The sequence below is a fragment of the Rhodococcus sp. MALMAid1271 genome, from assembly GCF_049195265.1.
GTDB lineage: Bacteria > Actinomycetota > Actinomycetes > Mycobacteriales > Mycobacteriaceae > Rhodococcoides.
Genome location: NZ_JBMIRQ010000097.1, coordinates 230,687 through 288,357 on the forward strand (window position 1 = coordinate 230,687; position 57,671 = coordinate 288,357).

Annotated in this window: 50 protein-coding genes and 2 tRNA genes (2 of these 52 running past the window's edge); 14 read left to right on the plus strand and 38 right to left on the minus strand. The window is 65.5% G+C overall.

Annotated features, from left to right (window positions below):
• Together ACOQFP_RS15690 and ACOQFP_RS15695 are read right to left on the minus strand one after the other, a co-directional pair.
• A tRNA-Glu gene (locus ACOQFP_RS15690) sits at positions 1-28 on the minus strand; it reaches 45 nt to the left of the window's first position.
• A gap of 106 nt (positions 29-134) precedes the next feature.
• Positions 135-206: transfer RNA gene (locus ACOQFP_RS15695), tRNA-Gln, on the minus strand.
• A gap of 245 nt (positions 207-451) precedes the next feature.
• On the opposite strand from ACOQFP_RS15695, the gene ACOQFP_RS15700 reads away from it, so the two are divergent.
• Positions 452-2,014: a bifunctional 3'-5' exonuclease/DNA polymerase gene (locus ACOQFP_RS15700; protein WP_341245002.1), complete on the plus strand. Its 1,563-nt coding sequence runs from the start codon at positions 452-454 to the stop codon at positions 2,012-2,014.
• Here the strand turns inward: ACOQFP_RS15700 and ACOQFP_RS15705 are convergent.
• The 3 genes from ACOQFP_RS15705 to ACOQFP_RS15715 are packed head-to-tail and all read right to left on the minus strand — an operon-like array spanning position 1,972 to position 5,279.
• Complete coding sequence (locus tag ACOQFP_RS15705; RefSeq protein WP_206490329.1) at positions 1,972-2,976, minus strand: YihY/virulence factor BrkB family protein; 1,005 nt, start codon at positions 2,974-2,976, stop codon at positions 1,972-1,974. The genes ACOQFP_RS15700 and ACOQFP_RS15705 overlap by 43 nt on opposite strands.
• A 46-nt stretch (positions 2,977-3,022) precedes the next feature.
• Positions 3,023-4,498 carry a glutamate--tRNA ligase gene (gene gltX / locus ACOQFP_RS15710; protein ID WP_421584830.1) on the minus strand — a complete coding sequence of 492 codons (1,476 nt, stop codon included), beginning with the start codon at positions 4,496-4,498 and terminating at the stop codon, positions 3,023-3,025.
• A gap of 7 nt (positions 4,499-4,505) precedes the next feature.
• Positions 4,506-5,279 (minus strand): fumarylacetoacetate hydrolase family protein, encoded by a 774-nt coding sequence (locus ACOQFP_RS15715; RefSeq protein ID WP_206490325.1) that lies wholly within the window; start codon positions 5,277-5,279, stop codon positions 4,506-4,508.
• 134 nt (positions 5,280-5,413) lie between these two features.
• On the opposite strand from ACOQFP_RS15715, the gene ACOQFP_RS15720 reads away from it, so the two are divergent.
• Positions 5,414-6,637: an MFS transporter gene (locus tag ACOQFP_RS15720; RefSeq protein WP_421584831.1), complete on the plus strand. Its 1,224-nt coding sequence runs from the start codon at positions 5,414-5,416 to the stop codon at positions 6,635-6,637.
• 81 nt (positions 6,638-6,718) lie between these two features.
• On the opposite strand, the gene ACOQFP_RS15725 is transcribed toward ACOQFP_RS15720, so the two are convergent.
• The 5 genes from ACOQFP_RS15725 to ACOQFP_RS15745 form a co-directional block, all read right to left on the minus strand.
• Entirely contained in the window at positions 6,719-7,729 is a 1,011-nt protein-coding gene (locus ACOQFP_RS15725; RefSeq protein WP_421584832.1) for a 3-isopropylmalate dehydrogenase, read from the minus strand.
• A gap of 49 nt (positions 7,730-7,778) precedes the next feature.
• Positions 7,779-9,374 (minus strand): phosphoglycerate dehydrogenase, encoded by a 1,596-nt coding sequence (serA, locus tag ACOQFP_RS15730; protein WP_206490318.1) that lies wholly within the window; start codon positions 9,372-9,374, stop codon positions 7,779-7,781.
• A 187-nt stretch (positions 9,375-9,561) separates the two neighbouring features.
• On the minus strand, positions 9,562-10,563 hold the full coding sequence (gene ilvC / locus ACOQFP_RS15735) for a ketol-acid reductoisomerase (RefSeq protein ID WP_421584869.1): 1,002 nt from the start codon (positions 10,561-10,563) through the stop codon (positions 9,562-9,564).
• A 62-nt stretch (positions 10,564-10,625) separates the two neighbouring features.
• Positions 10,626-11,129 (minus strand): acetolactate synthase small subunit, encoded by a 504-nt coding sequence (ilvN, locus tag ACOQFP_RS15740; RefSeq protein WP_206490316.1) that lies wholly within the window; start codon positions 11,127-11,129, stop codon positions 10,626-10,628.
• Complete coding sequence (locus ACOQFP_RS15745) at positions 11,126-13,084, minus strand: acetolactate synthase large subunit (RefSeq protein WP_421584833.1); 1,959 nt, start codon at positions 13,082-13,084, stop codon at positions 11,126-11,128. The genes ilvN and ACOQFP_RS15745 overlap by 4 nt, the downstream gene beginning before the upstream one ends.
• Before the next feature lie 257 nt (positions 13,085-13,341).
• Between ACOQFP_RS15745 and ACOQFP_RS15750 the strand changes: the two genes are divergently transcribed.
• Both ACOQFP_RS15750 and ilvD read left to right on the plus strand, forming a co-directional pair.
• Entirely contained in the window at positions 13,342-13,893 is a 552-nt protein-coding gene (locus ACOQFP_RS15750; protein WP_307830822.1) for a PH domain-containing protein, read from the plus strand.
• 61 nt (positions 13,894-13,954) lie between these two features.
• The gene (gene ilvD, locus ACOQFP_RS15755; protein ID WP_421584834.1) at positions 13,955-15,796 is read left to right on the plus strand and encodes a dihydroxy-acid dehydratase; all 1,842 of its coding nucleotides are present in this window, start codon (positions 13,955-13,957) and stop codon (positions 15,794-15,796) included.
• A gap of 138 nt (positions 15,797-15,934) precedes the next feature.
• Here ilvD and ACOQFP_RS15760 read toward each other — a convergent pair whose 3' ends face one another.
• On the minus strand, positions 15,935-16,918 hold the full coding sequence (locus tag ACOQFP_RS15760; protein WP_206490307.1) for a DoxX family protein: 984 nt from the start codon (positions 16,916-16,918) through the stop codon (positions 15,935-15,937).
• A 94-nt stretch (positions 16,919-17,012) separates the two neighbouring features.
• On the opposite strand from ACOQFP_RS15760, the gene ACOQFP_RS15765 reads away from it, so the two are divergent.
• A complete protein-coding gene (locus ACOQFP_RS15765) occupies positions 17,013-18,161 on the plus strand; it encodes a PQQ-dependent sugar dehydrogenase (protein WP_341244348.1) in 1,149 nt (382 codons plus the stop codon).
• Positions 18,162-18,267: 106 nt separating this feature from the next.
• Here the strand turns inward: ACOQFP_RS15765 and gatB are convergent, their stop codons facing one another.
• Positions 18,268-19,779 carry an Asp-tRNA(Asn)/Glu-tRNA(Gln) amidotransferase subunit GatB gene (gene gatB / locus ACOQFP_RS15770; protein WP_206490016.1) on the minus strand — a complete coding sequence of 504 codons (1,512 nt, stop codon included), beginning with the start codon at positions 19,777-19,779 and terminating at the stop codon, positions 18,268-18,270.
• 127 nt (positions 19,780-19,906) lie between these two features.
• Between gatB and ACOQFP_RS15775 the strand changes: the two genes are divergently transcribed.
• On the plus strand, positions 19,907-20,371 hold the full coding sequence (locus ACOQFP_RS15775; RefSeq protein ID WP_206490027.1) for an acyl-CoA thioesterase: 465 nt from the start codon (positions 19,907-19,909) through the stop codon (positions 20,369-20,371).
• Between the two features lie 20 nt (positions 20,372-20,391).
• On the opposite strand, the gene ACOQFP_RS15780 is transcribed toward ACOQFP_RS15775, so the two are convergent.
• From ACOQFP_RS15780 to ACOQFP_RS15795, 4 genes are all read right to left on the minus strand, one after another.
• Positions 20,392-21,423, minus strand: coding sequence for an ATP-dependent 6-phosphofructokinase (locus ACOQFP_RS15780; protein ID WP_206490015.1), 1,032 nt, complete (start codon positions 21,421-21,423; stop codon positions 20,392-20,394).
• 255 nt (positions 21,424-21,678) lie between these two features.
• Positions 21,679-22,020, minus strand: coding sequence for an HPF/RaiA family ribosome-associated protein (locus ACOQFP_RS15785; protein WP_206490014.1), 342 nt, complete (start codon positions 22,018-22,020; stop codon positions 21,679-21,681).
• Between the two features lie 164 nt (positions 22,021-22,184).
• The gene (locus ACOQFP_RS15790) at positions 22,185-22,847 is read right to left on the minus strand and encodes a response regulator (RefSeq protein ID WP_206490013.1); all 663 of its coding nucleotides are present in this window, start codon (positions 22,845-22,847) and stop codon (positions 22,185-22,187) included.
• 10 nt (positions 22,848-22,857) lie between these two features.
• On the minus strand, positions 22,858-24,036 hold the full coding sequence (locus ACOQFP_RS15795) for a sensor histidine kinase (RefSeq protein WP_421584835.1): 1,179 nt from the start codon (positions 24,034-24,036) through the stop codon (positions 22,858-22,860).
• A 216-nt stretch (positions 24,037-24,252) separates the two neighbouring features.
• On the opposite strand from ACOQFP_RS15795, the gene ACOQFP_RS15800 reads away from it, so the two are divergent.
• Together ACOQFP_RS15800 and ACOQFP_RS15805 are read left to right on the plus strand one after the other, a co-directional pair.
• Complete coding sequence (locus ACOQFP_RS15800; protein WP_421584836.1) at positions 24,253-24,897, plus strand: hypothetical protein; 645 nt, start codon at positions 24,253-24,255, stop codon at positions 24,895-24,897.
• Positions 24,894-26,339: an alpha/beta-hydrolase family protein gene (locus ACOQFP_RS15805; protein WP_421584837.1), complete on the plus strand. Its 1,446-nt coding sequence runs from the start codon at positions 24,894-24,896 to the stop codon at positions 26,337-26,339. Before ACOQFP_RS15800 ends, ACOQFP_RS15805 begins: the two co-directional genes overlap by 4 nt.
• 25 nt (positions 26,340-26,364) lie before the next feature.
• On the opposite strand, the gene ACOQFP_RS15810 is transcribed toward ACOQFP_RS15805, so the two are convergent.
• From ACOQFP_RS15810 to gatC, 3 genes are read right to left on the minus strand one after another with little or no spacing between them, the layout of a single operon-like run.
• Positions 26,365-27,447, minus strand: coding sequence for an alpha/beta hydrolase (locus ACOQFP_RS15810; protein WP_421584838.1), 1,083 nt, complete (start codon positions 27,445-27,447; stop codon positions 26,365-26,367).
• Positions 27,448-27,453: 6 nt separating this feature from the next.
• Positions 27,454-28,926, minus strand: a complete 1,473-nt coding sequence (gene gatA / locus ACOQFP_RS15815; protein ID WP_421584839.1) for an Asp-tRNA(Asn)/Glu-tRNA(Gln) amidotransferase subunit GatA — start codon at positions 28,924-28,926, stop codon at positions 27,454-27,456.
• Positions 28,923-29,222, minus strand: a complete 300-nt coding sequence (gene gatC / locus ACOQFP_RS15820; protein ID WP_206490008.1) for an Asp-tRNA(Asn)/Glu-tRNA(Gln) amidotransferase subunit GatC — start codon at positions 29,220-29,222, stop codon at positions 28,923-28,925. Before gatC ends, gatA begins: the two co-directional genes overlap by 4 nt.
• Before the next feature lie 300 nt (positions 29,223-29,522).
• Between gatC and ACOQFP_RS15825 the strand changes: the two genes are divergently transcribed.
• Positions 29,523-30,173 (plus strand): amino acid-binding protein, encoded by a 651-nt coding sequence (locus ACOQFP_RS15825; RefSeq protein WP_421584840.1) that lies wholly within the window; start codon positions 29,523-29,525, stop codon positions 30,171-30,173.
• 40 nt (positions 30,174-30,213) lie between these two features.
• Here the strand turns inward: ACOQFP_RS15825 and ligA are convergent, their stop codons facing one another.
• From ligA to ACOQFP_RS15875, 10 genes are all read right to left on the minus strand, one after another.
• Entirely contained in the window at positions 30,214-32,319 is a 2,106-nt protein-coding gene (gene ligA / locus ACOQFP_RS15830; RefSeq protein WP_206490025.1) for an NAD-dependent DNA ligase LigA, read from the minus strand.
• 104 nt (positions 32,320-32,423) lie between these two features.
• On the minus strand, positions 32,424-32,606 hold the full coding sequence (locus ACOQFP_RS15835) for a hypothetical protein (RefSeq protein ID WP_206490006.1): 183 nt from the start codon (positions 32,604-32,606) through the stop codon (positions 32,424-32,426).
• A 66-nt stretch (positions 32,607-32,672) separates the two neighbouring features.
• Positions 32,673-33,788: a GGDEF domain-containing protein gene (locus ACOQFP_RS15840; protein ID WP_206490005.1), complete on the minus strand. Its 1,116-nt coding sequence runs from the start codon at positions 33,786-33,788 to the stop codon at positions 32,673-32,675.
• A 204-nt stretch (positions 33,789-33,992) separates the two neighbouring features.
• A complete protein-coding gene (locus tag ACOQFP_RS15845) occupies positions 33,993-35,012 on the minus strand; it encodes a methionine synthase (protein WP_421584841.1) in 1,020 nt (339 codons plus the stop codon).
• Positions 35,009-36,097: a tRNA 2-thiouridine(34) synthase MnmA gene (mnmA, locus tag ACOQFP_RS15850; protein ID WP_421584842.1), complete on the minus strand. Its 1,089-nt coding sequence runs from the start codon at positions 36,095-36,097 to the stop codon at positions 35,009-35,011. Before mnmA ends, ACOQFP_RS15845 begins: the two co-directional genes overlap by 4 nt.
• The gene (locus ACOQFP_RS15855) at positions 36,097-37,326 is read right to left on the minus strand and encodes a cysteine desulfurase family protein (protein ID WP_421584843.1); all 1,230 of its coding nucleotides are present in this window, start codon (positions 37,324-37,326) and stop codon (positions 36,097-36,099) included. Before ACOQFP_RS15855 ends, mnmA begins: the two co-directional genes overlap by 1 nt.
• 83 nt (positions 37,327-37,409) lie before the next feature.
• Complete coding sequence (locus ACOQFP_RS15860) at positions 37,410-38,204, minus strand: lysophospholipid acyltransferase family protein (RefSeq protein ID WP_421584844.1); 795 nt, start codon at positions 38,202-38,204, stop codon at positions 37,410-37,412.
• Positions 38,205-38,302: 98 nt separating this feature from the next.
• Positions 38,303-39,121, minus strand: coding sequence for a GNAT family N-acetyltransferase (locus ACOQFP_RS15865; protein ID WP_206490001.1), 819 nt, complete (start codon positions 39,119-39,121; stop codon positions 38,303-38,305).
• 168 nt (positions 39,122-39,289) lie between these two features.
• The gene (locus ACOQFP_RS15870; RefSeq protein ID WP_206490000.1) at positions 39,290-40,246 is read right to left on the minus strand and encodes an electron transfer flavoprotein subunit alpha/FixB family protein; all 957 of its coding nucleotides are present in this window, start codon (positions 40,244-40,246) and stop codon (positions 39,290-39,292) included.
• A gap of 42 nt (positions 40,247-40,288) precedes the next feature.
• A complete protein-coding gene (locus ACOQFP_RS15875; protein WP_206489999.1) occupies positions 40,289-41,089 on the minus strand; it encodes an electron transfer flavoprotein subunit beta/FixA family protein in 801 nt (266 codons plus the stop codon).
• A gap of 155 nt (positions 41,090-41,244) precedes the next feature.
• Here ACOQFP_RS15875 and ACOQFP_RS15880 point away from each other — a divergent pair, with 155 nt between their 5' ends.
• Genes ACOQFP_RS15880 through ACOQFP_RS15890 form a run of 3 tightly spaced genes read left to right on the plus strand, consistent with a single transcriptional unit; the run spans position 41,245 to position 44,881 of the window.
• On the plus strand, positions 41,245-42,084 hold the full coding sequence (locus ACOQFP_RS15880; RefSeq protein ID WP_341244863.1) for a class I SAM-dependent methyltransferase: 840 nt from the start codon (positions 41,245-41,247) through the stop codon (positions 42,082-42,084).
• Positions 42,085-42,107: 23 nt separating this feature from the next.
• Positions 42,108-43,637 (plus strand): 1,4-alpha-glucan branching protein domain-containing protein, encoded by a 1,530-nt coding sequence (locus ACOQFP_RS15885; protein WP_421584870.1) that lies wholly within the window; start codon positions 42,108-42,110, stop codon positions 43,635-43,637.
• Entirely contained in the window at positions 43,634-44,881 is a 1,248-nt protein-coding gene (locus tag ACOQFP_RS15890; protein ID WP_421584845.1) for a glycosyltransferase family 4 protein, read from the plus strand. Before ACOQFP_RS15885 ends, ACOQFP_RS15890 begins: the two co-directional genes overlap by 4 nt.
• 24 nt (positions 44,882-44,905) lie before the next feature.
• On the opposite strand, the gene ACOQFP_RS15895 is transcribed toward ACOQFP_RS15890, so the two are convergent.
• Positions 44,906-45,667: an acyltransferase gene (locus ACOQFP_RS15895; protein ID WP_421584846.1), complete on the minus strand. Its 762-nt coding sequence runs from the start codon at positions 45,665-45,667 to the stop codon at positions 44,906-44,908.
• A gap of 144 nt (positions 45,668-45,811) precedes the next feature.
• On the opposite strand from ACOQFP_RS15895, the gene ACOQFP_RS15900 reads away from it, so the two are divergent.
• Positions 45,812-47,134, plus strand: coding sequence for a PQQ-binding-like beta-propeller repeat protein (locus ACOQFP_RS15900; protein ID WP_421584847.1), 1,323 nt, complete (start codon positions 45,812-45,814; stop codon positions 47,132-47,134).
• Here ACOQFP_RS15900 and ACOQFP_RS15905 read toward each other — a convergent pair.
• The 5 genes from ACOQFP_RS15905 to ACOQFP_RS15925 are packed head-to-tail and all read right to left on the minus strand — an operon-like array spanning position 47,122 to position 51,949.
• Positions 47,122-48,294: a THUMP-like domain-containing protein gene (locus ACOQFP_RS15905; protein WP_421584848.1), complete on the minus strand. Its 1,173-nt coding sequence runs from the start codon at positions 48,292-48,294 to the stop codon at positions 47,122-47,124. The genes ACOQFP_RS15900 and ACOQFP_RS15905 overlap by 13 nt on opposite strands.
• A 40-nt stretch (positions 48,295-48,334) precedes the next feature.
• Entirely contained in the window at positions 48,335-49,381 is a 1,047-nt protein-coding gene (locus ACOQFP_RS15910; RefSeq protein WP_421584849.1) for a class I SAM-dependent methyltransferase, read from the minus strand.
• Between the two features lie 57 nt (positions 49,382-49,438).
• Positions 49,439-50,218, minus strand: coding sequence for an enoyl-CoA hydratase/isomerase family protein (locus ACOQFP_RS15915; protein ID WP_206489993.1), 780 nt, complete (start codon positions 50,216-50,218; stop codon positions 49,439-49,441).
• A 10-nt stretch (positions 50,219-50,228) separates the two neighbouring features.
• Positions 50,229-51,059 (minus strand): NUDIX hydrolase, encoded by an 831-nt coding sequence (locus ACOQFP_RS15920; protein WP_206489992.1) that lies wholly within the window; start codon positions 51,057-51,059, stop codon positions 50,229-50,231.
• A 47-nt stretch (positions 51,060-51,106) separates the two neighbouring features.
• Complete coding sequence (locus tag ACOQFP_RS15925) at positions 51,107-51,949, minus strand: ABC transporter ATP-binding protein (protein ID WP_421584850.1); 843 nt, start codon at positions 51,947-51,949, stop codon at positions 51,107-51,109.
• A gap of 31 nt (positions 51,950-51,980) precedes the next feature.
• On the opposite strand from ACOQFP_RS15925, the gene glgX reads away from it, so the two are divergent.
• Complete coding sequence (gene glgX, locus ACOQFP_RS15930; protein WP_421584851.1) at positions 51,981-54,146, plus strand: glycogen debranching protein GlgX; 2,166 nt, start codon at positions 51,981-51,983, stop codon at positions 54,144-54,146.
• A gap of 671 nt (positions 54,147-54,817) precedes the next feature.
• Here glgX and ACOQFP_RS15935 read toward each other — a convergent pair.
• The 3 genes from ACOQFP_RS15935 to ctaD form a co-directional block, all read right to left on the minus strand.
• Positions 54,818-55,627: an aminoacyl-tRNA hydrolase gene (locus tag ACOQFP_RS15935; protein WP_421584852.1), complete on the minus strand. Its 810-nt coding sequence runs from the start codon at positions 55,625-55,627 to the stop codon at positions 54,818-54,820.
• On the minus strand, positions 55,624-56,850 hold the full coding sequence (serB, locus tag ACOQFP_RS15940) for a phosphoserine phosphatase SerB (RefSeq protein ID WP_206489988.1): 1,227 nt from the start codon (positions 56,848-56,850) through the stop codon (positions 55,624-55,626). The genes ACOQFP_RS15935 and serB overlap by 4 nt, the downstream gene beginning before the upstream one ends.
• Before the next feature lie 133 nt (positions 56,851-56,983).
• On the minus strand, positions 56,984-57,671 hold the 3' end of the coding sequence (gene ctaD / locus ACOQFP_RS15945; protein ID WP_421584853.1) for a cytochrome c oxidase subunit I. 1,103 nt of this gene lie beyond the right edge of the window; 688 of the gene's 1,791 nt are visible here — the last part of the coding sequence; its start codon lies off the right edge, out of view; its stop codon occupies positions 56,984-56,986.

Genomic DNA, 57,671 nt, shown 5'->3' on the forward strand with positions numbered 1-57,671 from the left:
GCGTCCTAGGCCGCTAGACGACGGGGCCAGGAACTTCACCTGCATACTTCGAGCAAGACTCGTGTCGTATCGAACGAGTCGCTGAGTCAGCATAACTGCCTCAGCACCGGCGGCAAAATCACCGCTGATGGCTGCTGGGGTACCAGGACTCGAACCTAGAATGGCGGTACCAGAAACCGCTGTGTTGCCAATTACACCATACCCCAAAGGACTTGAATCGAATTGCTCACCGCGTTCGGTGTGCACTGCGTTTCGAGCCGGGATAGAGACTATCAAAGGTGCCTACCCATTCTCCAAATCGGCTGCTCAGAGCACCCGAAACCTCCCGGTGTCGCACTCGTCCGGGCCCCGGACTGCGATCCTCGCACCTGCCGCGAACCTGCTCTGCACGCCCGAACGCGCGTCGAGCAGACTTGTTCGTCATGACCGCGCGCACGTTCCGCCGAATCCGATGAAGGTCCTCGTCGTCCCTCGCGGCCACCAGGCAGTGCTGACGCGTCTCGACGACGACGGCTCGGTATGCGGCGATCCCACCGTCGTCGACGATACTGCCGCGGCCGTCGCCGAGCTCGAACGTGCCGAGCAACCCAGGTGGGTGTGGCAGGACACCGGGCGGATCTACCCTCGCCTGCTCGCGAACGACGTACGCGTGCGCCGCTGTCACGATCTTGCGTTGGTGGGTGCGATTCTGGCGATGCGGACCGGCATTGCGACTGCCCCGTCACTGCCCGCGGACCTGCGGCCGGGATTGTTCGACGCCGATCCTCACTCCGACCCCGCAGCGGTGCTCGAGGAGTACCGACGCCAGCTACTCGAGATCGGCGACGATCGCGCACTGCAACTGCTGGCGGCGGCCGAGTCGGCCGGGGCTCTGGCCGCGGCGGAGATGACCTACGACGGATTGCCGTTCTCGGCTGCGGCGCATCGCCGTCACCTCGAGTCGATGCTCGGGGCCCGTCCCGTCGACGGCTCGACTCCCCCGGCTCTGGTGAAACTGGAGAGCGAGATCTCCTCGGCGTTCGGCAGACGCGTCAACCCGTCCTCTCCGGTGGAGGTGGTGGCCGCATTCGCACGTTCCGGAATCGAACTGACATCGACTCGCGCACACGTCATCCGCGAGGTGAACCACTCGGCTGTTCCGTTACTGCTGCGCCATCGCGATCTGTCGAAACTGCACACCACGAACGGGTGGCACTGGCTCGACACCTGGGTACGAGACGACCGATTCCGCCCGGTCTACGTTCCCGGTGCCGTGGTCTCGGGCAGGTGGGCGAGCCGCGGCGGAGGCGGCTTGCAGATCCCGAAGCCGTTGCGAGCGAGCGTGATCGCCGATTCCGGCCACACCTTCGTCGCTGCCGATGCGGGCCAGCTCGAACCACGAATCCTCGCTGCGATGTCCGGCGATCCACGCATGGTGGCCGCGGCAGGCACCGCGGATCTCTACGCACCGGTGGCCGCGGAATCGTTCGACGGTGATCGCGGCCATGCCAAGGTCGCCGTTCTCGGGGTGCTGTACGGCGCGACCTCGGGTGAGGCACGCGGATTGCTGACACGCCTACGAGCGAAGTTTCCCGGCGCCGTCGCCCTCGTCGAATCCGCTGCCCGGGCGGGCGAACGAGGCGAGGTCGTCCACTCCTGGCTGGGCCGAGCATGCCCACCGCCATCGGCGCAGTGGTGGTCGAACGGAGACGCGCACGCGCGGGGGCGTTTCACCAGAAACTTCGTCGTTCAGGCCACCGCCGCGGAATGGGCATTGTGCCTGCTGGCGGATCTGCGTGGCCGGTTGGCCGAGGGCAGCTTCGGCGACAGTGAACTGGTGTTCTTTCAACACGACGAGGTGGTGGTGCACTGCCGGCTGGCCGACGCCGATCGGGTATCGGAGGCCGTGTCGTCGGCGGCGTCGACGGCGAGCCGACTGATGTTCGGCGATACTGCGGTGCGCTTTCCCATGGAGACGAGAATCGGCCGCTTCTACGGGGCTTCGGCGTCCGATTCGGAGGAGGATGTCGACTGAGCTCGTGCCGGTTCCTCGAACGTCACCTCGATGTCCTCGAAAGCCTTACTGCGCTGAGCTTCTGCCTGTCCGGTGTAGGTGAGTTTGTCGCCCTCGGTCAGGTCCACGTCGTCGACGAACGGAGCCAGCAGAGACCGCGGAAACAATCGATCGACACGAACGACGTTGATCTCGATGCAGATCACGATCGACACCGCGGTCACGTACATGAACGCCAACAATCCGAGCACGACCGCGAACACACCGTTCGCGACGCTCGCATTGCCGACGACGTACTTGACGTACACGCTGCCGAAGGTCTGCAGTAGCTGCCAGGTCAGGCCGGCCACGATCGCTCCCGGCAACACCTGCGAGATCGACACCGGACGCACTGTCGCGAGTCGGAACGCCACGACGAACACTCCGACGTAGAACAGGGTGCCGAGCACGAACACCACGAACCCGGATTCCGAGCCGAAATACCCTGCGGCACTGAGTACGTTCACTGCCGTGATGGCGAGAACCGCCAGCCCGACCGTACTGAGCAGACCCAATCCGCGCAGGCGGGCTCGAAGGGGATCGGGCCGCAAGTTCTTCGGTACGACCCACGCGATGTTCATCGCGTTCTGCAACGCAACGGACACCCCGAGGCCGCCGTACAGGGAGCCGAGGACGCCAACGACCAGACCGAGGGTGCCCCCGCCGATGCGTTCGGGTCGCCCCAATTCGTCCCCGATCACCGGGATCTGCCCGAGCGCGGAATTCAAGATCTGTTGCACCAGCTCCGGGTTGCCCCGTAACACGATCCCCAGGATCGTGGAGAAGAGCAGCAGCGCAGGAAAGAGCGAAACGAAGGCGTAGTACGCGATCAGGGCGGCGAGGTAGCCGCCCTGATCGTCGACGAACTTGTAGATGACCGCGATGGGGAATCCGAGCACTGGCCGACGGCGCTGCAGTCGATCCAGCCGGTCGGTCACGCTCACCGGACGCTGCGACCGGACGCCGGAGTGCGCATCTGGCAGACCATCGTCACGCGATGCGGGCGCGGGCGGCTGCCAGACGTGCGAGAGTCTTCTCGCGCCCGAGCAGTTCCATCGACTCGTACAGCGGCGGGCTGATGTGCGAGCCGGTCACTCCCACCCGAATCGGCGCAAACGCTTTGCGCGGCTTGAGTTCCAAGGTGTCGATCAGTGCGAGTTTGAGAGCGGATTCCAAGTCCGCGGTCGCCCAGGTCGCCGTTGCCGTCAGTGCCGCGATTGCGGCGTCGAGGACCGGCGCGGCGTCGGCACCGAGATTCTTGGCTGCCGCGGCAGGATCGATCTCGAAATCCGCCTCGTCGACGAACAGAAACTTCAGCAGTCCCCATGTGTCCGAGAGCACGACGATTCGGGTCTGCACCAACTCGGCGGCAACGGCGAAGACCTCGTCGTCGATCGGTTCGACCAGATTCCCCTGCCCGAGAAGATAGTGCCGCAACCGAGTCGCGAAATCGTCGGTCGTGAGCATCCTGATGTGCTCGGCGTTGATCGCATCGGCCTTCTTCTGATCGAAACGCGCCGGATTCGAGTTGACCGAGGAGATTTCGAATGCCGCCACCATCTCGTCGAGCGAGAAGACGTCGTGATCGTCCGAGATTCCCCAGCCGAGAAGGGCGAGGTAGTTCAGCAGTCCCTCCGGGATGAACCCCCGGTCGCGGTGAATGAAGAGGTTGGATTCCGGATCGCGCTTGGACAGCTTCTTGTTGCCCTGCCCCATGACGAACGGCAAGTGTCCGAACTCGGGTGTTCGATCGGCAACGCCGATTCGGATCAATGCCTCGTAGAGGGCCAGCTGACGAGGCGTCGAGGACAGTAGGTCCTCGCCGCGCAGAACGTGAGTGATCCTCATCAGGGCGTCGTCGACCGGGTTGACCAACGTGTACAGCGGAACGCCGTTGCCGCGCGTCAATGCGAAGTCCGGGACCGTACCGGCCCGGAAGGTCGTCTCCCCGCGTACCAGGTCGTTCCAGGTGAGGTCGTGATCGGGCATCCGCAGCCGCACGACGGCTCCACGGCCCTCGTCCAGAAAGCTCTGCCGCTGCTCGGGGGTCAGGTCGCGGTCGAAGTTGTCGTAGCCGAGTTTGGGGTCGCGGCCTGCGGCCTTGTGCCGAGCTTCGACTTCCTCCGGGGTGGAGAACGACTCGTAGGCTTCTCCTGCGTCGAGCAACTGCTGCACGACGGCCGTGTGCTGGTCGCGACGCAACGACTGACGGTAGGGCTCGTACGGGCCGCCCACCTCGGGGCCCTCGTCCCACTCCAGGCCGAGCCAGCGCAAGGCATCGAGCAGGGCGGCGTAGGACTCCTCGGAGTCGCGCGATGCGTCGGTGTCCTCGATCCGAAAAACGAAGGTTCCACCGTGATGCTTGGCGAATGCCCAGTTGAACAGAGCAGTTCTCACCAGGCCGACGTGCGGGGTGCCGGTCGGAGACGGGCAGAACCGTACGCGAACCTCTGTTGCTGTGGTCATCGTTGCCCTACTTCTTCGCTGCGACGGGATTGGTCAGGGTGCCGATTCCCTCGACGGTGATCGAGACGTTGTCACCGTCGGTGATGGGTCCGACCCCCTCGGGTGTTCCGGTGAGGATGACATCGCCCGGGAGCAGCGTCATCACCGCCGAGACCCATTCGATTATCGCCGGAATATCGTGCAGCAGAAGCGAAGTGCGGCTCTGTTGCTTGACGGCACCATCGACCTCGGTCTTGATCTCGAGATCGGATGGATCGAGTGCGGTCTCGATCCACGGCCCGAGCGGACAGAAGGTGTCGTGCCCCTTGGCGCGAGTCCACTGCCCGTCGTGCTTCTGATGGTCGCGGGCCGAGACGTCGTTGGCGACGGTGTATCCGAGCACCACCTCGTACGCCTTGGCCGCGGGGACGTCCTTGCACGGACGGCCGATCACGATGGCCAGCTCACCCTCGTAGTGCACCTCGTTCGACGACGGTGGCAGCACTATGGCGGCACCGGGACCGACGATGGAAGTGTTCGGTTTGATGAAGATCACGGGATCCTTCGGTGCCTCACCGCCCATCTCGGCCGCGTGCGCGGCATAGTTCTTACCGATGGCGATGACCTTGCTGGCAAGGATGGGCGCGAGCAGTCGGACGTCGGCCAGTGGCCACGACCGACCCGTGAATGTGGGTGTGCCGAAAGGATGTTCGGCGATTTCCTTCGCAGTCTGCGAATCACCGTCACCTTCGATACTCACGAATGCCACACCATCAGGACTTGCAATTCGACCGAGACGCATGTCGAAAGTCTATCGACCGTGGTTCTCCGTCCGACGACACCGTCCGTTCCGTGGACCTTTCGCGGGTGTAATGTTCCGTCTGAGTTCCACATCTCAAGAAACAATGTCCATATATTGGGAATTGGAAGGACGCCATGAACGCCACCGAGCAGTTGTCCGAGATCGGCGAGGCACGCCGGTGGTTCATGCTCGTACTCGGAATGCTCGCGCAGACGGCCGGCGCAGTCTTCATCAACGGCGCCGCATTTCTCATTCCCGCCCTGCACAACGACCGAGGGCTCGGGCTCGCAACCGCGGGATTCGTCGTGGCGATGCCCACCGTCGGCATCATGCTCACCCTCATCGCCTGGGGCGTACTCGTCGATCGCATCGGCGAGCGTCTCGTTCTGGCGGTCGGCCTCGGACTCACGGCGGCGGCGAGTATCGCGGCGGTCGTGAGCACCTCCATTCCGATGCTGGCCGTCCTGCTGTTGATCGGCGGCATGGCGGCCGCAAGCGCCAACAGTGCGAGCGGACGGGTGGTGGTGGGTTGGTTCCCACCGCATCGACGCGGACTCGCCATGGGGATCAGGCAGATGTCGGTGCCGCTGGGAGTGGGGATCGCCGCTCTGACCATCCCGCCCGTCGCCCGCGATCACGGCGTGGGAGCGGCGTTGGCCGTACCGGCCGTCGTGTGCACGGTGAGCGCACTGATGTGCCTCGCGGTTATCGATCCGCCACGGCCCAATCGCGCCGACGCGGCCGCTCAGGGCTTGCTCGACAATCCCTACCGTGCCCGCAGCGAGCTGTGGCGCATTCATGCCACGTCCGTCCTGCTGGTGGTGCCCCAATACGTCGTGTGGACGTACGCACTCGTCTGGTTGATGACCGACAGAGGGTGGACGGCAGCTGCGGCAGGCGTCCTGGTCACAGCGACCCAGATCCTCGGGGCCATAGGCCGAATGAGCGTGGGTGCGCTCTCCGATCGTGTCGGAAGCCGGATGAGACCTCTTCGATGGGTCGCCGTCACTGCTGCCGCCAGCATGCTCGGACTCGCTGTCGCGGACTGGTTCGACTCCCCCGCCGCGATCGTTCTGCTCGTCATCGCATCCATCGCCACCGTTGCTCCGAACGGTCTCGCATTCACCGCTGTGGCAGAGATATCCGGACCGTACTGGAGTGGACGCGCACTGGGGGTCCAGAACACCAGTCAGTACGTGTTCGCTTCGGCTGTACCGCCGGCGTTCGGTGCCGTGGCGGCCGTCAGCTTTCCTCTTGCGTTCCTGATCTCGGCCGTCTTTCCCGCGCTCTCCGTACCGGTCGTTCCCGCAGATCCGGCCCCCGAAGGCCTCGGCGAGGATCGGGACCGAGCCGGCTGACTCGGCATCGATCAATGCCCGTGAGACAGAAGATGCCACGGTCGGGCCGGGCCCGCCGTGGCATCTTCGCGTTCGATTCGGCTACAACCGGGCGGCGATGCGCGCGCCGATCTCCTTGGTGGTGCCGGTCGTGGTCCCGCGCTCGGCCAGATCCGCCGCGACCGCGGCCTCGACCCGTTCGGCGTTCGCCGTGTCGCCGAGGTGTGCCAGCAGCAGCGACACCGACAGGATGGCAGCCGTCGGATCGGCCTTCTGCTGTCCGGCGATATCGGGAGCGCTGCCGTGCACCGGCTCGAACATGCTCGGATTGGTACCGGTCGCATCGATGTTTCCGCTTGCGGCCAAACCGATTCCGCCGGTGACTGCTGCCGAGAGGTCCGTCACGATGTCGCCGAACAGATTGTCGGTGACGATGACATCGAATCGGCTGGGATCGGTGACGAGGTGGATCATCGCGGCATCGATGTGCTGGTAGGCGACCTCGACATCCGGGAACTCGACAGAGACCTCCTCCACCGTGCGAGCCCAGAGGCTACCGGCGAAGGTCAACACGTTGGTCTTGTGGAGCAGCGTCACGTGCTTGCGCCGCGTGAGCGCCCGCTCGAAACCATTGCGCACCACCCGCTCCACCCCGTAGCGAGTGTTGACGCTGACCTCGGTCGCGACCTCGTGCGGGGTACCGACACGAAGCGCTCCGCCGTTGCCGGTATAGGGCCCTTCGGTCCCCTCACGCACGACGACGACGTCGATTGTCTTGTCGCCCGCCAGCGGACCGACGACACCGGGATACAACTTGGCCGGACGCAGATTGATGTGGTGATCGAGCTCGAATCGAGCCCGCAGCAGCAATCCACGTTCGAGGACGCCGCTGGGAACCGAAGGATCGCCGATGGCTCCCAACAGGATGGCGTCGTGCTCGCGTAACTCGGCCAGCACCGAATCCGGCAGCAGCTCGCCGGTGGCGTTGTAGCGACGCGCACCGAGGTCGTACTCGGTCTTGTCGCTCCCGGGTGCAACGATGTCGAGGACGGCAAGCGCCTCGGTCACGACCTCGGGCCCGATTCCGTCTCCGGCGATGACAGCCAGCTTCATCTCACTCCTCATGATTCTTCGGCGTCCGACCGATCCGTTGGCAGAGCGATCAGGACAGATCGACGAGCTCGATGGTGGACGCACCGACCGCGGCGGCGATGCTCTCGCGCACCTCCGCAGGCACGTTCTTGTCGGTGCGCAGCAGAATCGTGGCACCGTCGCCCTCGGAGTCCTGGCTGAGCGCGGCCGCCTGAATGTCGATGCCGGCTTCACCGAGCAGCGTGCCGATCCGGCCCAGGCTGCCCGGCTGATCGGCGTAGCTGACGATGAGGTTCTTGCCTGCAGCCCGCAGGTCGAAGTTGCGACCGTTGATGTTGACGATCTTCTCGACCTGCGTGGTGCCGGTGAGAGTGCCTGCCACGTTCGAGACCGAACCGTCGCCGTACACGGCCCGGACGTCGACGACGCTGCGGTGGTTCTCACTCTCCGAGGCGGTGGTGACCTCGGCGGTCACGCCGCGCTCCTCGGCGAGTGCCGGGGCGTTGACGAACGTGACCGCATCCTCGATGACGGCGGAGAACAGCCCTCGCAACGCCGACAGTTTGAGGATCTCGACGTCCTCCGCGGCGAGCTCGCCGCGCACATCGACCGAGAGCGAGGTGGGAAGTTCGGTGGACAGTGCCCCGAGCAGGACACCCTGCTTGCGTACGATCTCGAGCCACGGCGAAACCTCTTCGCCCACGGCTCCGCCCTTGACGTTGACGGCGTCGGGAACGAACTCTCCTGCGAGAGCCAGCAGTACCGACTTCGCCACATCGGTGCCCGCGCGGTCCTGAGCCTCGGTGGTCGACGCGCCGAGGTGTGGGGTGACGACGACCTGAGGCAGCTCGAACAGCGGGCTGTCGGTGCACGGCTCCGAGGCGTAGACGTCGATACCGGCGGCGAAGACATGACCGCTGGTGATGGCGTCGGCCAGCGCCTGCTCGTCCACCAGACCACCGCGTGCGGCGTTGACGACGATGACACCGGGCTTGGTCTTGGCCAGTGCTTCCTTGCCGATGATGCCCTTGGTCTCGGGCGTCTTCGGCAGGTGCACCGAGAACATGTCTGCGCGCTCGAGCAGTTCGTCGAGGCTGACCAGTTCGATGCCCAGCTGCGCGGCGCGAGCGGCCGAGACGTAGGGATCGTAGGCGATGATGTGGGTCTCGAAGGCGGCGAGGCGCTGAGCGAACAGCTGACCGATTCGGCCGAGTCCGACGACACCGACCGTCTTGCCGAAGATTTCGACGCCGTTGAACTTGCTGCGCTTCCACTCGTGCTGACGGAGCGTGGCGTCGGCAGCCGGAATCTGGCGAGCGGCAGCGAGCAGCAGCGTCACGGCATGCTCGGCGGCGGTGTGGATGTTGGAGGTCGGAGCGTTCACGACCAGCACACCACGCTCGGTCGCGGCGGGGACATCGACGTTGTCCAGGCCGACTCCTGCACGGGCGACGATCTTGAGGTTGGTTCCGGCAGCGAGTACCTCGGCGTCGACGGTGGTGGCCGAGCGCACCAGGATCGCGTCGGCCTCGGGAACCGCAGCGAGCAACGCGGGACGATCCGGACCGTCGACCCAACGAACCTCGACCCCGTCGCCGAGTGCCTCGACGGTGGACTGCGCAAGTTTGTCGGCGATCAGAACGACAGGACGGCCTGGCTGGCTCACGTGGAAAACTCCCTATATCGGTTCGAGACGTGGTCGGTGAGAAATACGGCGGGGCTGTGCAGCACGAACAGTTTAGAGGCCCGAAGCGTCGACCTGTGACGGCACCTGACGTGACCGTCGAAGGGCACCGCCACGGATGTAGCAGTGCCCTTCGATCAGCGTGCGTCGGACCGTGATTCGCTGAGAATCAGGCCGTTTCGGTGATCGGGCGATCGACCCAGCTCATCAGGTCGCGCAGCTTCTTGCCGGTGACCTCGATGGGATGCTCGGCGTTGGCCTTGCGCAGGCCTTCGAGCTCGGTGTTGCCGTTCTCGACGTTGGCGACGAGACGACGGGTGAATTCACCGGACTGGATATCGGCCAGAATCGCCTTCATCCGCTCCTTGGTGCCGGCGTCGATGACGCGCGGTCCCGACAGGTAGCCACCGAACTCGGCCGTGTCGGACACCGAGTAGTTCATCCGGGCGATGCCACCCTCGTACATCAGGTCGACGATGAGCTTGAGCTCGTGCAGCACCTCGAAGTACGCCATCTCGGGTGCGTAGCCCGCCTCGACCATGACCTCGAAGCCGGTCTTGACGAGTTCTTCGGTGCCACCGCACAGCACGGCCTGCTCACCGAAGAGGTCGGTCTCGGTCTCTTCCTTGAACGTGGTCTTGATGACTCCGGCGCGGGTTCCGCCGATGCCCTTGGCCCAGGACAGCGCGAGCGCCTGGCCCTCGCCCTTGGGGTCCTGATCGATGGCGATCAGAGCCGGAACGCCCTTGCCGTCGACGAACTGGCGACGCACGAGGTGTCCGGGGCCCTTGGGGGCGACCATGCCGACGGTGACGAACTCCGGAGCCTTGATCAGGTCGAAGTGGATGTTGAGTCCATGACCGAAGAACAGCGCGTCGCCGTCCTCGAGGTTGGGCTCGATCTCCTCGGAGAAGATCTTGGCCTGGGCGGTATCAGGTGCGAGCACCATGATCACGTCGGCCCACTCGGAGACCTCGGCGGGGGTGCCGACCTTCAGACCCTGCTCCTCGGCCTTGGCGCGGGACTTCGATCCGGCTGCGAGGCCGATGCGCACATCGACGCCCGAGTCGCGCAGGCTCAGCGAGTGCGCGTGGCCCTGGCTTCCGTAGCCGATCACGGCGACCTTGCGGCCCTGGATGATCGACAGATCAGCATCGTCGTCGTAGAACATCTCGACTGCCACTGGTTGTTACCTTTCCTCTTGGGTTTTACGTGTGTTCGTCACTTCGGTCGCTACCGCGACGCAGTGATCGATTTCGGTCCACGTCCGACGGCAACGACTCCCGACTGAACTATTTCTCGAATTCCATAGGGGTCCAACATCTTCAGCAGCGCATCGAGCTTCGAGCGGGTGCCCGTCGCTTCGACCGTGACCGCCTCGGGCGAGACGTCGATCACCTTGGCGCGGAACAGATTGACCGTCTCGATGACCTCGCTGCGAACACTTGCGTCGGCCCGAACCTTGATCAGCACCAACTCGCGCGCCACCGAGGAATCCTCGTCCTGCTCGACGATCTTGATGACGTTGATCAGCTTGTTGAGCTGCTTGGTCACCTGCTCGAGCGGGAATTCGTCGACGGTCACCACGATGGTCATGCGGGAGATGTCGGGGATCTCGGTGCCACCGACGGCGAGCGAGGAGATGTTGAAGCCGCGGCGCGAGAACAACGCAGCGACGCGGGCCAGCACACCTGGCTTGTCCTCCACGAGGACGCTGAGGGTATGGCTCGTGCTCACTGGTCGGTGCCTTTCACGTCGTTGTGCTGCGGATGTGGTGCCTGCTCGCGGTGCATCGCCTCGTCGAGTCCCGGCTCACTGCCGACGGTCTCGTCCTCGTCGAACAGCGGCCGAATTCCGCGGGCAGCCATGATCTCGTCGTTACCGGTTCCGGCTGCGACCATCGGCCACACCTGAGCGTCGGCTCCGACGATGAAGTCGATGACGACCGGACGATCGTTGATCGCACGCGCCTCGGCGATCACCGCGTCGACATCCTCTTCCCGCTCGCACCGCAGACCGACGCAACCCAACGCCTCGGCCAGCTTGACGAAATCCGGAATTCGGACGGCACCGTGGGTGCCGAGGTTCGTGTTGGAGTATCGCTCCTCGTAGAACAGCGTCTGCCACTGACGAACCATGCCGAGGTTTCCATTGTTGATGAGCGCGACCTTGATCGGGATGCCCTCGACCGCGCAGGTCGCCAGTTCCTGGTTGGTCATCTGGAAGCAGCCGTCACCGTCGATGGCCCACACCTCGGCGTCGGGTAGGCCCATCTTGGCACCCATGGCGGCCGGAACCGCGTACCCCATCGTGCCGAGGCCACCGGAGTTGAGCCAGGTGCGCGGCTTCTCGTAGTTGATGAACTGCGCGGCCCACATCTGGTGCTGGCCCACTCCTGCGCAGTAGATCGCGTCGGGCCCGGCGAACTTACCGACCGAGGAGATGACGAACTCGGGCGACATGGAACCGTCGGAGGGGCGGTCGTAACTCAGCGGGTAGGTCTTGCGGATGCCGTCGAGGTACACCCACCACTGCTCGAGGTCGAGGGTGGTTCCGGTCGCACGATCGGCTCGCAACGCCTCGATGAGTTCGGTGATGACCTCGCGGCAGTCACCGACGATCGGCACGTCGGCAAATCGATTCTTGCCGATCTCGGCCGGGTCGATATCGGCATGAATGACCTTGGCACCCGGGGCGAACGACGAGAGCTGGCCGGTGACGCGGTCGTCGAACCGGGCACCGAGCGTGATCAACAGGTCACTGCGCTGCAGCGCGGCCACGGCCGCGACGGTGCCGTGCATACCGGGCATGCCCAGGTTGAGCTGGTGAGTGTCGGGGAACGAGCCGCGCGCCATCAGGGTGGTGACGACGGGGATTCCGGTCAGTTCGGCAAGCTCGAGCAGCTCGGCCGACGCGTTGGCCTTGATGACACCACCGCCGACGTACAGCACCGGCTGCCTGGCGTCGGCGATGTAGCGCGCTGCCTCGCGGACCTGCTTGCCGTGGGGCTTGGTCACCGGCCGGTAGCCGGGCAGACGCATCTCCGGCGGCCACGAGAACGTCGTCTGCGCCTGCAGAACGTCCTTGGGGATGTCCACGAGCACGGCACCGGGGCGACCGGAGGCGGCGATGTAGAACGCCTCGGCCATGATGCGCGGAATGTCTGCACCGTCGGTGATGAGGAAATTGTGCTTGGTCACGGGCATGGTGATTCCCGAGATGTCGGCTTCCTGGAAGCCGTCGGTACCGATGAGGCTGCGCGCCACCTGCCCGGTGATCGCGACGACCGGAACGGAGTCCATCTGGGCGTCGGCGAGCGGGGTGACGAGGTTCGTCGCTCCCGGACCCGAAGTCGCCATGCACACCCCGACGCGGCCCGTGGCCTGGGCGTATCCGGTGGCAGCGTGGCCTGCGCCCTGCTCGTGACGAACGAGGACGTGCCGAACCTTCTTGGAGTCGAAGAGCGGGTCGTACACCGGAAGGACCGCGCCACCGGGAATGCCGAAGACAGTGTCGACGTCGAGTTCCTCCAGTGCTCGTACGACCGACTGCGCACCGGAGACCTTTTCCGGCGCGACGTGGCGTCGCGATCCGTTGGTCGCCGCGTCTGCGGACGGGCTGCTGGTCGACGGACTTGCGGCTGACCCCGGCTTACGAGTCGTGGGCCCGGGGCGTGCGGTTGGTGCGCTCACTGATTGCTTCCTCAGGAATGTCGAATTGCTGGGCGATCTCTGGGCAAGAAAAAACCCCCGCCAGCGTGTGCTGTACGAGGGTGGCGCGTCGATGCGAGCTTGAACAATCGGCTCAGGCGATGACGCGCCGGCCGATTACGAGTATCCAATTCCGCTTCACGCGCTCGACGGTAGGCGCGCGCTCCGGGAAGAGTCAAGCTCGTCACGACGCAATCCCATTATGTGAGATCGCGTAGATGCAATGCGAAGATGAATGGGTGTCGTCTTCGCAGCAGTCCGAACCACCACTGTCATCCTCCCACACCGCTCCCGAGGCACCGAACGGCGCCGACGGACGGCAGCCGTCGACCACGCAGGTCATTCGCCTGCCGCGCCTGGCCCTCGTCGCCGTGGGGCTGCTACTGCTGGGCACGGCGCTGCCTGCCGTCAGCTGGCCGGCTGCCCTGGGATGGCTACTGATCCTGCCGATCCTCGCCTGCATCTGGGTGCTTCGCGTGCGCACCGTCATCACTCCCGAGGCCATCACCGCCCGACGGTTCATCGGCTCGGATGTGATCGAGTGGAACTCGGTACAGGGGCTGCACTTTCCGAACCGCCGCTGGGCCCGTGTGGTCCTGACCGACAAAACCGAGAAGTCGCTCCCCTTGGTGCGATTCGACCTGCTCCCCGAGCTCGCAGCCGCGAGTGGAGGACGCATCACCGATCCCTATGCAGCGGCCGCCGCGGATCGAGCCCGAGCGGAAGCAGAGGAAGCAGCGGAAGCCGAGGAAGCCGAACACGAGGACGAGCGGGCTCCCGAGAATCGCTAGCAGGCCCGCCGAGTAACCTCGTCCGTGCGAATACCGCTGCAACGAACGAGGACAACGCACTATGCCGCCGCTACGCTCACGGGTCACCACTGTCGGACGCAACGCCGCGGGCGCACGCTCGCTGTGGCGCGCGACCGGGATGACCGATTCGGATTTCGGGAAACCCATCGTCGCCATTGCGAACTCGTACACCCAGTTCGTCCCCGGCCACGTGCATCTGAAGAATGTCGGCGAGATCGTCGCCGATGCCGTCCGAGCTGCAGGCGGCGTTCCCCGCGAGTTCCACACCATCGCCGTCGACGACGGGATCGCCATGGGTCACGGCGGGATGTTGTACTCGCTGCCCAGCCGCGAGATCATCGCCGACTCGGTCGAGTACATGGCCAACGCCCACACGGCGGATGCGCTGGTGTGCATCTCCAACTGCGACAAGATCACTCCGGGCATGCTCAACGCCGCGATGCGCCTGAACATCCCTACCGTGTTCGTCTCCGGCGGACCGATGGAAGCAGGCAAGGCCGTCGTCGTCGACGGCGTCGCGCAGGCCCCGACGGACCTGATCACCGCTATCTCCGCCAGTGCCAGCGACGCGGTGTCCGAGGCCGGCCTCGACGAGGTCGAGCGCAGCGCGTGCCCCACCTGTGGATCCTGCTCGGGCATGTTCACCGCCAACTCGATGAACTGCCTCACCGAGGCGCTCGGATTGGCACTCCCCGGCAACGGCTCCACCCTGGCCACGCACCAGGCTCGCCGGGCCCTGTTCACGCGGGCAGGCACGACCGTCGTCGAGGCCGCGCTGAGGTACTACCGCGACGAGGACGACTCCGTTCTCCCCCGCAACATCGCCACACCGGCCGCGTTCCGCAACGCCATGGCGCTCGACGTGGCGATGGGCGGATCCACCAACACCGTGCTGCACACTCTCGCCGCCGCGCAGGAGGGCGAGGTCGACTTCGATCTCGACACCATCGACGCCATCAGCCGTCGGGTCCCGTGCCTTTCGAAGGTGTCACCGAACTCCGACTACCACATGGAAGACGTGCACCGGGCCGGCGGAATTCCGGCACTGCTCGGTGAACTGCGCCGCGCGAACCTGCTCGAGACCGATGTCTCGACGGTGCACACCAAGAGCTTCGACGACTGGCTCGACACCTGGGACATCCGGTCCGGCAGTGCATCGGACGAGGCGATCGAACTGTTCCACGCCGCTCCGGGTGGGGTTCGTACCGTCGAGCCGTTCTCCACGGACAACCGCTGGTCGTCTCTGGACACCGATGCCGCAGGTGGTTGCATCCGAGATCTGGAACACGCCTACACGGTCGAAGGTGGCCTGGTGGTGCTTCGCGGCAACATCGCGGTCGACGGTGCGATCCTCAAGACCGCAGGCATCGACGAGGACCTGTTCTCCTTCCAGGGTCCGGCATTGGTCGTCGAGTCCCAGGAGGAGGCCGTCTCGGCCATCCTGCAGAAGAAGATCCAACCCGGTGATGTGCTGGTGGTTCGGTACGAGGGTCCCAAGGGCGGACCGGGCATGCAGGAGATGCTGCACCCGACCGCCTTCCTCAAGGGTGCCGGTCTGGGCAAGGTCTGCGCACTGATCACCGACGGCCGGTTCTCCGGTGGAACCTCGGGCCTGTCCATCGGGCACATCTCTCCGGAGGCTGCCGCGGGCGGAGTGATCGGGCTCGTCGAGAACGGCGACCAGGTCCGCATCGATGTGGCCACGCGCACGCTCGAGATACTGGTCGACGACGAGACCCTCGAGACGCGTCGGGCGAAGATGACGGCCTCCGAGCGTCCGTGGCAGCCGGTGGATCGTCAGCGCACGGTCACCACCGCCCTGCGTGCTTACGCGGCTTTGGCAACCTCGGCAGACAAGGGTGCAGTCCGCTACGTCCCGTGAGCAGTACTGGACAGGCGGGAGTGCAGCCTGCGGAACGACCCGGACAGGCGGGAGTGCAGCCTGCGGATCACCCCAGGTGAGTGGAACCTCGTAGCCGGCTACGAGGTTCCACTCACCTGGGGTGATCGTCGTGCGAGATCAGCGGACGACGGGATTGGCTCCGTTGAGGAAGATCCAGATGCAGACTCCGGCGGCGATGCCGATGACGAGCGCGAGCAGCGATCCGATCCGCGGGCGAGTGGCCCATCCGCGGCGACCGTCGAATGCGATCTTTCCGGGACCGGTGAGGATGAGCGCCGCCGCTGCGAAGCCGAGCACAGTTTCGTACTCGACGCCGTCTGCGCCGAAGAACTGCAGACCGGGCGAGGCCATCTGCTTGAAGCACCAGGCGTTGATGATGGTCGCCAGCACGGCTGCTCCTGCCAGCGGCGTCGCCAATCCGAGGATCAGCAGCGCTCCGCCGAGGGTTTCGCCGGCAGCGGCAACGATCGAGAGAATCTCCGGGTACCGGAAGCCCGCGTCCTCGAGCAGGCTTTGAAAACCGTCCAGGCCGGGCCCGTTCCACAGCCCGACCAGTTTCTGCAGTCCGTGGCCGAGGAACACTGCTCCGACTGCTACCCGAAGTACGAACAAGCCCAGGTCGGTGCTGCCTCGACGCGCGGGGATCTCGACGGTCTCGGTTCGCACCTCGGGCTCCGGTACGACCGCGGGTGCTGCGGCGGCCGTCGAGGTACCGATGTGCTCGGTGGGCCGATCGGAGTATGCGGTCGAGGAGGTCGACGCGGACGCCGATGTGCGACCGGTGGACGAGTCCGAGTACGAGTCGGAGTACGCCGAGGGCCGGAATGTCTGCATCTTCTCGGTGGGCTGGGCGTCGGATGCGCCCGTGTCGGACGGTGCCGAGTACGGGAAGTCGAGTTCGTCGTCGGTGCGAGGCAGTCGGTCGGACCGCTGGGCACCGAATGCGGTCGTCGATTCACCGGAGGTCTCGGTCCGGTCCGGTGCAGGTGTGTCGGAAGCGGAGCGCGAGGGCGGAATCTTTTCGGTGGGATTGTCGTACGGGCTTTCGGCCGGTTCGTACGACGTATCCGGCCGGTTGGGGTCGCGCGGTGTATCGGTCACCACTCCAGAGTAGAGGCGATGTACCCCGATCACCCTCGTTCGCGCTCATGGCCGCGTGGCGAGTCTGTACCGCTGCTGACGTAACGTTCGAACCATGAAGCCGGTCGGAGCGTTTCCCCGAACTGCAACCGCCGCCGTCGTCGCCATGTCGATGACCGCCGTATTGCTCGCCGGGTGCGCCCGCTTCGACGACTCCAATTCCTCGCCCTTCACGCCGGCACCGGACATCGGTGCCGCCGAGCTCAGACCGACCACCCCCGCCGAGACCTCGCCACCACCGGATCCGAACGCCCCACCTCCCCCATCCGGTCCGTGTGTCGACCCCGACCCGGCTGTGATTGCCACGTGTCTGGATACGACCGGCGGCCTCGTTGCTCTGCCCGACGGCCGCAGCGCCCTGGTCGCCGAGCGTCGAACCGGTCGCATCATGGAAGTTGCCGCGGGACGAACCCCGGTGGAGGTGGCCCGCCTCGACGTCGACGGCACCGGTGACGGCGGTCTTCTCGATATCGCCCTGTCTCCGACGTACACCGAGGACAAGTTGCTCTATGCCCTCATCACCACCGCCACGGACACCCGAGTGGTTCGGCTGGCCCCCGGCGACGTACCCAAGGACATCGTGACCGGTATTCCTCGTGGTGCGACGGGCAGTGGCGGATCGCTCGATTTCTACACGCCAGGCGAGTTGCTCGTCCTCACCGGCGACAACGGCGACCCGGCGGCCGCCGCAAGCCCGAATTCGTTGTCCGGCAAGTTGTTACGGGTGACGTCACTGTCCCCGACGAGTGATCCCCCGAGACCGCAGATCGCGCTCAGTGGAATAGGAACAGCCGGCGACGTCTGCACCGACGGAACCGGAAACATCTATGTCACCGACCGTACGGCGGTAGAGGACAGGTTGCAGCGCATCGACAAGTTCGGCGCTGTGTTCTCCCCGGTGTGGACGTGGCCGGACCGTCCCGGCGTGGCAGGCTGCGCGGCCGGCGCGAACGGGGTCGCGGTCGCACTCACCACCGCCGAGGCCGTGGCAGCGTTGTCGACGGACCCGAACACCGGTGCCGTCTCGGCCGAACCAACCCTGCTGATCCAGGGCGAGTACGGACAGCTCAACGGCGCGACGAGCTCTGCCGACGGGCAGATACTGGTGGGCACCGTCAACAAGAACGGCACCGCCGTCGGACCGACCGACGACCGCGTCGTCAAGGTGCCGTTCCCCGGTGGTGGCGGCGGCGGAATCGACTGATCGGCACTGCATCTCGACCGAACGTGCACCGACCGAACGTGCGCCGACCGAACGACGACTGCGGCCGAGCACGTCTGTCGTGCTCGGCCGCAGTCGATCTCGGTGGTCAGGACTGGCCGCAGGCCTCGAGCACGAGCTCCTTGACGCGGGCAGCGTCGGCCTGACCCCGCGTGGCCTTCATCACCGCACCGACGATGGCACCGGCAGCTTGCACCTTGCCGCTGCGAATCTTCTCCGCCACACCGGGATTGGCCGCGAGCGCCTCATCGACGGCGGCCTGCAGTTTGGTGTCGTCCTTCTCCAACACGAGGTTTCGCGCCGACATCACCTGCGCAGGCTCACCTTCACCGGCCAACACCCCGTCCACCACCTGGCGGGCACCGTTGTTGTTGAGCTTGCCGTCGGCCACCAACGCGGCCACCTCGGCAACCTGAGCCGGGGTGATGGAGAGGTCGGTCAGCTCCAGACCTGCGATGTTGGCCTGCTGTGCCAGGTACGACACCCACCACGACCGTGCCGCCTGCGCCGACGCACCCGCCTCCACCGTTTCTGCGACGAGCTCGAGCGCACCGGAGTTCACCAGATCGCGCATTTCCTCGTCCGATACTCCCCAATCCGACTGGATCCGCGCGCGACGAAGCCAGGGCAGCTCCGGCAGCGTTTCACGAAGCTCCTCGATCCATGTCGCGTCGGGAGCCACCGGTGCCAGATCCGGCTCGGGAAAGTAGCGGTAGTCCTCCGCAGTCTCCTTCTTCCGGCCTGCGGTGGTGGTGCCGTCGGACTCCTGGAAGTGCCTCGTCTCCTGAGTCACCTCGCCGCCGGATTCGAGAACAGCTGCCTGACGGCGCATCTCGTACCGAACGGCAACCTCGACGCTCTTGAGCGAGTTGACGTTCTTCGTCTCGGTGCGCGTGCCGAATTCCGTGGCCGTCTTCTCCATCAGCGAGACATTGGCGTCGCAGCGCAACGAACCCTGATCCATCCGCACATCGGACACGTTCAGCGACTTCAACAAATCACGTAGTGCGGTGACGTACGCGCGTGCGACCTCGGGGGCACGCGCACCGGTCCCCGTGATCGTCTTGGTCACTATCTCCACCAACGGCACCCCAGCGCGGTTGTAGTCGAGCAGCGAATGCGATGCACCCTCGATGCGGCCGGTCGCACCGCCGACGTGAGTGGACTTGCCGGTGTCCTCCTCCATGTGTGCTCGCTCGATCTCGACGCGGAACGTGCTGCCGTCGTCCAGCACGACATCGAGATACCCCTCGGTGGCGATGGGTTCGTCGTATTGCGAGATCTGATAGTTCTTCGGCTGGTCCGGATAGAAGTAGTTCTTCCGAGCGAACCGTCCCCAGGGGGTGATCGAGCAATTGAGCGCCAGCCCGATCCGAACAGCCGACTCGACGGCAGCAGAGTTCACCACCGGAAGTGCGCCGGGAAGGCTCAGACAGACCGGGCACACCTGAGTGTTCGGTGCCGCGCCGAACGCGGTGGGGCAGCCGCAGAACATCTTGGTCTCGGTGCCCAACTCCACGTGGACCTCCATGCCCAACACGGGGTCGAACTTGGCGAGCACGTCGTCGTAATCGATCAAATCGACGGTTGCAGCAGTCATGCACCGTAGTTTATGCACCCGTTACGCGTGGTCATTGCGCAGGCTCCACTCCCTGCACAACGCGCGGGTAACCTTGTGTGCTCGCTACCGCGCACGGGTGACCACTTCCGAGAAGCAGACACTCGCCATGACCGTACTGATGACACCGGACATGGCGAATTTTTCCGGCAACGTCCACGGCGGCACCATCCTCAAATTCTTGGACCAGGTGGCCTATGCCTGTGCCAGTCGCTACGCGGGGGCCTATGTGGTGACTCTGTCGGTGGATCGAGTGGTCTTTCGAGAGGCGATTCACGTCGGCGAGCTGGTCACGTTCTCCGCATCGGTCAACTACACCGGACGCACCTCGATGGAAGTCGGTATCCGGGTGGAAACCGAGAACATCCAGCGCGGTGAGCTTCGCCATACCAACAGTTGCTATTTCACCATGGTCGCGATCGGCGACGACGGAAAGCCGAAAGTGCTGCCCCAGTTGACCCCGACCACCGCAGTCGGTGCGCAGCGCTTCGAGGCAGCGCGGAGGCGACGCGAGTTGCGCCGCGAGACCGAACAGCGGGAGGCCGAGATCAGAGAGACCGCGAGTCGTATCTGAGCTCGGGCCCTGCGCCGGACTCAGCCGAAGAAGGCGGCGGCGTCGTCGTAGCGGGTCTGTGGCACCCGCTTGAGCTGCTTGGTGGCCTCGGCCAGAGACACCAGGCCGATTTCGGTGCCACGCAACGAGACCATCTTGCCGAAGTCTCCCGAGTGGGCAGCGTCGGTGGCGTTGACGCCGAATCGTGTTGCGAGCACGCGGTCGTACGGAGTGGGCGTGCCACCGCGCTGAACGTGTCCGAGCACTGTGGTGCGAACTTCCTTGTTGATGCGGCGTTCGATTTCGACGCCGAGTTGGTGGGCGACTCCGGTGAAGCGAACGTGGCCGAACTCGTCGATGCCGCCGTCGGTGAGCTTCATCGAATCCTCCATCGGCTTGGCACCCTCCGCGACGACGCAGATGAAATGCGAATCTCCACGCTGAAAGCGCTTACGCACCAAGGTGCACACTTCCTCGACGTCGAAAGGCTGCTCGGGGATGAGCGTCATGTGCGATCCCGATGCCAATCCGGCGTGCAGCGCAATCCACCCCGCGTGCCTGCCCATGACCTCGACGAGCATCACACGCTGATGTGATTCGGCCGTACTGTGCAGACGGTCGATGGCGTCGGTGGCGATCGTCAGTGCGGTGTCGAAGCCGAATGTGACGTCGGTGCAATCGATGTCGTTGTCGATGGTCTTGGGTACCCCGACCACCGGTACGCCCTCTTCCGACAACCACGCAGCAGCGGTGAGGGTTCCTTCGCCGCCGATCGGGATCAACACGTCGATGCCGTTGTCTTCCAGAGTCTGCTTGACGCGGTCCAGTCCGGCGCGCAGCACATCAGGATTGGTGCGGGCGGTGCCGAGCATCGTGCCGCCCTTGGTGAGCAACCGATCGTTGCGGTCGTCGTTGCGCAACTGGACCCGACGATCCTCGAGCAGGCCCCGCCACCCGTCCTGAAAACCGACGACCGTCGAGCCGTACCGCGCGTCCGATGTGCGTACGACGGCGCGAATCACCGCGTTGAGCCCTGGGCAATCGCCGCCTCCGGTCAGAACTCCGATGCGCATCGATTTTCGCCTCTCTGACAGGGAGTGAAGCCCGTGGAAAGACCACAGACCGTTCATTCGGTGGAGCCGGATATCGAATGTCACCCTAATCGTCCGTACCGACGTGCGCTCGTCGATGCCGTCTCGACCCTTCCGTGGCACAGCTGGGAACCGCTACGTGTTGCTCACTGTTCGACGCAATCGGGTGAACAACTCCCCAGGTAGCTCACCGGTCAGCCAGAAATTCTCCGGACACACCGCGGACGGCGATTCACGTCAGCGACCGCGAACGGTCTCGCGCGAGTCCTTGTCGTCCAACCTGCCGAACTTGTGGGTGAGCAATGTTTCCAGTTTGTCCAGCGCCTCGGCGAAGGCCGTGGGGATGCGCGCGGTCGACGCGGTGACGGTGACGGGTTCCTGGCCGGCGGGTCGGGCCTCGATCATGCACCGGATGTCGTCGGAGGTCTCTCGTCCCGCGCTCTCGTTGCGAAAGCTGACGTCGATGCGCGTGAGGTGTTCGGAGAAGCGGTCGAGGGCGCTCACGACGTCACCCTCGACGCGTTCTCGAAGCTGACCGGTGAGGTCGAGGTTGTTGTCGGTACGAATGTGGATATCCATGCGAACAGCTCCTGAGGTCGGTGAACCTCTACCCAACCAAGCTCGACACCCGTACGGCAGTGCCAATGGTCCTCTTCGGGTGGACCATAGGTATCGAAGATCTCGGGCGGCCAGTGTCGGTACCGTCTGCGGTCCGAGGATCGGAGCAGGGGGAGATTCGCTGGTCACTTCGGTGTGACGACGCCGCTCTCGTAGGCAAGAACGACGGCTTGGGCACGGTCACGCAGGCCGAGCTTGCCGAGCACCTTGCCGACGTGGGTTTTCACGGTCTGCTCGGCCAGAAAGAGGGACTGCGCGATCTCCGAGTTGGACATCCCGGTGGCGATGAGTTCGAGTACCTCGCGTTCGCGCGGGGTCAGGTCGGCCAGTCTCGGCGAGTTGTGCCGCCGCGCTCCGCGGCGGGCCGTCACATCGGCGATGAGCCGTCTGGTCACCGACGGTGCCAACAGCGCCTCGCCCCGGGCGACGACGCGTACGCCCCTGATCAATTCCTCGGCAGGTGCATCCTTGAGCAGAAACCCGCTCGCCCCCAGAGCCAGTGCCTCGTAGACGTAGTCGTCGATGTCGAACGTCGTCAGCATCAGAATTCGCACCGGCGACGGAAGGGACGCAGAAACGATCGCGCGTGCGGCTTCGAGTCCGTTCATCTCGGGCATCCGCACATCCATCAGGACCACGTCCGGGAGCAATCGGGCGACCTCGCTGACCGCCGTCCGGCCGTTGTCTGCATCCCCGACCACCGAGATGTCGGCCTGAGCGCCGAGCAACGCGCCGAACCCTTGCCGCACCATCGCCTGGTCGTCGGCGATGAACACCGTTGTAGCCACGCGCGTCAGCCTAGGCGAGATCGTCCGCGGCCACCGGGGCTGTCACGCCGTGGGGAACATGCACGGCGACCTCGAATCCACCATCGGGTAGCGCAGCGGCATGCAGCCACCCGTGTGCCGCCCGGGCTCGGTCGGTCATGCCAGGGATTCCGTTCCCACCGGAGTCGAATTCGATGGTCTCCCGCACATCGGCGGTCGGTGACGCCCCGTTGCGCACCGTCATCACGACGGTGCTCGACCCGATCATGATGTCGACCGTCACCGCCGCTCCCGGTGCGTGGCGCGCGGCGTTGGACAGCGACTCCTGCAGGATTCGGTACAACGCCAAACCTGTTGTATCGGAGACGGATTCGACTGGTCCAGCAACCGTCCACCGAAGATCCATTCCGGCTTCGAGGCTGGCACGAAGGGTGCGTTCGAGGTCGAGTGCATTCGGTGCCGGTGCATCCTGCCACGGCTGCCCGTCGCTGCGCAGCACCCCCAGCATGCCCCTGATCTCGTTGAGCGCTTCGCGCGCGGTAGCGCCGATCGACTCGAATTCCTTTGCTGCAGCCGGAGATACATCGTCGATTCGATACTGTGCACTCTGCGCCTGGACGACCACCATCGACATGTGATGCGCAACGACATCGTGTAGGTCGCGAGCGATCTTCGCCTTCTCCTCCAGAATGGTGCGCCGGGTGCGCTCGAGTTCACTGACCTCCTCCTGCTGTGCGAGTTGCCTGCGGGAGAGGACGAGCCACCGAACGAGCAGTCCGAACATCACGACCGCCGACAGACCCACCGACCAACCGATTCCGTCCGACCCAGGCATGTACGCGAAGAACACCAGCATGCTGGCCAACCACGACACCAGAACCACCGACCGCGGAGATCGCAGAGCCACCGCGAACAGCAGCGTCAACAGCACGAGAACGTGGACCACCTGCCACGGGTAGTCGTATCCCTGGACGCGATCGAACACTGCCGGAATGACAAGTGCGGACAACGCCGAGACGGCCCACCCGAGCGCCGGGTTGATTCGGACGAGCACGAAGGGAAACGCTGCAAGCGCACTGACGATGGGGAGCAGCGGACCCGAAACATGATGCGTCACCGGCAATGTCGGCCACGCAATCGAATAGAGCACCGCAGTGACGAACACGATCAGCACATCGACGGAGCGGAAGCCCGCGATGCGAGTCGGCACCCTCCACCGCGTCGTACCGCGCCCTGATTCTGGCGTTCTGTTCTTTCGCACGTACCGAGCCTAAGCAGTACCCGCCCACGAGCGCGTCATACCTGAGTATCAGTTCGATGCAGGCCCCAGGTACCGGAGCAGCCACGGACCGACCTGTTTCGGTGACACGGCACGAGACCTCGGCGCGATGCCCGACGCGCCTCTCGCTTCCTAGCGTCGAATGTCATGAGCAGGAACATCTCTCGCACTCTGATACCCGTCGCTGCGGCGATCGTGGCGGTGACGGCGACCACCGGTGCCGCGTCGACGCCGCCCGCGACCGATACGACCTCGCCCACCGGAGCGGCCGTGCACGCACTGGTCACCGAACCGCCGGACGCCGCTGCGCTGAGCATCCCCCGCGATTTCGCGTCCGTGATGGGATACCGCCCGCGGGTACGGGACGCCATGGTCGAGAACCCATGGGGAGACTGTTCCTCGCCCGTCCCGTTGCCATCGGAATTCGATTCCGCATGCAAGGCCCACGATCTGGGCTACGACCTCATTCGCTACGCTGCCGCAACCGATCAACCGGTTGATCCGCAGTGGCGAAGAGCCATCGATGCCCAGCTGGAAACCCGCATGCACACTGCCTGCGTCGACCGGACCGACACTGGCCCTCGCCAGGCGTGCGAGGCCTCCGCATCGGTGGCTGCGATGGCCGTCGACATCAATTCCTGGCGACAGTCCTTCGGTACGCCGGTGTCCGAACCTGCACTGCCGTGGGCGCTCGGCGGCGCGTCGATCACCCTGGCAGCACTCTCGGCCCTGCTGACGGTCCGTTGCCTGCGCAGACGAGTGCACATCGGCGAGCCGAGTACACGCCGATGACCGGGTCGATCGCCGGGGCCGCCGCACCGTCGAGTGCCGCGCCAACGAGTACGGTGCCGTCGACTGCTGTGCCCGCGGCCACGGCGCCTACGAACGAGACGCACGGCGACACTGCATCCACAGCCACGGGGCAACGACTCCCGCGAGTGGGCACCTCCGCCGCACTCACTGCAGCTGTACTGATGTCTTCGGCTCCTGGACTACTCCCCCGGCCCGCGGTGACCCAGGCACTGTTGACCGGCGTCGCGATGGCGCTCGGGCTCGCAATCGTGTGTTGCGCGAGGCGGGCATTCGGAACTGGGCGGCATACTCGGATCCGACCTCGGGCGTGGGCAGTATGCGTGGGAGCGCTGATCTCCACCGCAGCGGTGTACTCGAACATGTTGTGGCAGAACCGGTTACGTGCCGCGATGGATGCCGACACGGTGCACTGGACATATGTCGTCGACGTCCTGGGCGGAGCCGCCTGCGTCGCTCTGGCCCTGTGCGGACTCGCTCATGCAGTATCGAGAGTGTGTAGCGTCCGCTCGGTCGTCCTCATCACGGTCCTCGGGGTGTTGTCCTACGGCGTCGGCGGGCCGGTCATCCGCTCGGCCGTGGCCGGTTCCCTCTCTGCTTCGAGCTCGGCGACCGAGGACACCGTGCCCGCTCCGACCACCAGGACCAGATCGGGGAGCCCGGAATCGCTGGTGCCGTGGAACACCCTGGGTAGGGAAGGCAGGAGGTTCGTCTCGGGTGGACTCGATCCCACCACGGTGCGTACCTATGTGGGTCTCGACTCGGCACCCACGCTGGATCAGCGGGTCGACGCGGCCGTCGCAGAGATGGAACGTGCCGGCGCTTTCGAGCGCGGTGTCGTGGTCGTGGCGATACCGACCGGCTCGGGCTGGGTCGACGAGAATGCGGTCGCCGGCGCCGAACTCCGATTCCGCGGCGACGTCGCAACCGTTGCGTTGCAGTACTCGAACAAACCCAGCTGGGCGACGTTCCTGTTCGCCGAGGACGACGCGCGACGCTCGGCGTACGCGATGGTTCGCGCGGTCGCGACGCGAGCGGCGGAGCAGACGAGGCCGCCGAGCGTCATCGTCTACGGACAGAGTTTGGGTTCGGTGGCGGGAAGCGACGCGTATGTGTCACTTCGGCAGACGTTCCCCGGCATCTGCGGTGCCGTCTGGGCAGGACCACCCGCCGGAGCCGTGAACACCGACGACGCCACAGTGCTCGCCAATGGCTCGGATCCTGTCGTCGCATGGTCCGAGAGCCTTCTGTGGTCGGCTCCGACACAGCAGGTCACCCACCACGATGCACCGTCGCCGATGTGGTTGCCGATCATCAGCTTCGTGCAGACCTCGGTCGATCTGGCCGCAGCGCTCGATGCCGATTCCGGACACGGCCACCGATACGGAACCGAGCAAGGCACGGCCATGCCGCGTTGTCGTTGACGAGCGTCCGCGCTCCCCCGCTCGGTCAGCCGACCAACCCCCAGCGTTGGCCGAGCCACTCCATCTCCTGCGCCAATGCCGGAGCCCACACCTGCATCGAGTGTCCACCGGGTAGCTCGCTGTAGTGCACATCCAGTCCGGCTGCAGCCGCGGCCTCGTAGGCCCGCTCGGTCTGGGGCCGGAACTCTTCGTCGTCCGAACCGGCGACGAAGGCACCGGCCGAGTCCGGAAAACTCCTGTGCGACAGCATGTACAGCGGAGTGGTTCGCTCGAAACGCGCCTCGGTCTCGGGGTCGTCGATGCCGAATGCCGCAGCGACGGATTCGCTTCTCGTCCCACGCCGTTGCTCGTCCTCACCGGAGATGTCGAGAAAGGTCGGGTACACCGACGGCTCCGCCAATGCCAGTTGCAGTGCGCAGGTTCCACCGTAGGAATACCCGCCGACAGCCCACGCCCGCGGATCGGAGGACACCCTGAAGTTCGACCGAATCCAGTTCGGCACATCGACCGAGAGGTACGTCGCCGCATTCCCTAGATCGGAATCCATGCACATCGGGTTCGCCTCGGTGTCACCCAGCCCGTCCGCAACGACGACGATCGGGGCGGCACCGTCGTGTCGTGCGGCGAAGGCGTCCATCGTCTGCACGACACGGCCGCCTTCGATCCAGTCGACGACGTGGCCGGGTTGACCGGTGAGCAGTACCAGCACGGGCAGATTCTCTGCTCCGGCGTCGTACGACGCCGGTAGATAGATCGTGGCCGGCCGCGCGGCGAAGTGCGAGATCGTTCCGGGTATCTCGCGATCGACCAACCGGCCGTGTCCCTCGGCCGGGACCACCGGGCTGTGTCCCAACGCCAGCGCGACCGTCGGGTATCGAGTCACCGTCAGATTGGTCAGCACCGTTGCCGCCACCAAGACCGAGGCGACAAGCCCGAGTGCGCCGAGGGAGCCGAGCACGGCCCCCACGGCGCGGCGGTGCCGAACGCGCACGACGAGTACGCCGACCACAGCGGCACACAGAAGTGCCGCCGACGCCAGGGCGACCGTCGGCACTGCTCCGGACAGCAGCGGCTGATGAGCCAGATCCACAGCCCACCGATGCAGCACCTCGAACTACCTCAGGTCGCCGCGAGCGGCCTCGTAGGCTGCACCGATCCGGTAGAGCCGCTCGTCTGCGAACGCGGGGGCCATGATCTGCAATCCCACGGGCAGACCGTCCTCGGACGCAAGACCCGAGGGCACCGACATCGCGCAGTGACCTGCGAGGTTCGTCGGCAGCGTGCACAGGTCGTTGAGATACATCGCCATCGGGTCGTCCACCTTGTCCCCCAACGGAAATGCCGTCGTCGGAGTCGTCGGTGACACCAGCACGTCGACCTTCTCGTATGCGGCATCGAAATCGCGTGCAATCAGCGTACGAACCTTCAGCGCCGAACCGTAGTAGGCGTCGTAGTACCCGGCCGAGAGGGCGTACGTCCCGATCATGATGCGACGCTTGACTTCCGGGCCGAACCCCTGCGCACGCGTGATCGCCATGACCTGCTCGGCGCTGTGACTGCCATCGTCACCGGCGCGCAAGCCGTACCGCATCCCGTCGAACCGAGCCAGGTTGGACGACACCTCGGACGGCAGAATCAAGTAGTACGCGGCCAACGCATGCACGAAATTGGGGCACGAGACCTGCACGACCTCGGCACCGAGTTCGGTGAGTGTGGCCACCGCGGCATCGAAGGACGAGATCACCCCGGGCTGATACTGGTCGGAGTGCAATTCCTCGACCACTCCGACACGAACGCCGGACAGGTCTGCCCGTGCTCCTTCTCGTGCTGCCGCGACAACCGGTCGAACTGCTGCGTCCACCGATGTGGAGTCTCGCGGGTCGTATCCGGCGATGACCTCGTGCAGCAACGCGGTGTCGAGCACCGTGCGACCACAGGGACCGCCCTGATCGAGTGAGGACGCGCAGGCGATCAGGCCGTAGCGCGAGACGCTGCCGTACGTCGGCTTGGTGCCCACGGTTCCGGTCAGCGCCGCGGGCTGACGAATCGATCCACCGGTGTCGGTGCCGATGGCGATCGGTGCCTGGTACGACGCGAGGGCCGCAGCGCTGCCACCGCCGGAACCACCGGGAATGCGCGTGGTGTCCCACGGATTCTTGGTCGGTCCGTACGCCGAGTTCTCGGTGGACGAACCCATCGCGAACTCGTCCATGTTGGTTTTGCCCAACACCGGAATGCCCGCTGCACGCAACTTGGTGGTCAGCGTGGCGTCGTAGGGCGACATCCATCCGTCGAGAATCTTCGAGCCGGCCGTCGTCGGCATGTCGGTGGTGGTGAACACGTCCTTGAGCGCCAACGGGACGCCTGCCAGAGCCGACGCGGGGGCATGGCCGGCGGCCAGGCCTGCATCGACATCCGACGCCGCAGCGAGAGCCTCCGCACCCGCGACGTGCAGGAATGCGTGGAGGTCACCATCGACCTCGGAGATGCGGTCCAGGTGCGCCTGGGTCACCTCGACGGCGCTGAGCTCACGGCCGTGGATACGTGCGGCGAGCTCGGAGGCATCGAGCCTGGTCACGTCGGTCATTCGCTCTCTCCCAGGATCTGCGGCACCGCGAAACGGCCCTCCTCCGCGTTGGGCGCTTCGGACAGCGACTGCTCCGGAGTGAGTCCGGGAACGATCACGTCGGGACGCGTCACATTGACGATGGCACTGGGGTTGGCTGTCGGCGGAACATCGTCCGTCGCCACCTCCGCCACGGCTTTGACGTGGTGAAGAATCGAATCCAGCTGGCCGGCGAACTCGTCGAGTTCGGCGTCGCTGAGAGCCAAGCGCGACAGCCGGGCGAGGTGAGCGACCTCGTCGCGGGAGATGTCAGGCACCGCGTAGACCCCTTTCACACAGTTCGAGTGGGGCCGGCAGACGCGACCCCGTTTTTCGTGCGGACCGAACGGGTCCGCAAACGCAGTCCAGCCTAGTGCGAAACGTTACGCAGCCTTCACGCACGCCTCTCGGGTGCTTCGGTGTCAGAATTGTCACTGCCCGCGTTGCGCGTCGATCCGCACAGGTCGAAGATGCAAGGATTGCTCGCGCCGGGGTGCACTGTGTTCCCTTTCCACTCGTGAATCACAACCGATGACATCGAGTGGCCGAAGTAGCCAGAATCCGAAAGGGAGCGTGACATGTCCTACCTGCTCCGTGTTCAACTGCCGGATAGACCGGGCAGCCTCGGGTCCTTGGCCGTCGCGCTCGGTTCCGTAGGAGCGGACATTCTCTCCCTCGACGTGATCGAACGCGGCGACGGATACGCGGTCGACGATCTGGTCGTCGATGTCGCACCGGGATCGCTACCCGATACGCTCATCACCGCCGCCGAGCACCTCGACGACGTACGGGTCGATTCGATTCGGCCGTACACCGGTGTCCTCGACACGCACCGAGAACTGGAACTGATAGATCGCGTCGCGGCCGCGTCCGACGACCGATTGCAGGTACTCGTCGACGGCGCCCCTCGCGTCCTACGGGTGGGGTGGAGCACAGTGATCGCCACCAATGCTCACGGCCCGTTCCGCCTGGTCGGCAGCCCCGGAGCGCCCGAGACCCATGCCACCGAGCTGCCGTGGTTCCCGCTGACCGCCCCGGCCGCCCTGGACTCCGAGGCCGAGTGGGTTCCGCAGGTGTGGCGCGATATGGACACCAGGATCGCGGCCGCTCCCCTGGGCACTACCGGCACTGTCCTCATGCTCGGACGTCCCGGTGGCCCGGAGTTTCGGCCCTCCGAGGTGGCCCGCCTCGGATATCTCGCAGGCATCGTGGCCACCGTTCTGAACTGACCCGCGCCCGAACAGATCGCGCGCCGGAACTCCGAGCCTGTCAGTCCTCGGGTTCGGAGGTCGAGTCCGCGGGACCCACGGCCCCTGGGCCCTCCGTCAGCAGCAGCGTGAATCCTGCTTCGTCCAGCACCGGGACCCCCAGCTCGATCGCCTTGTCGTGCTTGGAACCCGGTGACTCTCCGACGACGACGAATGCCGTCTTCTTCGACACCGACCCCGCGGCCTTGCCGCCTCGCAGCAGGATCGCTTCCTTGGCCTCGTCGCGTGAGTAGGTCGCCAGGGACCCGGTCACCACAATCGAGAGTCCCTCGAGGTTGCGCTCGATCGACGCATCGCGCTCGTCCTCCATGCGCACGCCGGCGGCCCGCCATTTGTCGACGATGGTTCGATGCCACTCGACGTCGAACCATTCCGACACAGCGGCCGCAATGGTGCCGCCCACCCCGTCGACCGCCGACAACTCCTCCACCGACGCGGCCTCGATGCGTTCGAGACTGCCGAATTCTCCGGCGAGCGCGCGCGCTGCCGACGGGCCGACATGCCGGATGGAAAGGCTGACCAGCACGCGCCACAGTGGCTGGTTCTTCGCGACAGCCAGATTGTCGAGCAACTTTCGTCCCGTGGCGGACAGCGTTCCGGATTTGGTGCGGAAGATCGCCGTCTTCATCAGATCGGCGTCGGTCAACGAGAACAAGTCGCCCTCGTCCTCGATGGCTCCGGTGGCCAACAAGTCGGTGGCGGCCTCGTATCCGAGGCCTTCGATGTCGAATCGCTGCCGCTCGGCGACGAAGAACACACGCTCGCGCCGCTGGGCCGGACAGAACTGTGAATTGGGGCAGCGCAGGTCGGCGTCGCCCTCCTTCGCCGGAGCCAGCGGGGTCGAGCATTCCGGGCATTCGGAGGGCATGACGAACTCGGTCTCCGTACCGGTCCTGGCGTCGACCACCGGCCCGAGAACCTCCGGAATGACCTCACCCGCTTTGCGAATGGTCACCGTGTCGCCGATCAACACACCTTTGCGTTTGACCTCGGAGGCGTTGTGCAACGTCGCCAACGAGACCGTGGAGCCGGCCACCAGGACAGGCGTCATGTACGCGAACGGAGTGACTCTGCCCGTCCTCCCGACGCTGACACGAATATCGAGCAGCGTGGTGGTGACTTCCTCGGGTGGATACTTGTACGCAATTGCCCACCGCGGGGCCCGAGACGTCGTTCCCAGCCGCCGATGCAGCGACATGTCGTCGATCTTGACCACGAGGCCGTCGATCTCGTGTTCGACGTCGTGCCGGTGCTGGTCCCAGTAGACGACCTTCTCGACGACCGCCTCTATGCCACGCACCCGAGTGGTGTGAGTCGAGATCGGCAGCCCCCAGGCGCGGAGCGCCTCGTACGCGTGCCACTGCGATTCGGGGGTGAAACCCACCATGCGCCCGAGTCCGTGGCAGATCATGCCGAGGCGACGCCTGGAGGTGACGGCGGGATTCTTCTGTCGCAGCGAACCCGCAGCCGAGTTTCTCGGGTTGGCGAACGGGGGTTTCCCTTCTTCTACGAGAGCGGCGTTGAGGGCTCGGAAATCGTCGAGGCGGAAGAAGACCTCACCGCGCACCTCGAGTAGTTCCGGCACGGGGTACTGCTCGGTTCCGGTGAGGGTGTCCGGGATGTCGTCGATGGTGCGCGCGTTGAGTGTCACGTCCTCCCCGGTGCGCCCGTCGCCGCGGGTGGCACCGCGTACCAGCGCGCCGTTCTCGTACACCAGGTTCAAGGCGACGCCGTCGATCTTGACCTCGCACAGATACTCGAGTTCGGGCCCTGCCTCGGTCTCGACTCGCTTGGCCCAGGCACGAAGCTCGTCATGATCGAACACGTTGTCCAAGCTGAGCATTCGTTCCAGATGGTCCACGGCAGTGAATTCCGTCGCGAAGCCACCTCCGACCAGTTGGGTCGGGGAATCCGCGGTGCGCAGTTCCGGGTGTGCTTCCTCCAGTTCGGTCAGCTCACGCAACAGCGCGTCGAATTCGCCGTCGGACACGATCGGCGCGTCGCGCACGTAGTACCGGAACTGGTGACCGCGTACTTCCTCGGCCAAGGTCTGCCATCGCTCGCGATCGGCGGACGACGCTGCGTCGAGTTCGACACCGGCATCCACAGCGGTGTCCTCGGCTCCTACAGGCAGTTCGGTCGACTCAGGCACGTCTGGAAGATTAACGGAACCCACCGACACCACTCGGGGACGGACACGACACGGCCGTTCTATCGGCCCATCAGTCCCAGCAGCAAGGTGGCGGAGATCAGGGCAACCGCACAGACGCCCGCGGTCAGAGCGAACCCGGTGACGAACGAATCGGCATAGATGCCGCCGAGCACGGACGCCATCACCGAGAGCAGCACTCCTGCGGGCAGTCCACGTCTCTGAGCATCCGACAGCCGGTACATCCGTCGATCATCTCAGAGCACTCGACGAGCGACGTCGGCGCACCGAGGGTCGGTGCGTGCGAACGGTCAGATCTCGTCGACGATCAGGCGATTGCCACCGGATTGCTTCGACCGGTACATCGCTGTGTCCGCGGTGCGCACCGCGCGTCCCACCACCGAGGTCCCGACGTCCCACAACGCGGAGTCCTCGCGCAGCAGTGCCATTCCGACACTGACGGTGACGGGAATGTCGTCTCGTTGATCGCACAGGGCCTGCACCATCTCCAAGCCGAGGTCGACCATTCGCCGCGCATCGCCGACCAAGGCCACCAGAAACTCCTCGCCGCCGGTTCGGGCAAGCGCTCCGCCCTCCTGTCGAACGAGACGCCGCAACCGATCGGCCACTCGAATGATCACCTCGTCGCCGCGACTGTGGCCGAAGTTGTCGTTGACAGCTTTGAACTTGTCGATGTCGACGACGACGAACGCCATCGACTTGCCTTCCTTACGCGCATGCCGCCACAGATCGAGCAGTTCGCTGTCGATACCGCGCCGATTGAACACCCCGGTCAACGGGTCGAGGACCGACCGTTTGGCGTCGTTGGACAGAGTCGTCCATGCCACCTGGGCGAACACCGGCACACCCACCGTCGCCAGAAGCAGGACCACGGTCGCCGTCACCACCGACGGCGCGTCTATGTATCCCACGTCTCCGTCCAACACCGACACGAGCACCCGAATGCCGAAACCGATGATGAACGTCGCTGTCCACACCAGATGGGCCACCAGCAGACGCGGGCTCAGGAAATACGTACAGAACGCGCCGGTGACGGCGAACAACACGGTTCCGATCAGTGACGCGATGGGCTCGTACAGCACCAGTACCGAGGTCGTCAGAATGTCGCCGAACGCCAGAAATCCGATGAAGAATTTCTTGCCCGGAATCGGACCGAGAACGCATCGTGCGGCAACGAGTGCTTGGGTGAACAGCACGAAGACCACCCAGCCGACTTCGAAAGTACCGCTGGGACCGAGGTCGCTGGACAGCATCAGAATCGACGTGAGGGCGTACATCAACACGGCCGTGCCGAACACGACCCGGATGATCCCGGTCAGTGGGCGGGTGGACCGGTGGTTGATTATCCAGTCGAAATCGTGTGGTGCGTGATACCAGTCGGACGTCGATGCCGCGAGTTTCGCCACGACGCCTCGACGGTGTCGGCCTGTACGCCGGAGGGAGGCAACCTCATCGAAGTCGCGACCACCTGATGCCATTTTCCGAACTCCCACTGATTCAACTGACCCCCAACGGCCTTGTGAATAGTGTCACATCCGCTCGCAGGTCCGAACACAAAGGGCATAGGCGATGCCGAATCCGCAGGACTGCCGTCGATCGCAGACTAGCCCTCACAACGAATCAGGTGCATCGGCGAATGCGTCGGCGATATCTCGCGCGAGTCCCACCGCGCTGCGGGCCCATTCCGGTGTACTGCCCGCGAGCCCACACACGGGCGTCACCGAGATCTGTGCGGCGAGAACGGAGCGATCGAAACCGAGACGGTCGATCAACGTCACACCGGGTTGCGCGAGTTCGCGCCAATGAGGTGTCGGGACGGGAGCTTCCGATGGAATCAACCCCAGCATCAGGGTCTTTCCCCCTTGCAGCAGTTCACCGATTCCGTCGAAATCGGTGCGGCGCAGCGCAGTCGCGTCCACGGAGACGGCCGCGGCCCTCGATCGGCGCAACAGATCCACGGGAGCACCTCCGTCACAGCAGTGCACCGCAACGGGCAGATCGATCGTCTCGATCACGAGATCGAGTAGCTCGAGCACGTCGGGTTCGGGGACTGCGCGCACCGAGTCGAGTCCGGTGATGCCGGACAAGCTGCCCGCCAGAACCGCTGCGAGACTGGGTTCGTCGAGTTGAACGACAACCTCGGCTCCCAGCCGACGCGTCACCTCCGCGCAATGCAGGCGCACTCCTTCGCCGAGAGATTCTGCGATATGCCGCAGCGCCCCTCGATCGGTCAGAGCCCGATGCCCGTGCCGAAGTTCGACCTGGGCTGCCATCGTGAACGGACCGGCGGCCTGGACCTTGATGGTGCGTCCGCTGCCGCGAAGCCCCGACACCTCCCAGATTTCCTCGAACACATCGAGGTCCTCGGTCAGAAAATCTGTCGCCCGGCGACCGGCGAGCATCGGACGTGGGACGACGCGATAGCCGGAGGTGCGTACGTCGAGTTCGAAGTCGACCATGATGGCCCCGGTGCGCCCGATCATGTCCGCACCCAGGCCGCGGGCCGGGAGTTCTACGAGGTGTGCAAGATCGGTGAACTCGCCGACGACGATCGCTGCGGCCTCCGCGATATCGGTGCCCGGCCACGAGCCGATTCCGGTCGCGAGACCCGCAAAATCTCTCGAGCTCACTCGCGCTCGGATCGAGTGCCCGAGATGGTCGAGCTACCGATGACGATGTCTCCGTGAATGTCCTTGCGGTACAACACCGCTGCCTGCCCCTTGGCGACACCGGTCAGCGGAGCCCGAAGCTGGATGTCCATTCCCTCGCCCACCGCCTCGGCGACGGCCTCGCTCAGCCCACCGTGCGCGCGTACCTGAACGACACACTCGACAGGCCCGGTCGGGGCGGTTCCGTCGGTCCAGATCGCGCGATCGCCGCTGATCGCCCAGACATCGAGCTTCTGCGCTGACCCGACCATGACGGTACCGCTGTCGGGTTCGATGGAGGTCACGTAGCGCGGACGGCCGTCCGCCGCAGGCCCCTCGACACCGAGCCCCTTGCGTTGTCCGATGGTGAAACCGTGCACTCCGTCGTGGTCGGCCAGTTCGGCCCCGGTATCGGAGTCGACGACCTTGCCCGGCCGCACCCCGATGTGAGCACCGAGGAAAGCGCGTGTGTCCCCGGAGGGAATGAAGCAGATATCGTGACTGTCCGGCTTGTCGGCCACCGCCAACCCACGCTCGGCAGCCTCGAACCGGATCTCGGACTTCGGCGTATCGCCGATGGGAAACATCGCGCGGGAGAGCTGCGCCTTGTTCAGCACGGCCAACACATAGGACTGGTCCTTGTCCGCGTCCACCGCTCGGCGCAGCACACCGTCGTGCAACTGAGCGTAGTGGCCGGTGGCCACGGCGTCGAAGCCCAGAGCGAGAGCACGGTCTGCCAACGCCGAGAACTTGATCTTCTCGTTGCAACGCAAACAGGGATTCGGCGTCTCCCCCGCTGCGTAGGACGCGACGAAGTCGTCGATCACGTCTTCTTTGAAACGGTCGGCGAAATCCCAGACGTAGAAAGGAATACCGAGCACATCGGCGGCCCGCCGAGCGTCACCGGCGTCCTCCTTGGAGCAGCAACCGCGCGAACCGGTGCGCAGTGCACCGGGAGCAGTGGACAGCGCGAGGTGCACGCCGACGACATCGTGGCCCTCGTCCACCGCTCGGGCTGCGGCCACAGCCGAATCGACGCCCCCGCTCATAGCAGCCAGAACACGCATCAGCGATTTCCTCCTCGAGCTCCGACGCCGGCCAATCCGGCGGCGCGAGCACGTTCGACGACCTGCGGCAGGGCCGCAAGCACAGTGGTGACGTCCGAATCGGACGAGCCGGCTCCCAAAGAGAACCGCAGCGATCCACGGGCAACGCCGGGATCGCAGCCGAGAGCGATCAGTACATGGCTGGCACTGGCGACACCGGCAGTGCATGCCGACCCCGTCGAACACTCGATGCCCGCCGCGTCGAGCAGCATCAGCAACGAATCGCCCTCGCAGCCAGGGAAAGTGAAGTGTACGTTGCCCGCCAGCCGATCGTCACCTTCCGGCCCGTTGAGAATGGCGTCGGGAACGCAATCCCTGACCCCGGCGATCAATCGATCGCGCAGTGCACTCAGCTCGGCGTGGTGCTCGGAGGCGTTCTCGACGGTGAACCGCAGCGCAGCCGCCATCGCGACGACGCCTGCCGTGTCCGGAGTTCCCGAGCGCACGTCCCGCTCGTGTCCGCCGCCGTGAAACAACGGAACGCACGGAACCTGTCGACCCAGCAGCAGAGCGCCGACGCCTTGCGGACCACCGAACTTGTGGGCAGCGATACTCAACGCGGACAGGCCGCTGGCCGCGAAATCCACGGGCAGATGCGCAACGGCCTGGATCGCGTCACTGTGCATCGGGACGCCGTACTCGGCTGCGATGGCTGCCAGTTCGGCGATCGGCATCACCGTGCCGATCTCGTTGTTGGCCCACATGACGGTGACCAGCGCAGTCTCGTCCGCATGCAGTGCAAGTTCTGCACGCAGCACCTCCGGTCTCACCCGACCGTCGGTGTCGACCGGAAGCCAGGTGACACTGGCACCCTCGTGCGCGACGAGCCATTCGACGGCATCGAGCACCGCATGATGTTCCACGGAGCTGGCAATGATCCGGGTCAGGGCCGCGTCGGCATCTCGACGAGCCGCGAAGATGCCCTTGACGGCGAGGTTGTCACTTTCGGTGCCGCCCGAGGTGAAGATCACCTCGGACGGACGAGCACCGAGATCTTCGGCAATCGATTCGCGGGATTCTTCCACCCGACGCCGTGCGGAGCGGCCGGAGGTGTGCAGCGAGGACGCATTTCCGACGGTGGCGAACACAGAGGTCATCGCCTCGATCGCGCACGGCAACATCGGAGTTGTCGCCGCGTGATCGAGGTACACCGGTGGGGTGGAAGCAGTCGCACTGCGCACAGAAGGCATAACAGGCTAGACGATACCCGGTGCTGTGAGTGCGGACCTACCTGCGCGAGATGGGTCCGCGCTCACAGCATGCGTTGCCTCCTTCAGGCCGCCGATACCGTCGGCGGCACCGGGCGTCGTCGGTCCTCGGCCATGACCTCGTGCAGCGCGTGGTCGTGGACGTGGTCGCGTCGAATGGCCACCTCACAGCGTCGGGCGAGGTCACACCGATCGCTGCCTGGCGCTTCCGGTGCCGTGAACTCCACCTCGGCTCGCATTCCACGCAGGCGGAAGATTCGGCCGATGGAGGCACCGATCGTCTCGTCGCCGACGAAGCAGGTGGCCGCGGTCTGCTCCCCGGTTCGATCGAGGTAGCGCAGCCGAATGGGCTGTACCCAGGTCTCCGAATCGATGGCCGCCTGCATCAATGCCGGGCGCAACGAACCGTAGGCCCGCCCACACCAGGTGGTGGCCTCGGGGAAGGCGACGACAGATCCACCCGCCCGGACGCGATCGGCCACCTGCTCGACGACACCGGGCAGCTCACGCAGGCGGGCTCGATCGATCGGAAGTACTTTCATCGCTCGTGCCAGTCGACCGAGTACCGGCCAGTCGACGAGGTCGGCCCGCGCGACGAAGGTCGAGGGTTGCACCGCAGTGAGCACCACGACGTCGGTCCAGGAGATGTGGCCGGCAACATGCAGCGCACCTCCTGCGGTACGCGATCGTTCCCGCTCCGACCGTGCGTCGAGCACCGTCAGGTCGATTCCGATGGCGAACAGCAGCGTTCTGGCCCCGATCCGGGTCAGCGTCCGACGCACACGAGGGAAGGGCACGCCGAGTACGACCAGTACCGGCAGCAGACCGAACGCCGCCAATGCCAGGAGAACGCGCAGCACGAGCACGATCCGTCTTACCGTCGGTGGGTTCTTCGGCAGACAGCCTTCACCGCACGGAGAGGACGGCATCCACGCGTGAGTGTGCACCATCGATTCGGTCACCGGGCACCCGACTCGAAGGTCGCTGCGGCCGCGCGCAAGCGGTCGAGATATCGAGTGTTCGCCTCGTGCAGCCCGAGCAGCGCGACGAAATCGGCGACACCGAATTCCGGATCATGTGCGGGCTCACCGCAGATGGACGCCCCGAGTCGCAGGTAACCGTTCAGCAGCGGAGGCATGGAGGTCTTCTTCGCTGGTGCGATGTCGCGGAGTTCGACCCCGTCGACGACGACCGGAACGTACGGTCGGACCCGTCGGTCGGGTGTCGTTGCATGCCTGTCCAACAAGCGGTCTCGGACACCGCGGACGTTGGCACCGAGGGGTTCGTCCGGTGCCGATCTCATCGGAACCGACACACATCCCATCACCCACTCGTACCCCGTCACGTCGAGGTAGTGCAGAATTCCCGCCCACATCAGACCGAGAACGGACCCGGAACGGTGCTCGGGATGGACTGCGGCTCTACCCATTTCGACGATGTTCATGCCGACGGGATCGAGTGCGGAGATATCGAACTCGGTTGCGGTGTAATAGCCACCCGCGGCCACGGCGGCCGGCGGCGGCAACATGCGATAGCAGCCGACGAACGTCTCGGTCCACAGGTCACGGACGAGAAGGTGATCGCAGAATTCGTCGAATCGATCTGCGTCGACGCCATCGGCATCGGTGGGAACAGTGAATCCCGGTTCGGAAGCGAACACGTCGTAGCGCAGACGCTGCGCCGCGAGTCGGTGTTCCGGATCGGTGGACAACACGAGCGAGTAGCGGTCGGTGGCCGGGACGATCGAGGTGGTCGAGCTCATGACGGAAGTGGTCATGAGGTGTGTCTAACGAGCGCGGACATCTACCGGGCATCGCCGGGGGAACGTGTCGGAAGAGTTTTCGTGAACAAGGTTGCACTGCGAGTACGAATTTGCAGTGGGCCACGCAGACGGGCCCCCACCGCACACACGCGGTGAGGGCCCGTCAGGAAGCGTGGATACGGACTATCCCTTGTGCTTCTTCACTGCTTCGGTCAGCTGCGGTGCGACGTTGAACAGGTCGCCGACGATGCCGTAGTCGGCGATCTCGAAGATGGGGGCTTCCTCGTCCTTGTTCACTGCGACGATCGTCTTCGAGGTCTGCATGCCCGCACGGTGCTGGATGGCACCGGAAATTCCCAGTGCGACGTACAGCTGCGGCGAGACGGTCTTACCCGTCTGACCCACCTGGAACTGGCCCGGGTAGTAGCCGGAGTCCACCGCGGCGCGCGAGGCACCGACTGCGGCACCGAGAGAGTCGGCGAGCTCTTCGACGACCGAGAACTTGTCGGCGCTGCCGACACCGCGACCACCGGAGACGACGACCGTTGCCTCGGTGAGTTCCGGACGGTCGCCACCGACGATCGGGTCGCGCGAGGTGATCTTGACGGTGCCGTCTTCCTGAGCCGGGACCTCGACGGTTTCGCGGGTGCCCGCTCCGGCCTTGGGCTCGGCCTCGACTGCTCCGGGGCGGACCGAGATGACCGGTACGTCACCGTTGGCCTTCGCCTCGACGGTGAACGCGCCGCCGAAGATGGAGTAGACGGCGCTACCGTCACCATTGAGCGCGACGACGTCGTTGTGGTAGCCCGAGCCCAGTCGCGCTGCCAGACGGCCCGCAACCTCTTTGCCTTCGATCGTGGCTGCCGTGATGATCGCCGCGGGCGAGACCGACTCGGCCAGCGTCGACAGCACGTCGACCTTCGGGGTGACGAGAAAACCGTCGACATCGTCGGATTCGGCGGCGTAGATCTTCTCGGCGCCGGCCTCGGTCAGTGCGTCGGCGACCTTGTCGGTGGTGCCGACCGGGCCGGTGACGACTGCCGACGGCTCACCCAGGGCGCGAGCAGCGGTGATCAGCTCGGTGCTGACCTTCTTCAGTGTTCCCTCGACGTGCTCCACGAGCACGAGTACTTCTGCCATGACTTGCTCCTCGTTGGTCTTCGATAGCTCGGTGGGGCGGGATCAGATGATCTTCTGGCCGACCAGGTAGGCGGCAATCTTGTCGCCGCCGTCGCCCTCGTCGGTGAGCCGCTCGCCGGCAGTCTTGGGAGGCTTCGGGGTGGACGAGGTGACAGTGGTTCCGGCGTTGTCGACTCCGACGATGCCGTCCTCGACACCGATCTCGGCCAGCGTGATGGTCTGCACCGTCTTCTTCTTGGCGGCCATGATTCCCTTGAAGGACGGGAAGCGAGGCTCGTTGATCTTCTCGGTGACGCTGACGATGGCGGGCAATGCGGCTTCGAGGCCGAAGATGCCTTCGTCGGTCTCCCGCTCGCCGGTGACCTTGCCGTCTGCCACCGCGAGCTTGCGCAGTTGGGTCAGCGCAGGGATCTGCAGGTATTCGGCGATGATGGCGGGAACAGCACCGGTGCGACCGTCGGTGGCCTCGTTGCCGGCGATGATGAGATCGGCCGGCTCGTCGTTCTCGAATGCGACGTTGCCCAGCGCGGCAGCCAGGGCGTATCCGGTCTGGATCGCGTCGGAGCCGTGCAGGCTCGGGTCGTTGAGGTGCACTGCGCTGTCCGCACCCATGGACAGGGCCTTGCGGATGGCATCGGTGGCGCGATCGGGGCCTGCGGACAGAACCTTGACCTCACCTCCCTGAGCTTCCTTGATGAGCAGTGCTTCTTCGACGGCCCGCTCGTTGATCTCGTCGAGGACGGCGTCGGCAGCCTCGCGATCGAGGGTGTAGTCACCATCGGTGAGCTTGCGCTCGGACCACGTGTCTGGAACCTGCTTGATCAAAACAACGATGTTCGTCATGGGTCTGCGTCGACCTCCTGGTCATGTTCTGCTGATCGTGAGTGTTCTAAGGGTTCGTGCCTCAATACGGTCTCGGACGAGGTTACCTCACCGTAGTTACTGATGGGTAACTTGCCCTCGCGTCCGTCCGACCATACATCTGCACCCCGAGAGTTATGGAGACCACGGTGGCCTACATCTTCTGTGCCTCCACTAGCCTTTCGTCGGTGAACGATTCATCGGCTCGGCCACCGGTACCGGAAACACTCCCCCTGACCGGCGAGAGAACAGTGCCCGGCATCGCCGAGGAGAACTACTGGTTCCGTCGCCACGAGGTGGTCTACCGAGCTCTGGTCGAGCGCTGCCGCGACCGCACGGTGCTCGAGGCCGGATCGGGAGAAGGCTACGGGGCCAACATGATCGCCGACGTCGCCGCACATGTGATCGGCCTCGACTACGACGCGTCGGCCGCCGCGCACGTGCACGCCCGGTACCCCAGGGTGACGATGCTGCGCGGCAACCTCGACCGCCTCCCTTTCGTCGATTCCTCGGTCGATGTGGTCGTCAACTTCCAGGTGATCGAGCATCTGTGGGATCAGGGCGCGTTTCTGGCCGAAGTCCACCGGATTCTGCGGCCCGGCGGGACGCTGTTGATCAGCACGCCCAATCGCATCACCTTCTCGCCCGGTCGCGATACGCCGCTCAACCCGTTCCACACCCGCGAACTCGACGCCGGTGAACTCACCGAGATACTCGTCGACGCGAGGCTCGAGGTAGACGAACTCACCGGCGTCCGGCACGGTGCCACCCTCGCCGCTCTCGACGACAAGCACGGCGGGTCGTTCATCGACGCTCAGATCGAACGGGCATTGGCCGGTGTGCCGTGGCCTGCCGAGCTCGCCGACGACGTCGCGGCGATCACGATCGAGGACTTCGAGATCACCGCCGACAGCATCGACGCCAGCCTCGACCTGGTCGCCGTCGCCCGCAAGAGCGCGAGCGCGGTGATCGGGTGACATCCGGTACCACCGTGCCGGGCATGTTCACGCTGGTGCTGCACTCGCACCTGCCGTGGTTGGCCAACCACGGGCGGTGGCCGGTCGGCGAGGAGTGGTTGTACCAGTCCTGGGCCGACTCCTACCTCCCGCTCGTCGCGACACTGGAACGACTGGCCGACGACGGCTACACCGATGTCCTGTCCCTGGGCGTCACTCCGGTTCTGGCCGCCCAACTCGACGATCCGCACTGCCTGTCGGGTATGCATCACTGGCTCGGGAACTGGCAGCTACGCGCGCACGAGGCAGCCGATCGCAGCCTGTCCGTTCGCGAACACCGACGCTCCGCCGCGGCCATCGAGCGGTTCGAGTCACGGTGGCGACACGGCGGATCCGCGGCACTTCGGGCGCTGCTCGACGCCGGGACGGTCGAGCTGTTGGGCGGGCCACTGGCGCACCCGTTCGCGCCGCTGCTCGATCCCCGATTGCGCGAATTCTCGCTTCGAGAAGGTCTACGGGACGCCCAGGCGCGATGGGGCACAGCGCCGTCGGGCATCTGGGCACCGGAGTGTGCCTTCACTCCCGGCATGGAAACCGAATACGCGTCGGCAGGGGTCTCGCACTTCATGGTCGACGGCCCAGCACTGCGCGGTGACACCTCCCTCGGCAGGCCGGTGTGGAATTCGGATGTGCTCGCGTTCGGTCGCGATCTACCGGTCAGCTATCGGGTGTGGTCACCGAAGTCGGGGTACCCGGGCCACGGCGCCTACCGGGACTTCCACACCTACGATCACGACACCGGCCTCAAACCCTCCCGCGTCACCGGCCGCACCGTCGCCTCGAACGACAAAGCCCCCTACGATCCCGCGCGCGCCTCCGCGACGGTCGACCGTCATGTCGCAGATTTCGTCGACGTCGTTCGTCGCAGGCTCGTCTCGGAATCCGAGCGAATAGGACGCGATGCGCTCGTGGTCGCGGCGTTCGACACCGAGCTGTTCGGACACTGGTGGCACGAGGGCCCGCAGTGGCTCGACAAGCTCATGCGGGCACTTCCCGCCGCCGGTATCACCGTCGGAACGCTGAACGATGCCCGCACGCGAGGCTATGTCGGAACCCCGATCGAGCTGGCGGACTCGTCCTGGGGATCAGGCAAGGACTGGCGGGTGTGGGCAGGCGAGGACGTCGCCGACTTGGTGGCGTTGAACTCCGAGGTCACTCGCACCGCCCTCGACGCGGTCGAGCGCGCCCGCCGCGGGCACCGGCGCAGCGATGGCCCGGAACTGCGCAATCGGGTCAACGATCAGATACTGCGTGAGACACTGATGGCCGTGGCCAGCGACTGGGCGTTCATGGTCAGCAAGGACTCCGCGGCCGGCTACGCGCGGGAGCGCGCGCACGTTCACGCGCACGCGCTGCGCGAGATCGCGGGTGCAGCCGCACACGGGGCGAGTGCACGGGCAAGCGAGCTGGCAACGCAGTGGAACCGTGCGGACGGACTGTTTCCCGCGTTGGACGCGCGCCGACTGCGCGGTCCGAGCAACGGTAGCGAGCGAGAAAATGCAGGGGGGACATGAAGATTCTGATGGTGTCGTGGGAGTACCCACCCGTCGTGGTCGGCGGCCTCGGTCGCCACGTTCACCATCTGGCCACCGAGCTGGTCCGCTGCGGACACGAGGTCGTCGTGCTCTCACGCCGCCCCACCGGCACGGACGCAGCCAGTCACCCGACGTCCCACGAGATCGCCGACGGGGTACTCGTCGTCGCCGTCGCGGAGGACCCGGCGCACTTCGTCTTCGGTGAGGACATGCTCGCCTGGACCCTCGCGATGGGCCATGCCATGGTGCGGGCCGGGGTCGCGCTGAGCAAGCCGGGCCTGGGTGAGGGCTGGCAGCCCGATGTGGTCCATGCTCACGACTGGCTGGTCGCGCACCCCGCCATCGCGCTTGCCGAGTTCTTCGACGTACCTCTGGTCTCGACCATCCACGCCACCGAGGCCGGACGCCACAGTGGTTGGATTTCCGGTCCGGTCAATCGCCAGGTGCACTCGATCGAGTGGTGGCTGGCCAACGATTCCGACGCGGTCATCACCTGTTCGGCCTCGATGAAGGACGAAGTCACCACCCTGTTCCAGATCTCCGAGTCGGCGGTCTCGGTGATTCGTAACGGAATCGACGGATCCGCGTGGAGCTTTCGCCTGCGCGAGCCTCGATCGGAGCCTGCGAAGTTGCTCTACGTCGGCCGACTCGAGTACGAGAAGGGGATCCAGGACGCCATCGCGGCACTACCGCGTATCCGACGGAGTCACCCGGGCACCACCTTGCACATCGCCGGCGAGGGCACCCAGTACGCCTGGTTGGCGGGATTGGCGCGCACCCATCGAGTGGCCCGCGCGGTCTCGTTCCTCGGCAATCTGAACCACACCGAACTCCTCGGCTGGCTGCACGGTGCCGACGCCATCGTCCTTCCCAGCCGGTACGAGCCCTTCGGCATCATCGCGCTCGAGGCGGCGGCAGCCGGCACGCCGCTGGTCGCCTCCACCGCAGGCGGTTTGGGAGAAGCGATCGTCGACGGGGTCACCGGCCTGTCCTTCGAGCCTGCCGATGTCGCCGGCCTGGCGGCGGCGGTGCGGCGAGTCCTCGACAATGCCGACGCTGCGCAGGAGCGGGCGGTTGCAGCTCGGCAACGCCTCACCGTGGACTTCGACTGGAGACACGTCGCCGAGTCGACGGTGCAGGTCTATCTGGGGGCCAAACGTAAGGTTCGGCATCCGCTGGCGCGTCCGCACATCGCCGAGCGCGCCCTGCCTGGGCGTACCTGATCCGCCCGGAACTCCGTCGACCGCTCAGCTCTCCCGCGCGGCCTCGGCCTGACCCAGTGCCTTCTTGCGGGCGATGTCCTCGAGCGCGGCGATGTATTTCGCGCGATCGGCGGCACCGGCCTCCCAGGCGTCCTTCCGGTTGCGGACGACCTTGGCCGGGGCACCGACGGCGATGCTGTAATCGGGGATCTCACCCTTGACCACCGCATGGGCACCGAGCACACAGCCACGCCCGATCCGAGTCTCGCGCAGGATGGTCACTTTGGCAGCAATCCAGGTGTCCGGCCCTATCCGCACCGGCCCTTTCACGATTCCCTGATCCTTGATGGGCATGTTCACATCGTCCATCCGATGATCGAAATCGCAGATGTAGCACCAGTCGGCAACCAGAGTCGACGCGCCGATCTCGATATCGAGATAGGTGTTGACCACGTTGTCCTTGCCGAAGACGACCTTGTCTCCGATCCGCAGCGAACCCTCGTGACAGCGAATGGCGTTGCCGTCACCGATGTGGACCCAGCGGCCGATCTCGAGGCGCGAGAGTTCGGGGGTGGAGTGAATCTCGACGTTCTTGCCGAGAAACACCATGCCTTTGAGGATCACGTGCGGATTGGCCAACTTGAACTTGGCCAACCGGTAGTACCGCACCAGGTACCAGGGCGTGTATGCCTTGTTCGCGAGCACCCAATCGAGGGAAGCACGCGTGAGAAACCGCGCCTGCTCGATATCGCGGCGTCTCGACCCGCGCCACCGGGTCCGCAGCGGTGCGTTCCACATACTCGTCATGGACGTTCACCCTAGTTTCCCGTTCGCCCGCCCTCTGCCGGCGCCCACCGGGGAGCTAGGGTTGCCTGTCGACTCTCGTCGACACAGACGAACAGGACGCCCCGGCACCGCGTCGGGCACTCGAGAACCGATGGGGAGCAATCCATGCGCGGCGTCAGTGCCACCACCAGCACCGGCATGAAGGGCACTGCGGTCGCAGCTGCCCTTGTGCTGGTGACTCTGAGCGGCTGCAGTTCCGACACGACCGCCATCGACCCGCTCTCTCCCGATTCCTGGCCCGCCGCCCATGCCAACGCCCGCAACAGTGGTTCGAGTGCCGTATCGGTCGACACTCCCCTGACCTTGGACTGGACCCGGCCCACCGGCGGCACGGTGTCGTCCCCGGTCTCCATCGGCTCGACCGGCCAGATGTTCGTCACTGCAGCAACCGAATCCGGCTGCAACCTGTTCTCGTTCGAGATCGATTCCGCCCGCAAGCGTTGGTGCAACCGCGTCGGCCCCTCGGCGGTGACCGCAACGCCCACCGTCGACTCGGCCATCAACGTCTACATCGGCGACGACGGCGGCATGAATTCGTACAACGATCACGGGCAACTTCGTTGGCGTACACCGGTGTACGGCGTCCCCAAATCGGCCCAGTTCCTCGGGGACGGGAGCGTGGTCTCGGTCACCCAGATGGGTCAGGTCAGCGTCCTGGACTCGCAGACCGGGCACCTTCGAGTGCCGATCCTCGATCTCGTTCCCACGCCCAACTTCCTCGCCGATCCGAACACCGATTTTCTGCCGGTCGACACCGGCCTGGCCCAATGCAGCTCGGGTGGATCCGAATGCCCTGTTCCTGCGGCCCCTGCCGTCGACACCGCGACCGGAACGATGTATCTGACGCTGTGGCGTCCGGGTTCCATTGCGCCTCAACTCGTCTCGGTCACCTACAACCGCGACGGCTCGCCCGGACTGGCCGAGAGCTGGTCCTCGGATCTCCTGCCCGCGGGAGTTGCGTCGTCTCCGGTGCTGTCGGCGGACGGTTCGACGGTCTATCTCGCGGACGTGGACGGGCGGTTGACCGCCTTCGATACGACCGACGGGCACCAGAAGTGGACGGAGGGCACCGGACTCGGCATCGGGGCCTCCCCCTCGATCGCCTCGGACGGCACGATCGTCCCCGCAGGCGGCGACGGCACCCTGATCGGATTACGTGACAACGGTGATTCCGCCGAGCGCGTGTGGGTACGAGAGGACATCGTGCAAGCAGGAACGGCGGCGCAATCCGCCGACGGACACGGCCATACCGTCGTCCGAGACGGCGAAGGCCTGGCCCTGCTCACCTTCGACGCGGCGACCGGCGAAACGGTGGACTCGCAACCTGTCCCCGATGACGTCGGTTCCACGGTAGGAACCTCCGTCGGGCCCGGCGGCCAGATCGTCACCGCCGGCTACCTGGGTGAGATCTTCACCTACACCGGCTGACCGACGGCACCGGGCTCGCACACGAAGGCCACGGCAGAACGATCGAGCCGGGTGATCACGACCGACAACGCCACGGCCCCTCGAAGCCTCAGCCGCGGTCGAAGCAATGCCGGATCCACGTCGACCCCGCGAACGAGAATCTCGACCGAGCCGCAGTCCAGCCTGCTCAGTTGCTGACGCAACACCTTCTCGGAGAACTTCGACTGCTCCAGAATCCGGAACCCGCGCACCCCCGGCGGGACGGTATCGCCGGTCAGATACGCGATGCGTGGATCGAGTTGCCACAGACCGAATCTGGCCCCGTAATGCCGCACCAAACCGGCCCGCACCACTGCGCCGTCGGGATCGACGATGTAGTCCCCCGGCGGCCGAACCGGGATCTCGTCGGATTCGGCATCGGTGATGTCGAGCGCACTACCGTCGGATCGAAGAACCGCCGCACGACGGCCGATACCGGGCTCGCTCAGCCCTTCCGACCATAGGCACGCTTCGCGTACTCCGCCGTCGAGCGAGACGACCTCGATCTCACCCGCCCAGTCGAGGGCATCGAAGTCGAGTCCGGGGGCGCACTTGACCACCAGATCGCGCCCTCGATAAGCGTCGAACAGATCCGGCAACGGAGGTTGCAGCGCGGCCGGGTCGTGCCGTCGCCGGCCACCGACTCGACGGCCGGGATCTGCCACGACGACGGTCCCGCGGGTTGTCGGGGTCAACGCGTCGGCACGCAGTACTGCGGCATCAGGGACGTTGTGTGCGGCCATGCGAAGGCGGATCGGATCGAGATCGCTTCCCAACGCCAGCTCGGCCGATCCGACCAACACCGCGAGTTCACTGCCGATCGAACAGGTGACGTCGTGCACCCGCCGTCCGGCCAGCCGGACAGCCCGCCTGCGCGCCACGATCGTCGGCGTTGCCTGTTGGACGGCCTCGTCGGTCACCAACCAGTGATCGGCATCGACCAACTTCGCACGCGCCCTGCGGCGAACGGTGACGGTTTCGATCAAGGCACCGAATTGGTCAGGAAAACGAGCCCGCACCGACGCGACATCTCGCACCGATGTACGCGCGGTCAGCTCGAGTCGATCCACGGCATCGAGAGCGCCTGCACCGGCCTCGCTTCGCAGGAAGTCGAGGTCGGTGCCGGTGAACTCGTAGCCCACTACCGAACTCGCAGTCGGCCGGCGACGAGGTCGGGGCCGATCAAGCGCGAGGCGCAGGCTTGGTGCCGGTGATCATCACGTTGTAGAACAGTCCGCGCGGAACCACGTGCTGCAGCACGTTCTCGTCGACCCAACTCAATGTCTTCCAGCCACCGAAGGCGAACTTGGCCCAGTTCCAGCCCAGCTTGCCTGCGGGAACAGCGGCTTCGAATGTCCGCACCGGCCAGCCGAGCAGTGCGGCGGCAAACTCCTCGGTGTTGGCCTGTACCTGCTCGGCTCCGGCCGCCAGCGCGATGTTCTCGAGATCGGTCGGGTCGAACGTGTGCAGGTCGACGACGGCCTCGAGTGCTGCTGCCCGCGAGGACTCGTCGAGCTCCTCCTGCGGCTTGCGCCAGTCCGCGAGGAACGGCAACTTGGTGACGCGAGTGGTCGCTTCCCAGGTGATGCGGCCGAGCCAGCGAGCGTAGAAGTTGCCCACCGTGGTCGGTTCACCCGCGAAGACGAACCTGCCGCCGGGTTTGAGCACACGCAGTACCTCACGCAGGGACTGTTCGACGTCCGGGATGTGATGCAGCACAGCGTGCCCGACGACGAGGTCGAAGGTGTCGTCCTCGTACGGAATGGTCTCCGCATCGGCGACGCGGCCGTCGACGTCGAGTCCGAGGTGTTCGGCATTGCGCAGGGCGACCTTCACCATTCCGGGAGAGAGATCGGTGACCGAGCCCTTCTCGGCGATGCCTGCCTGCATCAGATTGAGCAGAAAGAAACCCGTTCCGCAGCCCAGCTCGAGTGCGCGCCCGTACGGCAGAGCCGACTGGGCCGACGGGTCGCCGGAGACGGCCTGATCGAATCTTCCGCGGGCGTAATCGATGCAGCGCTCGTCGTAGGAGATCGACCACTTGTCGTCGTAGGTCTCGGCTTCCCAATCGTGGTAGAGCACCTGCGCCAGTTTGGTGTCCGACCGTGCGGCTTCGACCTGCTCGGCAGTGGCGTGCGGGTTCGGGGCCGGATCGACAGTCCGATCCTCCGCCTCGACCGACACACTCGAGATCGATCTATTCACACCGTCGTGGGGGCTTGCAGTCATCAGGCGAGCCTACTATCCGGTAGCTGGAGAACAACTCTTCTCGGCCATCGACGATGTTCACCTACCGGTGAACCTCGCTTTACCCGGCCCGTCGGCCACGAACGACGTCATTCCGATCGTGCGATCCTCGGTGGCGAACAGGGCCGCGAACTGCTGAGCTTCGATGCGAAGACCGTTGGTGAGGTCGACATCGAGCCCTTGGTCGATCGACGCCTTCGCTGCAGCGAGCGCTCGCGATGCACCGGTGGTGAACTGGGCCGCCCATGCCCGCGCCGCGTTGTACACCTCGTCGGGAGCGACCACCTCGTCCACCAAGCCGATGCGCAGCGCCTCCTCCGCGCCGACGAACCGCCCGGTGAAGACCATGTCCTTCGCACGACTCGGCCCGATCAGCCGAGCCAGTCGTTGAGTTCCGCCGCCGCCGGGGATCACCCCGAGCAGCACTTCCGGGACTCCGAACTTGGCGTTGTCGCCGGCAATTCGACGATCGGCCCCGAGCGCGACCTCGAGCCCGCCGCCCAGTGCGTATCCGGTCACTGCGGCCACGACAGGCTTGGGGATGGTGCTCAGCGAGCCGAGTGCGGACTGCAGGTCGCCCGCGATCTCCGCCATCTCTGCCGCAGACAAGTTCGCCATCTCCTTGATGTCGGCACCGGCCGCGAACACTTTCTCGCCGCCGTAGACGACGACCGCCTTGATCTCGGCATCGACCGTGGCCTGGCGCGCCGCAGCGCGAATCTCCTCCTGCATCTGACGATCGAGAGCATTCATCGGCGGACGATCCAAGCGGATGGTGCCGATACCGTCGGAAACCTCGAGATTCACGAACTCAGCCATGTGCGGAAGGCTACCGGGCCGACTCCGGACGATCCGACCAGGGATGTCGCACTCCCGCGTAGTAGGCATCGTCTCCGTCGAACAGCACCCGGACTGCGCCGTCCTCGCGGATCAACGTCGGCAGGACCGGCGCTATCCGACGTTCGTGATCGACGACCTCGGCGACAGTGGCGAAACGCGACAACTCGTCCAACTGACTCCACGTCGGCGGCAGCAGGATGGTGTGGCCGGCGCGCCAATCCGCCAGCGCGTCACCCGTCGAACGCCAGCTCACCGACGCAGCCTCGCTGGTGTCACCGTCCGCGATCTGGCCTTCCGGCAGGACCGCGACGAAGAACCGGGTGTCGTACCGACGCGCTTCGCCGACCGGCGTGATCCAGTGTGACCACGGCCGGAGCAGATCGGACCGCAGCACCAGATCGTGAGCGGTCAGAAACTCTGCGAACGAGAGTTCACGCCGCTCGAGCCTGCCCCGCTCCGCCGTGAAGGGAGCGGTGTCGGCAACGATCGAATCCGGGGTGGACCCGGCCAGTAGCACCCCGCACTCCTCGAACGTCTCTCGCGCCGCCGCACACACGAGAGCCTGCGCCTTGCCCTCGTCGGTTCCGAGGCGCTCGGCCCACCAGGACGGCGGCGGGCCGGCCCATCGGACGTCTGCTGCCGCGTCGGACGCGTCGACGCCGCCACCGGGAAAGACCGTCATACCGCCCGCGAACGCCATCCCACCGACGCGTTCGAGCAAGAACACCTCGACCTCGGTCCGTGATCGACTGTCGCGAATCAGAATGACCGTCGCCGCGTCGCGGGCAGGGACGTGATCGGCAGCACCGTTCGAGCTCATGTCGGCAACGTACCGCTGCACCGAGCAGCTCGATCCGGCGGCACGGGCTAGCGCCGATGCGCTCCGGCAGCGCGGGTACGGCGGGCGAAGAACCGGCCGTCGACGCGATCGAGCGAGATCGACTGGCTGAACGCCTCGGTCAGGTTCTCGGCCGTGACGACGTCGTCGACCAATCCCTGCGCCACCACGCCGCCTTCCTTGAGGAGCAGCGCGTGACTGAACCCCGGGGGAATTTCCTCCACGTGATGGGTGATGAGCACGGTGGCAGGCGCGTCCGGGTCGGCCGCGAGATCGGCCAATCGTGCTACCAGTTCCTCCCGACCACCCAGGTCGAGGCCTGCGGCGGGCTCGTCGAGCAACAGCAGTTCGGGGTCGGTCATCAGAGCGCGCGCGATGAGAACCCGTTTGCGTTCCCCCTCGGAGAGGGTTCCATAGGTGCGGGTGGCGAGATGTTCGGCACCGAGACTCTCGAGCATCTCCACCGCCCTCTCGGTGTCGACCGCATCGTATTTCTCTCGCCAGCGCCCGAGCACCGAATACCCGGCGGAGACCACCAGATCGGACACGAGTTCGTCGGCCGGAATGCGATGCGCCAGTGAGGACGAGGACAGGCCGATCCGCGGTCTCAGTTCGGAGACGTCGGATCTGCCCATCACCTCACCGAGAACGTGGGCTGTACCCGAGGTGGGATGGATTTCGGCCGCCGCGATGCGGAGCAACGACGTCTTTCCGGCACCGTTCGGTCCCAGGACGACCCATCGTTCGTCCAGTTCCACCTTCCACGTGACGGGTCCCACCAAGGCCACCCCGCCGCGGCGGACGACAACGTCGGTGAAATCTACGAGCAGGTCGGGATCCGGTTCAGACACGACGCCTATCTTCTCGCACATCCGCTGCGCATTCACGGCAGGATATGCACGCGTGTCGCGCAATGACGATCTACCTCCCAGCCCGCACCCGTCGGTCGACGGTGAATCCAGCCCCAATCCGCCTGGTTCGCCGTTCCCTCTGGGTGCCACGGCGATGCCAACTGGTACACAATTTGCAGTCCACGCGCCCGAGGCCGAGGGCGTCGAAGTGTGCCTGATCGACCCGCAGGGTGGCGAACGCCGGGTAGAGCTGGCCACCCGCACCTTTGGGGTTCGACACGCGTTCGTCCCCGGAGTCCGGCCCGGCGACCGGTACGGCTTCCGTGCGCACGGCACCTGGGATCCACACTCGGGGCGTCGGTTCAACGGCGCAAAACTTCTGCTCGATCCCTCCGCGCGACAAGTGACGGGAGGCTTCGGAGACCCGGCTGCCTCGTTGGCGTACGTCGACGATCCGTTCGGGGCACCGAGTTCTGTCGATTCGCTCGGCCACGTACCCGTCGCCGTGGTACGCGCACCGCTGACCGGCCCCGACCGACCTGCGCGGCCGGACGTCCCCTGGGACCGAACCGTCCTCTACGAGTTGCACGTGGGATCGTTCACCGCCCGCAATGACGCTGTGCCGGAGAATCTTCGCGGAACCTACCTCGGCCTGACCCAACCCGCGGTACTCGAACATCTCGCGCGCATCGGCATCACCTCGGTGGAGTTGCTGCCGGTGCAGACCACGTTCACCGAGCCCGGCGTGCGTGCGCGTGGGATGCGAAATCACTGGGGCTATTCGACGGGAGCGTATTTTGCGCCGGACCCGCGTTTCGCTGCCGTTCCCGGCGAGGAGGTCGAGGAGTTCGCCGCAATGGTCGACGCGTTGCACGCCGTGGGAATCGAGGTGATCCTCGACGTCGTCTACAACCACACGTGCGAATCCTCGGTGGACGGCCCCTCGATCAGCTGGCGGGGATTGGATGCGCCCGGCTACTACCTGCTCGACGGACGCGGATCGGACGTCGATCTGACCGGTTGCGGAAACACCCTCGATTCCGCCTCGCCCGCAGTGGTGCGCATGGTGTGCGACAGCCTGCGGTACTGGGTTCAGGAGATGGGTGTGGACGGGTTCCGATTCGATCTCGCCAGCACTCTCGGCCGGCCCGGGGGTTGGCGATTCGATACTCGCGCACCACTGTTGACGGCCATCGCCGTCGATCCCGTTCTGTCACAAGCCAAACTGATCGCCGAACCGTGGGACGCCACCGGAGCCGGCTACCAAGTCGGCAACTTCGGCGTTGCATTCTCGGAATGGAACGATCGCTATCGCGACACTATGCGCGGCTTCTGGGCAGGTCATCACGGCGTCCGTGACGTGGCATCGCGGCTGGCCGGTTCGGAAGATCTGTTCGCGGGCGGCGGTCGCCTGCCATGGGCATCGATCAACTTCATCACCGCGCACGACGGGTTCACCGCCCGAGACCTGGTGTCCTACCAGGACAAACACAACGAAGCCAACGGCGAACAGAACAGGGACGGAACCGACAACAACTCGTCCGTCAATCACGGCGTGGAGGGGCCGACGGAGGACCAGTCCGTGCTCGACGCACGCGGTCGCCATGTTCGTGCCCTGCTGGCCACACTCACACTGTCGACCGGAACGCCGATGCTGCTCGCCGGCGACGAATTGGGCCACACTCAGGCCGGCAACAACAACGCGTACTGCGTTCCTGAGGACACACCGGCCGCGGATGCGTGGGCCATCGACTGGGATGCCGCTGATCAGAACATGATTCGCTACGTCGGCCGATTGCTTCGTATCCGCGCGAGTGCACCGACCCTTCGGCAGCAGGAGTTCTTCACCGGCCGAGCAACGCCGACCGGTCGGCCCGATCTGGTGTGGTTCGATTCCGCCGGAACGGAATTCGACACCGCTCGCTGGAACGACGATTCGATACGGACCATCCAAGCCTGGGTCGACGGCTCCGACGTCCGGTCCTACGCTTCCGACGGCGGCCGCGTCGACGATGCGAGTTCTTTGCTGATTCTGCACTCGGGTGGACCCGCAGAGATCACTCTGGCGTGCCCGAGTTGGTCGACCTCGCGGTTCGTCCCAGTGCTCGATTCCGCCAATCTCGACGGGGTTCCCTCCGATACCGTTGCGCTGGATGCCGGTTCGACGATATCGGTGACCGGATCCACGGTGCTGGTGTACCGCAGCGCAGGCAGGTGAGTCATGAACAGCTGTATCAGGGGACCGACCCCGAGCGCGTAGAGCACAGTTCCCAATCCGAGCGTGCCGCCGAGCAACCAACCGGTGAGCACTACGGTCGATTCGATCCCGGTGCGGGTCAACCGAATCGACCACCCGGTCCTGTGCACGAGGCCGGTCATCAATCCGTCTCGGGGCCCCGGCCCCATTCCGGCACCGATGTAGAGCGCGGTGGCGAATGCGTTGATCACGATCCCCGACACCATCGCCAGTGCTCGAATCACGATCCCGTCGAGATTCGGCAACATCGCGGTGGTCGCATCCACGGCGAGCGCGATCACCACGACGTTGCTCACGGTTCCCAGGCCCGGGCGTTGGCGCAGCGGTATCCACATCAGGAGCACCACCACTCCGGTGATCGCGGTGATGGTTCCGAAACTGAGCGGGAGATGGCTTTCGAGACCCTGGTGGAAAACATCCCACGGATTGACGCCGAGGCCGCCGGCGATCATCAACGACATCGACGCCCCGTACAGCCACAGACCCACGTAGAGGGCAATCAGTCGAGAGGGCAGCCGCCTACCGACGACCGAGCGAAACGGTGAGATGAACATGGGTTCAGTCTCCGCACTACTGGATACCATCTGCATAGCCACTTACACGACAGTGGACCCCTGATTGGGATAGCTCCGCTATCGGGGAACCGCGATCACCGTCGTCGAACCCGGTGCCACTTCGGTGAAGCCGGCATCTCGCACGGCAACGGCCTCGCCGCGCCGCACTTCATCCATCGCACGCGCCCACTGACCGGAGTCGGCCGAGCGGACCGAGCACCGATAACCTGCCGCGGCCCATTGTCGACACTGGTCCACGCTCATCGCCCCGGCGAGCAACATCGAGGCGTGTCCCACTTGAGCCGCGGCCTTACCCACCGTCATGGACAATGAGGCATCCACCCACAAGACCGGACCCTCCGAGGGCGAGGGCTCGTCCTCGGCCGGTACGTCCGTGCCACCGATCTGCAGGCGCTTGATCCGCGGATCCAGATCCCCGACTCGGCCGGGCACGAATGCCCGTGCCGACGCACCACCGATGTCGACAGTGACGCCCGGGACATCCTGTGACGCGGCCCACTGCGCGCCGCGCGCCCGCCGAGCGACTTTACGAATCCGCGCCGATGTCCAGTCGGTGAAGGCCTCGTGCCACGAAGCACCCACTCCCACACGCGGATCGAGGCACAGCATGACCGTGGCCGTTGCCGCTGCCTCGAGCAACTCGAAGCGCAACGGCGGATCGGCCTTGGGAATGTGCAACACCAGCGGCATGGCCAGTACGTCCGCCGAATCGGCTGGATCCTCTGCCCCTCCGTACCCACGAGCGAGCGCGCCATGACGCGAGGCGAACGTGTTGTCCGAGGAGGATTGCTCCTCGTCACTCCGGTCGGCCACGTCGATGTCCACCTCCGCGAACTCGGGACCTCCGGCCACGGACTCGCCCGTCACAGGATCGGGATGCGGCGGACTCCCCCGTCGACTGCGTCCGCGGCTTCGATTTCGTTGCGGGTGACACCGAGTATGAACAGCACAGCGTCCAGGTACGGATGCGAAATGGCGGTATCCGCAATCTCTCGCAACGCCGGCTTGGCATTGAATGCAACACCCAGACCTGCCGCGGTCAGCATGTCGATATCGTTGGCACCGTCGCCGACTGCGACGGTCTGGTCCATCGGCACGCCGGCTTGGGCCGCGAACTCCCGTAGCGCCGTCGCCTTCGCCGCGCGATCGACGATTTCTCCGGTGACCCGCCCGGTGAGCTTTCCGTCGATGATTTCGAGCGTGTTCGCTTTGACGTAGTCCAGTTCGAGTTCGTGCGCGAGCCCTTCGATGACCTGACGAAAACCTCCGGATACGACGCCGCAGGCGAACCCGAGTCGTCGAAGGGTCCGGATGGTCGTGCGAGCGCCTGCCGTCAGCGCGAGACTCTCACCGACTTCGTCGATGACCGATTCGTCGAGACCTGCCAGCGCGGCCACCCGCTGTTCGAGCGATTCCGTGAAGTCGATCTCGCCGCGCATGGCCGCCTCGGTGACCGCGCGGACCTCGTCTTCGCGGCCGGCACGAGCCGCCAACATCTCGATGACCTCGCCTTGCACCAGCGTGGAGTCGACATCGAAGACGATGAGCCGCTTGGATCGACGCGCGATCCCGGCTCGTTCCACGGCGATGTCGACACCGATTCCCGCCGCGATCGCCGCGAGACCGGTGCGCAATTGCACGTCGGCATCGGGCGAGGTGTCGGTTGCCGTGACCTGCAGTTCGAGGCCGGTCACGGGGTAATCGGCAATTCCTCTGATGGAGTCGATATTGGCACCTTGACGGGCCAATTGGCGCGAGATGGCACTGAAGGCCCGTGCGGTGACAGGTCGGCCGAGAACCACGACGACGTGGGTGGCCAATATCTGTCCGCCGGCCCGCGAGGTTCCGATCTCCACGTCGACATGCACACCGACCGTGGCCATGGCGTCCTCGAGCTCTTCCTGCAGGGCTTCGGGATCTCGGGGACAGGTGAGCAGAACACCGAGGGTCAGTCGCCCTCGGATGACGACCTGCTCGACGTCGAGCAAGCTCACATCGTGCCGAGACAGCGCCGCGAACAGCACCGACGTGACACCCGGCTTGTCGGGTCCCGTCACCGTCACCAGCACTGCGGTGTCGCTCGAGCTCACCGGATCTCCCTCTTTCACGTGTGGCCGTCTACCGGCCGGATCTTGATCTTGCCCCGAACTGTGCTTGCCACGAGATTGTCCCAAGCGAAGAGCCCCACCCGGTAGCCGGGAGGGGCTCTCGCTGTGCTGTGAACTACTTGGGGTCGTGGTCGCCGGAGCCCTCGTGATCGCTGGTGGCGATCGGAGCCCGGCGGGCCTGTTCCATCACTGCGGTGGTACTACCGCCATGTGCTCCGGGGCCGACGTGCGCTTCCGCGCGCATCCGCTCGACCATGTGCGGATAGTGCAGCTCGAACGCCGGACGCTCGGACCGGATTCGCGGCAGCTCGGTGAAGTTGTGCCGCGGCGGCGGGCAGGACGTGGCCCATTCCAGGGAGTTTCCGTAGCCCCATGGATCGTCGACGGTGACGACCTCGCCGTATCGGTAGGACTTGAAGATGTTCCACACGAACGGCAGGGTCGACGCACCGAGGATGAATGCACCGATCGTGGAGATGATGTTCAGCGTGGTGAAGCCGTCCGAGGGGAGGTAGTCGGCGTAACGACGCGGCATTCCCTCGTTACCGAGCCAGTGCTGCACCAGGAACGTTGCGTGGAAGCCGAAGAACGTCAGCCAGAAGTGCCACTTGCCGAGCGCCTCGTCCATCATCCGGCCCGTCATCTTGGGGAACCAGAAGTAGATGCCTGCGTACGTTGCGAACACCACGGTGCCGAAGACGACGTAATGGAAGTGGGCGACGACGAAGTAGGTGTCGGTGACGTGGAAGTCGATCGGCGGCGAGGCCAGGAGCACACCGGTCAATCCGCCGAAGACGAACGTG

Excerpts from the sequence above, each read along its gene's own strand:
- ACOQFP_RS15700 (WP_341245002.1), top strand. The coding sequence starts at position 452 with ATGAAGGTCCTCGTCGTCCCTCGCGGCCACCAGGCAGTGCTGACGCGT.
- gltX (WP_421584830.1), bottom strand. The coding sequence starts at position 4,498 with ATGACCACAGCAACAGAGGTTCGCGTACGGTTCTGCCCGTCTCCGACC.
- ACOQFP_RS15715 (WP_206490325.1), bottom strand. The coding sequence starts at position 5,279 with ATGCGTCTCGGTCGAATTGCAAGTCCTGATGGTGTGGCATTCGTGAGT.
- ACOQFP_RS15720 (WP_421584831.1), top strand. The coding sequence starts at position 5,414 with ATGAACGCCACCGAGCAGTTGTCCGAGATCGGCGAGGCACGCCGGTGG.
- ACOQFP_RS15725 (WP_421584832.1), bottom strand. The coding sequence starts at position 7,729 with ATGAAGCTGGCTGTCATCGCCGGAGACGGAATCGGGCCCGAGGTCGTG.
- ilvC (WP_421584869.1), bottom strand. The coding sequence starts at position 10,563 with ATGTTCTACGACGACGATGCTGATCTGTCGATCATCCAGGGCCGCAAG.
- ilvD (WP_421584834.1), top strand. The coding sequence starts at position 13,955 with ATGCCGCCGCTACGCTCACGGGTCACCACTGTCGGACGCAACGCCGCG.
- ACOQFP_RS15765 (WP_341244348.1), top strand. The coding sequence starts at position 17,013 with ATGAAGCCGGTCGGAGCGTTTCCCCGAACTGCAACCGCCGCCGTCGTC.
- gatB (WP_206490016.1), bottom strand. The coding sequence starts at position 19,779 with ATGACTGCTGCAACCGTCGATTTGATCGATTACGACGACGTGCTCGCC.
- ACOQFP_RS15775 (WP_206490027.1), top strand. The coding sequence starts at position 19,907 with ATGACCGTACTGATGACACCGGACATGGCGAATTTTTCCGGCAACGTC.
- ACOQFP_RS15780 (WP_206490015.1), bottom strand. The coding sequence starts at position 21,423 with ATGCGCATCGGAGTTCTGACCGGAGGCGGCGATTGCCCAGGGCTCAAC.
- ACOQFP_RS15785 (WP_206490014.1), bottom strand. The coding sequence starts at position 22,020 with ATGGATATCCACATTCGTACCGACAACAACCTCGACCTCACCGGTCAG.
- ACOQFP_RS15800 (WP_421584836.1), top strand. The coding sequence starts at position 24,253 with ATGAGCAGGAACATCTCTCGCACTCTGATACCCGTCGCTGCGGCGATC.
- ACOQFP_RS15805 (WP_421584837.1), top strand. The coding sequence starts at position 24,894 with ATGACCGGGTCGATCGCCGGGGCCGCCGCACCGTCGAGTGCCGCGCCA.
- gatA (WP_421584839.1), bottom strand. The coding sequence starts at position 28,926 with ATGACCGACGTGACCAGGCTCGATGCCTCCGAGCTCGCCGCACGTATC.
- ACOQFP_RS15825 (WP_421584840.1), top strand. The coding sequence starts at position 29,523 with ATGTCCTACCTGCTCCGTGTTCAACTGCCGGATAGACCGGGCAGCCTC.
- ACOQFP_RS15835 (WP_206490006.1), bottom strand. The coding sequence starts at position 32,606 with ATGTACCGGCTGTCGGATGCTCAGAGACGTGGACTGCCCGCAGGAGTG.
- mnmA (WP_421584842.1), bottom strand. The coding sequence starts at position 36,097 with ATGCGTGTTCTGGCTGCTATGAGCGGGGGCGTCGATTCGGCTGTGGCC.
- ACOQFP_RS15855 (WP_421584843.1), bottom strand. The coding sequence starts at position 37,326 with ATGCCTTCTGTGCGCAGTGCGACTGCTTCCACCCCACCGGTGTACCTC.
- ACOQFP_RS15865 (WP_206490001.1), bottom strand. The coding sequence starts at position 39,121 with ATGACCACTTCCGTCATGAGCTCGACCACCTCGATCGTCCCGGCCACC.
- ACOQFP_RS15870 (WP_206490000.1), bottom strand. The coding sequence starts at position 40,246 with ATGGCAGAAGTACTCGTGCTCGTGGAGCACGTCGAGGGAACACTGAAG.
- ACOQFP_RS15875 (WP_206489999.1), bottom strand. The coding sequence starts at position 41,089 with ATGACGAACATCGTTGTTTTGATCAAGCAGGTTCCAGACACGTGGTCC.
- ACOQFP_RS15880 (WP_341244863.1), top strand. The coding sequence starts at position 41,245 with ATGGAGACCACGGTGGCCTACATCTTCTGTGCCTCCACTAGCCTTTCG.
- ACOQFP_RS15885 (WP_421584870.1), top strand. The coding sequence starts at position 42,108 with ATGTTCACGCTGGTGCTGCACTCGCACCTGCCGTGGTTGGCCAACCAC.
- ACOQFP_RS15890 (WP_421584845.1), top strand. The coding sequence starts at position 43,634 with ATGAAGATTCTGATGGTGTCGTGGGAGTACCCACCCGTCGTGGTCGGC.
- ACOQFP_RS15895 (WP_421584846.1), bottom strand. The coding sequence starts at position 45,667 with ATGACGAGTATGTGGAACGCACCGCTGCGGACCCGGTGGCGCGGGTCG.
- ACOQFP_RS15900 (WP_421584847.1), top strand. The coding sequence starts at position 45,812 with ATGCGCGGCGTCAGTGCCACCACCAGCACCGGCATGAAGGGCACTGCG.
- ACOQFP_RS15910 (WP_421584849.1), bottom strand. The coding sequence starts at position 49,381 with ATGACTGCAAGCCCCCACGACGGTGTGAATAGATCGATCTCGAGTGTG.
- ACOQFP_RS15915 (WP_206489993.1), bottom strand. The coding sequence starts at position 50,218 with ATGGCTGAGTTCGTGAATCTCGAGGTTTCCGACGGTATCGGCACCATC.
- ACOQFP_RS15920 (WP_206489992.1), bottom strand. The coding sequence starts at position 51,059 with ATGAGCTCGAACGGTGCTGCCGATCACGTCCCTGCCCGCGACGCGGCG.
- ACOQFP_RS15925 (WP_421584850.1), bottom strand. The coding sequence starts at position 51,949 with ATGTGCGAGAAGATAGGCGTCGTGTCTGAACCGGATCCCGACCTGCTC.